Below are 57671 nucleotides of genomic sequence, written 5' to 3'. Positions count from 1 at the left end.
ACGCATGCGGATTTGAGCACCAATGGCTCGTGGATCTTGCTTCATTACCTGCCTCGGGTCGCGCGGTCAATCAACATCGCTATGATAATAATAAGCCCCGTCGCAAGCAATTGATAAAACGCCTGAATATTCAGCAGAGTCAAACCATTACGTAGCGCGCCCAGGATAATGACCCCGATGATGGTGCCAAAGATACTGCCCTTACCGCCCATTAGCGAAGCCCCGCCGATCGCGGCCGCCGCAATTGCATCCAGCTCCCATAAATTACCAATGGTCGGTTCTGCTGCACCAAGACGACCAATCAGAATCAGCGCTGCCAGGGATGCCAGCACCCCGGAGATGACATAAACCGTGACTTTGGTGCGTTTAACCGGCACCCCCGCCACGCGCGCAGCCTCTTCATTGCCACCAATCGCCAGAATATATTCACCCAGTGGGGTTTTATTCATCACCGTCCACAATACCGCTGCGATCACAGCCACAATGACAATAGGCGTAGGCACACCGAAGACCGTGCTGTTGATAATGCTTCGAAACTCCATCGGAATACCAAACACCGGGTTACCACCGGTGTAGATCAACGCGATGGCGCGAAACAGTGAGAGGCCACCGAGGGTGACGATGAAGGGTTGCAACCCGGCATAAGCAATCAGCGAGCCGCTAAATATGCCGCAGATCGCGCCAATGCCCAGGGTCGCCAGAATCGCCAGCGGAACCGGGACACCCGCCACCATCATGGTTGCCCCTAAAACGGCTGACAGCGCAGCAGTGGGGCCAACGGACAAGTCGATCCCACCAGAAATAATAACCAGCGTCATCCCTAGCGCAATGAGAGCGTTAATTGATGATTGCTGTAAAATATTCAGCAGGTTGGGTACGGTAAAAAATACCGGGGACAGAAAAGAGAATGTCACAACAATAATCAGCAGGCCAATTAATGTTCCGGCGTCACGCACATTAAATTTCAGCAGCAAGGAGGTGGGCAACATCGCCCGGTTATTTGTCTGTGTCATCATGATTTATGGCCTTGAAATAAGTCAGCAGAAACGATCAGACGGTGTGATCGACATCTTTGATTGCAAAGCGGGCAATGTTATCTTCCGTTATGTCATTGCCAGTTAATTCTTTCGTGATCTTCCCTTCCCTCATCACCAGAACGCGGTCAGAAATACGGATAATCTCCGTCATCTCAGAAGAGACAACGACAATCGCTTTGCCTGACTTTGCCAGTTTCTCAATTAGATTATAGATTTCTGATTTTGCACCAATATCAATTCCCCGGGTTGGCTCATCAAATAAAAATACCTGCGTATCGGCAGCAACCCAGCGCCCGATAATCACCTTCTGCTGATTACCGCCACTGAGCGTACCTATTGTTTTTTCAATATCGAGTGGGCGTAATTTCAGATCGCTCATTACCTCATGAGCCACCCGATTGAGTTTGAGTTTATTGATCACCCCTGCCAGCGTGAAGTTGCGCATTGACGGCAGCGCCATATTCAGTTTGACGGCACGCTGTTTGATAATGCCTTCTTTTTTGCGGTCTTCAGGTACCAGACCTATTCCAGCCTTAATTGCAGCAGTGACGTTATGATTACGTACGGCATTGCCGTTAACCAGTATCTTGCCACCGGTGCGTTTATCAATACCGGCAATTAATTTCAGCAATTCGGTACGCCCCGCCCCCACCAGACCGGCAATGCCGAGCACTTCCCCTGCCCGAACCGTGAAATTTGCCGGTAATACGTCATTACCGCGTGCCAGATCCTCAACGCGCAGCACTTCGCGATCGGTAGCATACGAGTTGTGATCCAGCTTCTCGATTTTGCGACCGACCATTTTGGCGACAATGCTTTCTTCATTTTCATCACAGATGTTGACAACACCCACCTGCCTTCCGTCACGCATGATGGTAGCCCGATCACACACTTTGAAAATTTCATTCATTTTGTGCGACACATAGATCAAAGAAACGCCCATCGATTTCAGGTCGGAAATCAGTTCCGCCAGGCGATCAAACTCACGAGGTGTCAGGCTGGAGGTGGGTTCATCCATCGCGATGATTTTGGCCTCATCCAGCATTGCGCGCGCAATCTCGACAATCTGCTGCTGCGACACTTTGAGATTTTTAATCGGCGTATTGGGATCAATCGTCGGGTCTAACTGCTTGAGAATCAGCCTGGCACGCGCTTCCTGCGCCTTTCTGTCTACCCACAGACCATTCGCTTTAGTCAGTGGGCGGCCCAGAAACATGTTCTGTGCGACGGAGAGTTCAGGAACGTGCTGCAACTCCTGATGAATCATCGCGATACCGGCATGGCGCGCACTGAGAGGGTTTTTCATCTGGATCTGCTGACCATTGACGCTGATTACGCCACTATCAGCTTCACGCACCCCGGAAAGGATATTTAGCAATGTGGATTTCCCGGCGCCGTTCTCACCAATTAATGCGTGTACCTCGCCAGGCTTCACGGAAAAATCTACATCCTGTAAAGCAGCAGCATTACCATAGGTCTTATTAATGCCGCGCATTGTTAAGCGAAACTGTTCCATAAACTCTCCGCCTGACTGATTACTGGGTCAGCAGCTGACGCAGTTTGGTATTGTCTTTGGTCGAAAACGCCTCAACGTTCTCTTTGGTAATCAGGGCCTGCGGGGTGGAGACCACGCGAGAAATTTTCTGGCCGTTAATTAACCGAATCATCACGTCCATCGCCACTTCACCGGTCAAAACCGGGAAACTATCCACGGTGCCGGTCAACTCACCGCGTTTAATCGAAGCGTAGGCATCCGAAATACCGTCGGTGCCAAAAATCGCCACCTGGTCTGCCTTATTCATAGAACGCACCGCCTCCACCACGCCCAGTGCCATGGTGTCGTTATTGGCATAAAAACCGATTAAATCCGGATGCTGTTGCAGGATGGTCGAGGCGGCGTTGTATGCCTGCTCGCGGCTCCAGTTCGCCGGAACACTGGCGACGATAGTGAATTTTCCGTTACCCTGTAACGTCTCTTTAAACCCGGCAGTACGCTGGCCAGCAGCATAAACACCTGGCTGTCCTTCAATCACGGCCACCTTTCCGCCCTGTGGATGGTGCTGAATAAACCATTTCGCCACCCGCACCCCGTTATCTTTTTGCACGTTACCGACGTAATACGGCGCATTTGGCATGACCGCATCGTTGACGTTAACCACCGGGATTTTTTTACTGATAGCGCTTTCCAGCGCCGGTTCAAGGTTGATATCGGTTTGCGGCGATACCAGCAGGCCATTGAAGCCTTGCGAAATCAGGGTTTCCGCAATCGAAAGCTGCCCCAGTTGATCATCCTCATTGGCCGCCGCCTGATAGGCCACTGTGAAGCCATACTTTTTCGCTACGTTCTGATAACCCTCACCGAGGGAGCGCCAGTATTCGTTGGTCAGCGTTTTCGAGACACCACCAATTTTTAGCGCTTTATCAACTTTCGGCAGCGGGCCATATTTGCTATCAAGTTGCGTCCAGTCGGTGCGATCCGGTTCGGTATCCGATTTTAATGGTGTTAAATCAGTGGCATGTACGCTGGCACACAACAGGGAGGATGTGAGTAAGGTAAGGAATAATTTTTTCATGTTTCAGCCTTTTATTATCAGTATGTCGGGTACAGGTTTTTCTGGCATTCAACGCTGGCCGCGACTAACGCGCCAGCATGATGTCATTGACTATTTGCTGGGAAGCAACCGCATCCTGACGACTGATCGCCCCCAGTAACTTCTCGTTATTATTTAGCTTTTCACACAGTTTCAGCAGATGGGTGACGGTCGCAATATTGGTTTCCGCTTCACGAATGGGGTCCAGGCCACTGGCATCCGGGAAGGTGTCAAAGTAGTAAGCCCCCTGATAGCCATCGCGCTGCATCTGCCAGAGAAACTCCAGCGTTGCGCGGGGATTGACTGAACCGGCCATCAGGCCATCATCGCGTTTTCCCCAGCCATCATTCAGATCCAGACCTAACAATCGTGAACGACGTGCCACCATTGCCGCAGCGTAAGCCGGGATTTCATTGGCAAAGAGCACATGGGCAAAATCCAGGGTTATCCCGAGGTTTGGGCAGCCCGCCTCCTCTACTGCCAGCAAACAGGTTGTAGCGTTCGGGAAGATGCTGTAGGCACGCGGTTCATTGGGTTTGTATTCGATACTGACATCGATATCCGGTGCATATTCAGCGACCTCACGCACTGCATCGACGGCGTCTTCCCAGATTTTTTTGTAGTCAGCCTGGAAGCAGTAATCGAAACCATCCTGCCCCATCCACAATGTCATCAGTTTCGACCCAAATTCACGTCCGGCATCGATTCCTCGTTTCGTCAGCTCAATCGCTTCACGACGAATTTGCGGGTTCGGATTAGTAAAGGCACCGATTTTGAACTGCGGCGCATCCCAGCGCATTTGCATGCCATTGACTGCCAGCCCTGCATCAGCAATCGCCTGACGCATGGTTTTAATATCACTGGTGATGTGCTGTGGGTAATTCAGGTCAAGATGCGTTAATCCCTTGACTTCCCCTGCACGGGCAATCATTTGCAGGACAGAGGGTTTTCCCTGTAAGTCGGGCCAGTATAGGTGTGCTCCAGAGGCGAAAGAGTTAAGGCGCGTGGCAAATTTCAGATCAGACATAGGAGCAATCCTTCAAAAGGCATTGTGATGTACTTTCTTTGTTCACGATATATTGTGAAGTTGATTAGAATCTACATCTGCCTATTTAATTAGCAAGGGGGATTATTCAGCAAAGTTACGTTTTGCGATGCGGTTCACGAAAGGGCCTGGAATCAACAAAGCTGCGTAGAAAGTGTCTCGTTAGCTCCGTCACAAATTTTTAACTTCCCCGATTTACTGACTTGACGGATGGCGGTCGTGTCGTGAAACTCGGTAAAAAGTAAAACGTTTTACTTTTTACAATGCGTCGCGGTATCAAAGAATTTTCCGTGATATTTCCATGGTTTAGAAAACACCGGGATTGATCATGAAACATGTTGAAGAGTTCAATGATTCGCTGGCAGGTGTCGGGCTAAGACCCGATATTCCTGAAGCTGAGATTTCATCTGTCGCGAGCGGGGCCATTAAAAAAGCCAAATTACGGCTAATGCCATTAATATTAATGATGTATCTGCTGGCATTTATTGACCGTTCCAATATTGGTATGGCGGCGTTGACCATGAACCAGTCTCTGGGTTTATCTCCGGAGCATTTTGGCTTTGCGGTCGGGATTTTTTCCTTTGGTTATATTCTGTTTGAGATTCCCAGCAATGTTCTGCTGGAGCGCTTTGGTGCGCGTTTTTGGTTAGCCAGAATAATGATCACCTGGGGAGTTATCTCCATGTCCATGGCCTTTGCACAGGGTGTGGTCAGTCTCAGTATTCTCCGTTTTTTATTAGGGGTAGCTGAGGCCGGATTAGCACCCGGTATTGTTTTTTATCTTACAACCTGGTTCCCCAAAAAAGAGCTGGCTAAAGTCTTTTCTATTTATTATTTAGGCGTACCGCTGGCGGCCATTATCGCGAATCCGTTATCGGGTTTTATCCTCGATAATTTTCACAATGTCGCCGGAATGGAAAGCTGGCAATGGCTGTTTTTAATTGAAGGTTGCCCGCCGGTTATTCTGTCGGTGGTTGTCTTCCTGTATCTGACTGATAAACCGGCTAAAGCCACCTGGCTCAATGCAGATGAACGCAAGGCTTATCAGGACCTGATGGAAAAGGAACAGCGGGCAACATTAACAGTTGGCCATTCCAGTTTAAAAAGTATGTTTAAAGATCGTCGGGTATGGCTATTAGGTCTGGCTTATTTCTTTACTGTCATCGGCCTCACGGGACTCGGCTTCTGGATGCCGCAGTTTATTAAACGCTTCGATTATTCTGATACTGTCGTTGGATTATTAGGCACAATTCCCTATATCGCCGGGGCGATTGTTATGTGCTGGTGGTCAAACCATTCTGATAAAACTAACGAGCGTACCTGGCATTTTATTCTGCCTTCACTGGTGTTCTCACTGGGCTTCGTGGTTGCCGCAATCAGCGATTCCCCGCTGGTATCGATGGTCGGTTTAACCCTTTCCACCATAGGTATGCTGGCGTGCGTCCCGACGTTCTACACCCTCCCGGCCTCTTTTCTGACTAATCAGGGATCAGCGGGTGGCCTGGCCCTGATCAATTCCATCGGCAATATTGGTGGCTTCTTCGGCCCGTTCCTGGTAGGTCTCACCATCTCACTGACGGGTAAATCACAAAATGGCCTCTGGCTACTGGCCATCCTGGTGCTGTTTTCACCGTTATTAATTTACCTCCTGAGTAAAAGCCGTCGTCAGATCGCTGGCTGGCGTTAATTACATCCTTCATTAAACCCTGTTAAGGAGTACGAAATGAACTTAGCCGCATTGTTAGCTGAGCGCGCCTCTGCAGTTAAATCAGACACTGCCCAGCCGGTCCGGGTCGGTATCATTGGTGCCGGTAAATTCGGTTCGATGGTGCTTGCGCAGTTACGGCATCTGCAAGGACTACAGGTTGTCGCAGTCGCTGATCTGGATGTAGCAAAAGCGAAGACGGCACTGGCTCGCGTGGGGTGGCCGGAAGAACAGTATCAGGCTGCCAATATTGACACTGCACTTCGCACCGGCTCCACCTGTGTGCTTCAGGATGCAGAACAACTTTTCCGTTGTGAACAAATCGACTGTATTGTCGAAGCCACTGGCCACCCGCTGGCAGGGACACGCCATGCACTCCATGCCGTCGAACATGGCAAACATGTGGTGATGGTAAACGTTGAGGCGGATGTCCTCTGCGGCCCGCTGATTGCTGAACGCGCCCGCCAGAACGGTGTGATTTACAGCATGGCCTATGGTGACCAGCCAGCAATTATTTGTGAGCTGGTTGACTGGGCCAGAGCCTGCGGCTTCGAAATCGTCGCTGCCGGAAAAGGCATGAACTTCGAACCGCGTTATCGCTATTCAACACCGGAGACCGTATGGGGCTTTTTTGGCTGGACGGAAGAAGAAGTGGCCGCAGGTGACTTTAACCCTAAAATGTACAACTCCTTCACTGATGGCACGAAAGCCGCGATTGAAATGGCGGCGGTGGCTAATGCCACCGGCCTGGATTGCCCCGATAACGGACTGGCTTTCCCTCCCGCTGGTGTGCATGACCTTGCTCGTGTCTTCTCACCAGAAGCTGACGGCGGGCGGCTGAGTCGCAGCGGCCTGGTGGATATTGCTGCCAGCCAGGAACCCGATGGGCGCGAAGTGCTGAACAATATTCGCTATGGTGTATTTGTCACCTTTAAAGCCCGCGATGAATACAGTCGCGCCTGTTTTAAGCAATATGGGTTGCTGACCGATCCGTCAGGCTGGTATGCCTCGATGTGGCGTCCCTTCCACCTGATTGGCCTGGAAACCAGCATCAGCATCCTTTCCGCCGTGCTGCGTGGCGAAGCGACAGGTTCAGCGTTAAGCTTCCGGGGTGATGCGGTCGCCACCGCAAAACGCGATCTGAAGGCAGGAGAAATGCTGGATGGCGAAGGTGGATTTACTGTCTGGGCAAATGCGTTACCAGCCAGCATCAGTGTAGCGCAAGACTTGCTACCTATGGGGCTGGCTCACCATGTGCGTCTGGTGAAAGATGTCGCCAAAGATAAAGCAGTGCGCTTCTCGGATGTGGCGTTTGACAACAATCTGGATATCGTTGAATTACGTAAACAAATGGTGAGTCTGGCTGGATTATAGATAACAGGCAGCCCGCTGCTGCATGTGCAGTGGCGGGTAAATCAGGAGAAATGTGATGGCTTTGCAGCAGAGAATTGGTTTGCTGGGTACAGGAAAGATGGGATACCCGGTGGCACGTCGTTTAGCCAGCGCTGGATACCCTGTCTCGGTATGGAATCGCTCGCCGGACAAGGCCGCGTCATTACAGACCTTTGGTATCAGCCTGGCAGCATCACCCGCTCAGCTGATTGCAAACAGCAACGTGGTGATCTGCTTTCTCGGTGACGCACGAGCCTGTGATGAGGTGATTTTCAACAACGAAGCCACTTTGCAGGCTATCGCAGCCAATACCGTCATCATCATGATGAGCACCTTATCACCCGATCTTGTGATTGAGCAGCAGCGCAAAGTGAACAAAGTTCACGCCGACTATCTGGATATGCCTGTCTCGGGTGGTACGACAGGGGCAGAAAACGGAACATTATCATTGATGGCCGGTGGCAACGCGCCACTTATTGAAAGTTTACACCCGCTCCTTGCTCATCTTGGCCGGGTAACACGCGTGGGAGAGGTAGGAGCCGGACAACTTACCAAGCTGGCTAATCAGATTATTGTTGCCGGGACGCTCAGCCTGTTGTCCGAGGCTTTCACGCTGGCTGCTCGTGGTGGCGCTGATCCGGCGAAGGTGCGCGAAGCGCTATTGGGAGGATTTGCGGATTCCACGCTGCTACAACAACAAGGCGAGCGTATGGTCACCCAGGACTTCCACGCGCGTGGGCCAGCAAAATGGCAATTGAAAGATACGCGCAGCGCGGTGGCTCTGGCAGAGCAACTTGGCCTGCATTTACCGCTTACGACATCGGTAAACCAGTTATTTACGCAAATGATTGAGGCGGGCGACGGTGAGTTAGATCACTGCGCCATTATCCGGCAGATTCAGCGTCTGAATGGCGAATCTATTTAACTGGCGCAACACTTTCTCGCTTTATCAGGGTGCTGGCCAGTTCACAAGGCTTGCTGATTTCGCCGGATAAACTTAATAAGGCATGTTCAGCAAGCGCCTCCAGAGGATGCTTGATCACACTGATTGACGGAGTCACTAACCGACTCCAGTGGCTGTCATGATAGACGATCAGCGACAATGTGTCGGGAACAGAAATTTTTAATTCTCTGACACGCGCCATAATGACGGGGGCAATTGATGTATTGCCAATAATAATGGCCGTAGGGGGGTCCTCTAACGCCAGAAGATCATCCAGTGCCTCGCTGGCATGCGGATCGCGGAAATTTTTAATCGCCGTATAGCGGCTATCCCAGGTGATCCCCTTCTCCTCCAGCCCCTTTCTGTAACCGGCCAGTCGCTGTAATGAGGTTGAGGTATTCAGTGGACCACTTATCCAGCCGATGCGCCGATGGCCCTGCTCTGTCAGCCATGCGGTTGCTTCAAACGCGGATTGCTGATTATTAAAACCAATCACATGGGCCTGTGATACGTCCTCAAGATAACGATCAATAAAGACAATCGCGATCCCCATATCCGCAATTGATTGCCACAGGTCGCTGTTCGCGCTGGTTGGCGTCGCGATAATGGCTTTCACTCGCTTTTGCATCAGCATCCTGAGGCTTTCACGTTCAAGCAGCGGATCTTCCTGGGTCGTCACTAAGATGACGTTCATCGCCATATCGCGCGCGCGACGGACAATAAGATCGGAGATTTCAGAGAAGAAATCATTGGCGATATCGGCGACCACCAGACCAATGGTGTTGTTGAGACTGGTTTTTAGCTCACGGGCTGCGCTCTGCGGCGAGTAGTTCAATGTCTGCATGGCTTCTCGCACCCGCTGGCGGGTACGTTCTGAAACAGAACCCGTACCCGGATTGAGCACCCGCGATACCACACCGATCGAAACTTTTGCTAAAGCAGCAACTTCTTTGATGGTACTTTTCTTTTTATCAGTCAATGCAACACCCAGCCTCACATCTTCAGAATCGCGAATTCAATGTTAGGTTAATCAGTGAAGAAGATAAACTGACTTACTTTAAGAATGGGATGAGGAAGAGCTGGAGAGAAGCAATAAATTAAGGGCAGACCCGCTGCCCTGATTGTTTGGTTGTTTTCTGAGCCGATGATTAGTGATGTCCGGAATGGCCCGAAATTGACGGAGTGCTGTTGTTCATTTCCGGTTGTGAGTGCAATTCATCCGGTGTTTTCAGGAATGGCGTCAGAATGGCACTCAGAATGTAGAGTCCGGCATAGATACCTAACACGCCACCCGCCCCAAGTGATGAATAGAACATGGCGGTAATCGCCGGGGCAATAAAGGCACCCAATCCGGCACCGAGATTAAGCACCGACATCGCCGCACCTTTACTGTCCGGGGCAAGCATCGGAAAGAGTGCAGATAGCGGGACGTATCCTGCCATGGTGATACCACAAAGGCACAGTACAAATGCCATAACATAGAAGTTATGTCCCAGCAGCTGCGGCACCAGCCAGACCAGTACCAGCACAACCGCGTAACTGACACCCCCCACCCACATAATGGTGTTGCGCCAGCCAAACTTATCACCAAAGAAACCAAAGAACAGATTGGCAAAGATGGCGACGACAAACACGGCTGACCACATCTGTAACCACTCAGTTTTGCTGTAGCCAAAACTGATTAAATACAGCGGCAGGAAAGTCGCCAACCCATATTGCGCCACCCCATTGATCGATTTAACCACCAATCCCATGGCAATCACTGGCCGCTGTAAAATAGTAATGCCCTTGATCAGTTCAGCCGCACTGAAAGGATGGATTTCTGAGGATGGGACAATATCACGGTTAACCCAAATGCCGAGGATGGCACCAATCACCACAAACGCCATACCTGTCCACAGCACATGGATCTCACCTAAAACCGGTAACGCGAGGGAGGAGAAAAAGGGGCCAATCACACTGAGGCCCAATGAGAAAGTGAACCAAAACCAGCCAACTGCGGTTGAACGTCGGGCCAGCGGCGTGCTGTAGTTGATCCACACCAGGAATGAGTAAGCAAAAAGCGGATAGCCTATCCCCCGAATAGCATAAAACGGCAGCATCCAGGCCATATGCATGGTTCTCAGACCAACCCAAATAAATCCAATACTGCCAATAACAAAGGCAATCAGGCCATAAAACATCACTTTTCGTGGCCCCAGTGTCTGTACCAGCACACCGGTTACCCATGCTGCCAGCGTCACTGTTACGCCATAAGCGGTAATCAACAATGAAGCCTGAGCGACGGATAATCCTTTATCAACTAACCATATCGTTATCCATGCCTGCTCTACGCCGTCACCGATCATGAATATCGTCAGACCGATGTAGCCCCAAATTAAATTTTTTGGCAGTCCTAGTTTTTCAAACATAGTTTCCCCCAGTGTCAGACACTGACTGGCTTCAGATAAGAGGTAAGATGCGATGTGTTTTTAGTATTTAATCATCTGCAATAACATAGCCTGGACTTTAAGTGCATCCTGACTACGAATGATATTATCCATTTCTTCAATACTTACCTTATCAATGAAGCCCGCTAACGTTTTATACATTTTGATATTCTGTGCACACTCAGCAACCGGATCTTCTCTGCTCGGGAAGGTATCGAAATAAATTAACCCGTCGAATTTCACACGTTTTGCATAATAGATATATTCCAGTGTCTGCATCAGGTGGACAGAACCCAGCATTAATCCATCGTCGAAATGCCCATACCCATCGTTCAGATGGAAGCCGATCAGGCGATTTTTACGTGCCGACTGGAATAAGGAAAACGCCGGATTCTCCTTTTTCATGATCATGTGACAAAAATCAAGGGTGATCCCCAGATTCTCTGCCCCCACGTCGTCAATAAGCATAAGAGTGGAAGACACATCGCCAATAAATGAGAATGTCCGCGGTTCATAAGGCTTATATTCGAAGCTGAACTGCATATCCGGATGAGCCTTTGTGACCTGCTGTAATGCATTCACCAGCAACTCATAGGCTCTGAAGTAATCCTGTTGAAAAGGATAGTCATAGCCATCGTAACCAAACCACAGTGTAACGGTGTTACCCCCGAGAAACTTGCACAACTCTGCTGCTTCCAGCGTTTGCTGAATGGCTTTTTTGCGCAGCTCCTCATTAGGATTGGTAAATTCACCATCAATAAAATCTTTATTATAGCGGAGTGCGATACCGCCGACTTTAAGGTTGTTATTCTCTATGCATTCTTTGATGGCATTTTTATCCTGATTGATAAAATGCTCAGGATAATTAAGCTCAATGTGTGTAAGCCCTTCTACGGTCCCCATACGCGTGATCAGATCACAGGTATCCATATTATTTTTTGGCGAAAATAACTCAGCGCGTGAGCGGAATGAGTTAATACGAGATGAAAACTTCATGGCATTTACCTTATTGTCAAACATGGATGCTTTATAATGCAGCCAGGTGTCAGGGTAAATGCCATTTGGAAAATATTACTGAGAGTAAAATGGAAGATAACCTAAAGGTCATTTTCATTTTACTCCGAGTAAAATGGCCCAGTAAAACGTTTTATAACCTGTGACGAAGTTAACGTTTTTTCCATTAATGACCATGCTAGGCTTTTGCAATATAAGCAGGAGAATCAGGCATGCATAACCGTTTACAGGGTCACGAGATTTTTTTACTGGCGCGCACGCTGGCCCCGGAGTTGGGGAAAAAAGAACGGGCTATTGCCAGGTTTATCGATGATAATCCGGACACTCTGGCAACGATGAATATTTCTGACATTGCCAGCTATCTTAATGTCAGCGTTGCCAGTATTACAAAAGTATCGAAGAAACTCGGTTTTACCGGATTTCACGACCTTAAAATGAGTATTGGAAAGACCGATGCCAAACCTGGTGAACTTATCGAGATTCCGGTCATTCCTGACAGTGAGCTTTACACTAATAAGGTGATTGAGAGTACATTTTTTAACTCCATACTGGCGTTGCAGGAAAGTTTACAGGCCATTGACAGTGCGGTTATCAAAACAGTCGCGTCATTGTTTATCAATCGGAATGAAGACGCCAAAATTATTATTGCGGGCTGTGGTGGGTCGGGTTCAGTATGTGATGATTTTAATCACAAACTCCTGAAGATCGGTATCTTCTCTTATGTATTCAGTGACAGCCACAAACAATTAATGTCGGCATCGTTAATGCAGCCTGGCGATATTCTGTTGGTTATTTCACATTCTGGCCAGACGACCGATATCATCAATATGGTATCCGCGGCTAATGACAAAGGGGCCGAGACAATCTGTCTGACCAATTATCCCAATAGCCCATTAAGCCATATCGCCCGACATGCCATCATTTCCTCCGTCAAAAATAACCCTATAACCGGAGAGAATGCGACAACCCGTATTGTTCATCTGAATATTCTTGATGCGATATTCACCATTATTGCCAGTAAAACCAGTGAGCAAAGTCAATCCAGTTTACTGAACACCAGAAACGCTGTTGCGGCTAAACGCACAGCAAGTTAAGGATTTGCGATATGAAAAATGATGTTGTGGTCATTGGCAGTCTCAACTATGACATTCTTATCCAGCAGGACCGTCTGCCTGAATTGGGGGAAACCTTTACAGGCAATGAGTTGCTTATGATGCCTGGCGGCAAGGGGGCAAATCAGGCAGTTCAGTGCGCTAAGCTTGGGCTTAACGTGGCAATGGTGGGATGCGTAGGAGAAGACCTGTATGGCGCTGAACTGATTAAGTCTCTCGCCGAGAATCAGGTCGGCGTAGAACATATAATCCCGCGAGGGAAATCATCGGGTATTGGCGTTGTGCAAATCCTGGAGTCCGGGGATTATTGCAGCACCATCATCAAAGGTGCTAATTACCGCATTGTGGCAGATGATATTACCGACGATCTCTTTGAGGGCGCACCACTGGTTATTTTTCAGTCTGAAATTCCCTCACCGATCGTTGAATTTGCCATCAGTAAAGCACACAGACATGGTTGCCCTATTCTGGTGAATAATGCGCCAGCACGAACCATTCCGGCTGACGCCCTGAAACAGATTGACTGTCTGGTCATCAACGAGACAGAAGCAACTTTTATGAACGCACAACCCGTTACCTGCGTTGAAGAAGCCCTGAAATGCGCCACTGCCTTACAGGATCAGGTTGCAGGCAAGGTCATTATTACCCTGGGTGAGAAAGGTGCGGTGCTGGGTGCAAATGGCACTGCCACACACTATCCCGCCGTGTTTTGCCCGGACGTGGTGGATACTACCGGCGCGGGTGACTCGTTCATTGGCGGCATCGCCTACTGCATTGTGAATGACATTCCCTTAACTCAGGCGATCCCCTTTGCAGCGGAAATCAGCTCATGTTCAATTCAGAAATATGGTGGTCAAAGCTCCTTCCCGATGCTGCCAGATGTCGCTCATGCACTGGAAATCAACCAAATGCGTGTTCGCGAGCAACATTACGATACCAGCACTCATCAGAGTTGATGAGTTAATGCGCCGCAGCAGCCAGGCATCCCGGACCTGCCTGGCTTTAACATTGCGATGCGTTATTCTGTATCACCGTATTGTTCGTCAGAGACTTTTTCCAGCCACTCCACGACGCTACCATTCTGTGCTTCCTGAATCGCAATATGCGTCATTGCCGTTGTGGCGCTGGCACCGTGCCAGTGTTTTTCATGAGCAGGAATGCAAACAACATCACCAGCACGAATTTCACGCGCCGGTTCACCCCAGGTCTGCACATAACCAAAACCCGACGTCACAATCAATCTCTGGCCCAGAGGATGAGTGTGCCATGCGGTGCGCGCGCCAGGCTCAAAAGTCACCTGGCCTGCGCTGGCACGGGCGTTTTCATCGGCAGCAAAGAGGGGATCAATGCGGACAGTACCGGTAAACCAGTCTTCAGGGCCAACCATAGAGGCTTGTGAACCGGTTTTAAAAATAGTAGTCATATCATTTCCTTAAAACTGTATGGGGATATTTACTTTTCCAGGCAGGTGAAGCAGGTCTTTAAGACGTTATCGTCTGAACCGAAAGATTACTTTCAGTGCAGAGCTGTCAACTGCGAAACGGGAAAGCCACTATGCCTCAATAATTGATTAGTATTAACCCAGTAAACCTGAATGCTTATATGAACATTTTTCATTAATACCCTTGCCGCCCGGCCAGTAAGGCAACTGGCACGGCCAACATGACCAGAACAGCACTCCAGAGAAACGCCATCCCCATTTGTGTAGCAGGAACGACTAACCCTAATAATGGGCTTGCGAGGCCAATCGCCAGATCGGGAAACGCTGAGTATGTTGCCATCGCCACTCCTTTGTTCGCTCCGCCTAAACGACGCACCGCTTCAGAACCAAATGCCGGGTACACCATCGCCCAGCCAATCCCCGTCAGCGCGGCTCCCAGTGCTGCAATCCAGGGTGAAGGCGCAGCCCATAACAATATCTGGCCCAGCGCAGTCACCAGCGAAAAAAGAATGCCAACCCGGACGCCACCTGACTGGTCGATGAGTTGTCCCAGAAATAACCGTGCAGCAATAAGCGCCATGGCGAAGGCGGTCACCGGCAGCCACCCCATTCCCCACCCTTTCTCCGCAAACAACAGGACGGAGAAGGAGAGAAGTGCCGCATATCCCACACCATTAAAGGCTGCGCCCATACCCGGTAGCCAGACCGATGAAAGAGCCTGGGAAAGTGTTCCCTTCTGACCAGAAGGTTCAATACGTTCTGGCAGGACTCGCACAATAGCCATCACCACCAGCGGTAACACTAACGTGGTTATTGCTATGGCGATAAAACCGGAATGATCAAAAATGAAGGTTCCCAAAGGCGCACCCAGAGCGAAAGCGGCAAACATGGCAGTGCCTACCCACGCAATAACCCGGCCTGTTTGTTTTCCGCCTGCCAGTGCCAGGCCAAGCGTCATTCCGCCCGTAATGATGAAACTTTCAGCACCTCCGACAATTGCTCTGCCGATCAGTATCAGCGCAATAGTGGCGACAGGCTGCGCAGTAAATAGCAAAGAGATGAGGTAAAACACCCCACCGGCTATCGCCAGCACCAATCCACGGTAAATTGCACGTCGCCCCCCGAACTGATCGGCATATCGTCCGGCAGCAAAGCGAGTTGCCAGTGAAGCGGCAAACTGCGCACCTGTCACCAGTCCCACAGCGAAGGTGCCAAATCCCAGCTGATGATGTACATAGCGGGGCAGAACAGGCAGCGCGATACCGATAATTAAAAAACCAGACAGCACCACCAGCATTAATGTCAGCAGCATCCGAACAAAACTGCCGGATTCACTGTACGGTAAAGACTCACTATGCATAACACCTGGCTCTTAATGTTCAGCTGAGAGACTTAACGAACGGTATATCCGCCATCAACGGGCAGTGCATGACCAATAACAAAACTGGACGCGGGGCTGCATAACCAAAGCACGGCATCAGCAATTTCTTCTGCACGGCCTAAGCGGCGAATCGGGACTTCTTTCATCAGTTCGGCCATAGCTTCAGGTTGTGTTTCCAGCATGCCGGATACCATTGGCGTTTCAATAATGCCAGGGCAGATTGCGTTGATACGGATATTTTGTGGTGCATATTCCAACCCTGCACTTTTCGTCAGACCGACCACACCGTGTTTTGACGCATGATAAATACCACGTTCAGCAATACCCACTAATCCACCGAGGGAAGAATTATTGACGATTGCACCACTGCCCTGTTTTTTCATCTGAATCAACTCATACTTCATGCAGTTCCAGATACCACGCAGGTTCACATCCATCACGAAGTCATAATCTTTTGGATCTGCCATCGCCGTCTCAGCCACGGGGCTTTGCACACCGGCATTATTAAATGCCGCATCGATACGACCATAGGTAGCCACAGCCTGATCAACCATCGCTTTCACTTCATCAATGTTCGCAACATTGCAACGAATCGGCAGTGCCTGGTAGCCAGCTGCCATTAATTCTGCTGCCGCAGACTTAACGGCATCTTCATTGACATCTGCCATGACAACGGCAGCGCCGGAAGCCGCAAAGGCTTTTGCTGCCGCCAGACCCATTCCTGAGGCAGCACCGGTAATCAGTGCAACCTGATCTTTAAATAAAAAACTCATATTAATATCCTCTTTTCAAAGCATAAACTGACCGACACGCAGGTCACAGACACTGCGTCGTTATTTTCTGGAATGATATTTCTTAAAAGAGCACGATTAATCCCGCCGCTGCAAATTCATGCAGAATTAACTAAAGGGGTTGTAACTGGTTTTTTTATAGATATTATCGGGCTTTGCCTGAATATCTGGCTTATACACATCTTCAATACCAGGCGTTGCTGTGATTATCTGCGTCAATTTTTCAGCAATCAGCAATTTATTGACCAACTATCTTCAGGATTAGATGGGGCATACGAGCACTGCATACAGATTCCTCGCCAACCGGTTAATTATTTCAAAAAGACTGTATTAACATAGCGCGGATAGTGGTTTCTGATTAGCGGTAACTCATGAATAGAGTTATGAAAATTCATCATCAATTGATTTTTTTATCGCATCAGATTCATAGACACGTTTAGAAATATATTGTTAAATCAGTAGCCAAATAATGCAGGAGTGATCAGGATGGCAAGGGATAACCTCAATGATTTAGTCGCTTTTGTGACGGTAGCGCGTGAACAAAGCTTCACGCGAGCGGCCGCGCAGTTGGGTGTATCTCAGTCTGCGCTTAGTCACACGATGCGGACTTTAGAAGCCAAAATGGGTGTGCGTTTACTGACCCGAACTACGCGTAGCGTCTCACCAACAGAAATCGGTGAGCAGTTACTTGCCAGTCTGGCACCTAAATTTGATGATATTTATAGTGAGCTGGCGGCTCTCCACGATAAAAGAGAGAAACCTGCCGGGACCATCCGTATATCCGCAACCGACTTCGCCATTGAAACCATCCTCTGGCCTAAATTGTCTCCGTTGATGCGTATCTACCCGGATATTAATATTGAGTTCGTCAACGATTACGGTCTGACCGATATCGTGGAAAAACGCTATGACGCAGGCGTCAGACTTGGCGACCAACTGGCAAACGGAATGATTTCTGCCCGTATTGGTCCTGATATGCGTTTTTTGGTTGTGGGATCGCCAACATATTTCGCTAACAATCCCCCTCCTGCTTCACCTCAGGATTTGCTGAAACACCGCTGTATTAATCTACGTCTGCCTACACATGGTGGATTCTACGTTTGGGAATTTGAAAAAGACGGACGTGAAGTTACCGCACGCGTGGAAGGTCAGATTATTTTTCACAGTATTTTTCAGATTGTGAAAGCCGCTGCTGACGGTTTCGGTCTGGGCCATGTGCCTGAAGAACTTGCTGCTCCCTATATCGAATCGGGGCAATTAATTAGCGTCATGGAAGAGTGGACACCCTACTGGGAAGGATTACATATTTACTATCCCAACCGCCGTGGGTCATCCAAAGCGTTCTCATTAGTGGTGGAAGCGTTGCGCTACAGTAATGAGTCAGGCAGGCCCGGCTGAATGCAAAGCCCGCCCTTTTTTAACTGTTTCGCGCCTCAAACACTTTTTTAGCTACCGGGAGAGCAGAGAAGACACGTGGCCATCCGGCGTAGAATGCTAGCTGAGTCAGCATTTCCTCTGCCTGGCTCTGCGTTAAGCCATTATTCATCGCACGGTTGAGATGATAAGGCAGTTCAACACGGTCGCTGCGGGCAATAAGCGCGGCTACAGTGACCATACTGCGATCACGTGGACTCAGTTGCGGCCTCTTCCATAAATCATTCTCCACATACTTTTGGGTATAATTCTCCAGGGCCGGTGAAGCATCCCCCAGCTCGGCTAATGATGGTGGAGCAGGAACAGACTGATTTTTCACTGCCGACGGGACACAGCCAATCAAAAGTTCAGTCAGCGAGAGCAAAGACAAAGTAGCCAGGCGCATCACAATATCCTCATAGCTCAGGGTTATATTGCTGACTTGAAACTTTTTCCATCCACTCAACATTTTTACCTTCAGGCGTACTCTCCTGAATGGCTAAATGCGACATCCCTGTGGTTGCCGTTGCTCCGTGCCAGTGTTTTACGCCCGGTGGACAATGAATGACATCACCCGCATGAACCGTTTTTCTTTCTCCACCCCACTCCTGAGTCCATCCGGACCCAGAAGTAATCACTAATGTCTGGCCTAACGGGTGTGTGTGCCAGGCACTGCGTGCACCCGGCTCAAAATTGACATGTCCGATGGTGGTTCGGGCCGGGGATTGAGGCTGTGTGAACAGCGGTTCAACGCGAACTGTACCTGTAAAATTTGCCTCAGGACCCGTTAGCCAGGGGCGACTACCGTTTTTACTAATGACCACATTCTCTTTACCTGCTACGGCAAAAGTTGCAGCTGCGGGAGCAGTATCATCGGCTATCACAGAGAAACTTGCCGAAAGGGTTATGATGAATGCCACAGAGGTGATTCGGGACATTATTATCTCCTGAGATAAAATGAGTATTTATAAAAACGGATAAAGTTTTAAAAAGACCTGATAGAATAATTACGCACTGCATTACAAATAAAACTAAACCTCAGGTTTAATAGAGGTCATATCAATAACGTAGCGATATCGAACTTTTTTATCGATCACATTGCGCCATGCACTATTTATTTGCTGAACGGGAATAATGGAAATTTGCGGGCTGATATTATGTTGGGAGCAGAAATCTATGACATCCTGAGTCTCCCTGATACTACCGATAAGCGAACCAGCAAAAGCGTTCCTTCCGAGAATAGTCGTGATAGGCGCTAATTGATTAGGTTCATCAGCTTTACCTACGCCTACCAGACAAAGCGTTGCATCACGTTTCAGTAGGCTAATGAGAGGATCCATTTCATGTTTATAGGGCACCGTATCCAGAATAAAATCCATGCTGCGTGCATATTTGTCCATTTGTGATTTCTCGTGATTCACGATGACATCGCTGGCACCAAACTTCCTCGCATCAGCCACTTTATCCGGCGAAGTTGTCAGCACAATGACCTCAGCGCCCATCGCTTTCGCCAGCTTAACCGCAATGTGTCCCAGCCCACCCAATCCGACGACGCCAATCCTGCTGTCAGGTCGTACATCCCAATGTCTTAGCGGAGAATACACCGTGACGGCTGAACACATAATTGGCCCCGCGGCGGCGAGTTCGATATTATCCGGGATTGAGATAACAAAGTGTTCCTTCACTACCGCAACGTTTGCATATCCCCCCTGCGTCACACCGGTCGGATCGGTTGTGGGGCTGCCATAAGTCCATGTCGTCCCTTTAGTGCAAAACTGTTCAAACCCGGCAGTACATTCAGAACAAACACCACAGGAGTCCACCATACACCCGACTCCCACGCGATCGCCTGGGCGGTAACGGCTGACTGACCCACCTACTGCCACAACCACTCCCGCTAACTCATGTCCGGTTACCAGAGGCAGTTTCTGCGGCCCCCAGTGGCCAAGACCCGTGTGAATATCCGAATGACAGACACCACAATATTGAATCTCAATGGCAACATCATTCGGGCCAATCGCCCTTCTCTGGAATTTAAATGCCCGCAAAGGCTGATTACTGGCGTAAACAGCGTAGCCGACAGCAGGAATCACGCTGTTAGCTGTTATAGGGCCAACAATATTCTTCAGCGCCGCAGGAGCGCTGGCCGCAGAAGCTGAACGGGATATCATCAAAGAAGTCCCCATCCCAGAGCCGATTATCGCGGCAGTTACGGCTCCTTTGAGCAGATTTCGCCGCCCGGAATTGACGGGAAGAAAATTATCGCCACTCTCAGTAGGATCGTTCATTTCGCTTTCTCCACAACATAAGTTAATGAGTCACGACAAAATTTCACAGATTTAAATTAACTCGTAGTATTCAGGTTAAGCGGAACAATTCTAATTGTGGCATTGCGTGAACCCTCGCTGATCATATGGTCGAGGTAGCGACTGCCGTGATATTTAGCCTTATAAGCACTATCAATTTGATCATTCACACTGCCAGCAACTGGCTCAAACCTGACTTCTTTTGTCATGCCAGCCGCGACAATTTTGCCTGCCTTTTCGCGCAATGCCGCCTGATACCAGCTCGAACGCTGCCCGTTATAAGCACGCACATAGAGATTTCCGTCTACTTCAACACACCAGATCCATGTCGGTGTACCATAAGTCACGCCATCTTCACGAAAAGGTGCAATATGAAGATCATCCGTTTTGATAATCTGGTTTAGTTCAGCCTGTGACCATTGCGTTGCCGGAAGACCCGCATCACGAGCACTGAGCGTTTTTGCCGCATTAGCGGCAGTTGTGTCTGCTATTGCTGTATGACCTACTGCTGAAAAAAAGAATGCGCCAGCAAGTAAAACTGGAAAATTGAACGTGCGGATATTAAACTGCATATTCTCTCCTTAAGATATTCCATGAAATATTAATTAACTATAATTTATGCCAACAACCTAACTGGAGTAAGGTCATCATATAAAAAAGTTAATTGATTTTGAAAAGCAATACAGGCGAGCTTATAACAGACCGACTTACTGCACTATGCTGGAAAATGAAATACAAATATGAGTAGATTTCATGAGTTATTTCATGGCCTGTTCTTTACAGTTAATGACATTAAAATACAAACAATGCAATAATAACCCACTGAGAACATCAGCAATTTAAATCATTGCGATCGCTTTGCTTATAAGTCTCCCTGATATCAGCATATTAACAGGATATGGGTTCATATTTTGGCATTCCATTCCCTTGAGGGAAATATGAAGTCTTCATCAAGCGAACATGTTTTGCCCAGCATAAAACCCTTTAAGCCGGCCCCTCCGTCTTGTGATGAGTGGCTTCCAAATGTATCTGGTCAGATTTTTAACCGATAAGATGCACGTCCCCCCGTACCTCAACCTTAAGCCAGCAACCCGGGGTAAGCCACTGTAACGAGCTGATCTGAAGTGAAAGCCGCTGTTTTTCCTGTTCCAGATAGACCGAAAGAAGCGATCGATCGCCAGCGAACGACATCCGTTCGAGCATTATTCCGGTCGGCTGTTCACTAGAGGAAACGTTCAATTGTTCCGGACGAAGCATGACACGTGCATATCCACCGGTTAGCCGCTTCTCAGGTTTCACTTCTCCCAAAACGCAGAAATAACGTCCCTGACGGACATGAAGCGGGAGGATGATGGCTTCGCCTAACAATCTGGCCGTACCTTCATCAATCGGATACTGATAAAGTTCCTGGGGCGGCCCAACCTGAACAAGCCTGCCCTCCTGCATCACCGCCAGCTGTTGCGCGAATGACAACGCCTCCCCCTGGTCGTGTGTCACCATGATGCATGAAATGCCTGCCTCAGAGAGCACGTTCTGCACCGCATCACGGGTTGATGCCCTTAATCCTGTATCAAGGGCTGAAAAAGGCTCATCCAGCAGCATGAGTTTTGGTTTCAGCGCCAGTGCTCTGGCAAGCGCGATCCTTTGCTGCTGCCCACCCGAAAGTTCATGGGGCCAGCGTGCGGCATACAGCCAATCCAGAGAGACCTGCTCCAGCAATGTCGCGACTGTACGATCGATTTCGTTCTTCGTTCCTTTAAGACCAAAAGCGATGTTGTCACGGACATTCAGATGGGGGAACAGCATCCCGTCCTGCGGAACATAACCGATTCCACGCTTATAAGCAGGTAGCGGTACGCGCCCTGAAGTCATTGAGTGATTATTAAAAATGATGTCGCCACTGTCAGGCTGTTCAAAACCCGCGATAAGCTTGAGCAATGTAGATTTACCCGATCCCGACGGGCCTACGACCACTGTTCTATTGGCGGGTTTTACTTCTAACTCAATATCTTTAAGAACGGGATTTCCCTGCCAGGATTTATTTAACCCATTAATTATCAGCATATTATATCCCTGCAGCTCTGCTGGATTGACGATACAAAAAACCTGTTAATGGAAGAGAAAGCAAAACTAACAGCAGTGCGTACGGGGACGCAGCGACGTAATCAATTTCGCTAGTCAGTGACCAGAATCCCGTTGCCAGGGTCCGGGTTCCCAGGGGGGATAAAAGCAACGTCGCGGTTAATTCACTGGTAATACCGATAAAAGTCAGCGCAGCACCTGATGCCGCTGCTGGCGCAGCCAGCCGAAGCGTGATAAGCCAGATCACCCGGGAAGGTGATTTCCCCAGGCTGGCCGCCACATGTTCCAGTTCTTCTGGTGTCTGGGCTATGCCCGCTCTGAGACTGATCAACGCACGAGGTAGATATAACAGCACATACGCTAACTGCAGGGTAACCGCTGTCTGATAAAGCGGCGGAGCCATCCGCAATGTAAACGTCACTAAAGCCAAAGCAATAACCAGCCCAGGAAGCGAACCGGTTAGATAGTTGCAACTCTCCATCAGACGATACAAAGGTTGGGGATAGCGAACAGATAGCCAGGCAAGGGGAAAAGCACTGATCGTTGTCAGCATTGCTCCAACCAGTGCCAGCTCTAACGTTTCTTTGCATGCGAGCCAGAGCGAAGGCTGATGCCATACTTCTACGCCACCAAGCCATAACCAGCGCAGTAATGACAGCAGCGGGACACCAAGGGAAAGTAACACCAGTGCAAGAGGCAAAAGACTCAGCAAAAGTACCAGATGAAGACGAAGAAATACGGGTTTCTGCCGTAACGGGACACCTGAGCCAATCCGCGTATAGCGCGTTTTCCCCCGAATTTTCAGGTCCATAAGCAGGAACAATAGGCATATGAGCGTTAATACCCCTGCCAGCATGTTTGCTGCCGGACCATTAAACGTAGATTGAAACTGGTCAAAAATCGCGGTAGTGAAAGAGTCAAACCGAATCATGGCAAAAAGCCCATACTCAGCCAGCAGGTGCAACACTGTCAGCAGCACACCGCCAAGAATAGCCAGTTTCATCTGAGGCAATATCACGCGAAAAAAAATGGCTACAGGGCTGAGTCCGAGTGATGCTGCGACATATTCCAGTTCCGGGTCGAGCCTTCGCAGTACGGCAGCCACAGGAAGATAAATAAAGGGAAGATAAGCCAGCAGTGAAAGGAATACCGCAGCACTTAAACCATGTATGCCCGGCAGTAAGCTAACCCAGGAGTAACTTTGAATGAAAGCAGGAACCCCCAGAGGAGCAGTGCACAGCAGCGACCAGACACGTCTGCCTGGCAACGCCGTTCGTTCGGTTATCCATGCTAGCCCGATGCCGATGATCAGATTCACAGGAATAGTGAACACTATCAATAGCATAGTATTCAACAAGAGTTCAGCCACCCGCGGGCGAAAAAGCAGCGTTCGTATCGTATCCCATCCACTGGTCAGCGTAATTTGCAGTACAAACGCCAGCGGCAGCAGTGAAAAAACGGTCACCACCACAGCCAGCGTAAAAACCACAAGGCCAGGAGAGCGCGTATGAACGCCACTAAAGAGTGGCGTTTTAAACGATGGATTTTTCATCCAGCCTCTTCCGCTTGTTACAACAAACCGGCTTCAGTCATCAATTCGATGACTTTCCTGTTGTTCAGAGAAGAAGGCTCTACCTTAGGTGCATCCAGATTCTTCAGAGGCACCAGTTTTGGATTGGATGCGGCATCTTTCCCCACGGCATATTCGAATGCATCGTTGGTTCTCAGGATGTCCTGTCCTGATTTTCCGGTTATCCATTGAATGAATGCCTGTGCCTGTTTGGCGTGTTGACTGGATGCCAGAACGCCGCCGCCAGAGATACTGACAAACGCACCTGGATCACCATGCCCGAAATAATGCAGCTGCGTATTTTTACTATTTTCACCCGTTTTCGCTTGATCAACAAAGCGGTAATAATGGTAAATCACCCCACCCTCAATTTGCCCAGCATTGATGGCTTTCAAAACCGTGCTATTACCTTTGTAGATGACCGCGTTAGTTTTCATTGCCTTAAGCCAGTTTAGGGTGGCTTTTTCTCCTTTCAATGCCAGCATAGCACTGACGATAGCCTGAAAATCAGCACCCGCCGGTGAAGCCGCCCAGCGCCCTTTCCATTCGGGCTTCGCGAGGTCCATCAACGAATGGGGTAGCTGAGCATTGCTCAGTTTTGCTGGATTGTAGGCAAACACCGTACTGCGCGCCGCGATACCAATCCAGCGTCCATGGGCAGGACGATATTTACTGTCAACCTGATCTAAGGTTTTACTGTCAAGCGGGGCGAACAGACCGGCATTATCCACCACAACCATTGACGGTGAATTTTCTGTTAAAAAAACATCCGCAGGAGAAGATTTCCCTTCCTGCACAATCTGGTTTGCCAGTTCACTATCATCACCATTGCGCAAAGTGACTTTGATGCCCGTATCTTTAGTAAACCCATCAACCCAGGACTGCACCAGATTCTCATGCTGCGCGTTATAAATCACCAGAGAATCATCAGCAGCATTTACCGACAAGGATAAAGTAGATAGTAAACTGACAAACATTAAAGATTTAATAGAATAACGGTTCATGTCATCATCCTGTTTAAAAGACACTGCAATTATTGGACTCATTCTATTTGGAGCAGCGTCAATCTAATATAAAATCATGATTATGATAATAGAAATCATTCTTATTTTCGCAATTTGGAATAATGCCTTCGGTTCCTTAAGCCCGACATCAGTTTATTCGTGGAAAGATGAAACTAGTAGCAGTTAATTACAAACCTTAATTTTTCCTTAAATTTACAAAATTTAATCACCGATATTGCCGTGTGCATATTCCGACCCAATTTGATCACCCATTCCCGGTAACTGTGTCGTTGATGCCGTTGTTCTGTCTGAAAAGGATGCCGACGGAGATATTGCGAAATTGTACAAATAAGAAAACGTCTCAAATGATTGGCTGGTAAACATCACCAGCCAATCCGGCTAAAATTATTTAAGCCCTGAGCGTTCTTCTCCGTCTGATGTAAATAACCAGGGCAATAAGTATCAGAACGCCAATGACACCAGCCATAATCAGCAAATAGCCTGGAATAACCGTCACGTTGTTATCCCGTAATACCTTCACCGCAGCCGCGTCAACCGGCTCGCCCTGATTACCAAACTGATTACGTACGTAGTTTGTTAAGGTCGCTATCTGTGCATCGGTCAGATTTTCACCAAATCCCGGCATGACGATGTGCTCACCTGCCCCATTGACACGATCCACACCATGGAGGATAACCTGCACCAGGTTGTTTGGCTTGTCCGAGCCGACAACACTGTTTTGGGACAATGATGGGTAGTATTTATTTTCCCCTATACCCTGTCCTGCGGTGCCGTGGCAGCTGGCACAGTTGCCGTTAAACAACACCGCCCCGGAGGGGGAAGCGTCATCAATGGGCATGCCGCGAACCTCCTGGGTAATATCACTCTGGGCATTCTGCCCAGCACCCGAGCGGTTCCTGGAAGAGGTTTGTTGCGCTGGCACACTTTTGATATAGGTCGCCAACGCGCTCATATCTTCCGGTGTCAGGAAACGCAGGCTGTGAGAAATAACATCAGCCATACCGCCGCCTGTTGTGGCTTTGCCCGGCAGCGCACCAGTGCGTAAATACTGCATCAAATCATCGTGACTCCAGTTGCCAATCCCCGATTCTTTATCCGATGAAATATTAAACGCTTCCCACCCGTCGACCATGGCCCCCGCGTAGGCTTTATCACTTAAACCCATCGCGAGATTGCGTGGCGTATGACATTCCTCACAATGGCCAAGCGCCGTGGCAACGTATTTTCCACGGTTCCATTCTGCTGACTGACCTGGATCCTCTTCAAACGGTTTGTAGTGGAAATTGATCAGATTCCAGCCTTTAAGTGCCAGACGCTGATTGTACGGGAACCCCATTTCGTTTTCCGGCGGGTTATGGTTAACCCCCGGCAACGACATAAAATATGCATACATCGCATGAATGTCTGCGTCAGTCAGTTTGGAGTACGAAGTGTAAGGCATTGCCGGATACAGGTTCTGTCCGTCTGCACGAATTCCGTGTTTTAGCGCATTGCTGAACTGCTGCTCCGTCCAGTTTCCAATACCGGTGGTTTTATCGGGTGTAATATTCGAAGAGTAGATCACACCGAAAGGCGTTTTGAACGCCAGCCCGCCGGCAAACGTCGTCCCGCCGGGTGAGGTATGACAAACCTCACAGTCGGATGCCTTGCTGAGGTACTCACCCTGCTTTATCAAATCCAGTTTCGAGCTATCGGGAGCGGCTGAATCCGCAAAGCTTGCTGTGCTGAACAACAGCCCCGCCAGCGGAGCCAGCAGCAATGTCGTTTTAAGTGATAAGCGCATCATACGTGTTTGCACTCCTCGATCAGTTTATCCGCCAGTCTCATCGCCAGAGCAGAAAGCGTCAGCGTACAGTTGACCGTGCCGGCGCTCGCCATCACGCCACTGGAGGCAACAAACAGATTCTGGTGATCGTGGGTACGTAAATCAGCGTCAACAACCGAATCATTTGCATCGTTGCCCATGATCAGCGTGCCCATGATGTGGTTATTATTGAAATACTTGTCATCGTGCCGCACTTCTGTGCCACCAAACAGGCTCGCAATATGATCAAAATGCTGATGCGCAACATCACGGGCTTTATTGATGTAATCGTTGATAAAGTAATGCACGCCCGGTTTCGGAATACCGAGCGCATCTTTTCTGTCTTCAACCGCGACAATGCGGTTATTTCGGTCCGGAAGAATATCGAAGAAGGTATTCACCGCCACCCAACGTGATGCATAGTCGCGCACCATTGCGGGTAAATCCTTACCGGATATGCCTTTGCTCAACAAATAATTGCTGACCGCCAGCGTCGGAGAGTAGTTACCAAGGTTAATCTTCATCGCCGAATATTCGGAACGGAACGCGCCGTCGCGCAGATTGTTGATACAGCTAAGACGCATTGGTCCACGCCCCGGCCACATGGGTTCTTTGCTGAGGAAGTAAACGGATGTCCCCGGATGATCCATCAGGTGGCGTCCCACGTTATCGGTGGTGTTACCGATGCCGTTGGGATACTTATCGCTTTTGGATATCAGCATCAGCTTCGGCGTTTCGATGGCGTTGGCCGCAAGCACGAAGATTTTACCGGTTACACGGAAGCTTTCACCATTCGGGTCCTTATACAGTACCGAAGTGATGTTGCCCTTCTGGTCGTGCTCGATTTTATATACCACCGCATCAGGAACCAGCAGTGAACCCGCATGCTCCGCTTTGCGCAACGCGGTTTCGCCGGTGTACTGTGCTTCAATCGGACAGATTGGCATACAATTGCTGTTACCACAGCAGGCGGGACGACCATCGAACGGTAACGTGTTACGCGCGGCAGGCTCCGTGATCAGGTGATAGCCATTCTGATCGACGACCTTCTTAAATGCCTTGTCGAAATCAGACAATGGCAAAGGTGGCTGCGGATAGGGTTTGCTACGTGGTGAACCGGTATCATCTGGGCCACCGACCCCCATCTCTACTTCGGATTCATAATAATAGGGTTCCAGATCATCGTAGCTAATTGGCCAGTCTCGCCCGACGCCATATAACGATTTCAGCTTCATGTCATTGGGTAGCAACCGCCATGCCTGTGCTGACCAGTGCCAGGTGGTTCCTCCTGCTACACGCAAATAACCAGCCTTATAAGGCTCAGGACCGTATTGGATGAAATAGTCGTTATCTTCTGGTGAATATTGCGGATGAGGAGCATGTTGCGTCGGCGGATAAGGTGACTGAAAGTCGCCTTTAAAGGGAGAATTTCGATAATTCTGCACGATCTTCCATCTTTCGATGCGCGGACCTGCTTCCAGCATCAGAGTATCAATACCCGCTTTTTGCAGCTTTTGGGCTATTTGAGAGCCAGCGATGCCCGAGCCAACGATGACCACCGTAGCTGAGTGAGTTGTTTTCATGAATTATTCTCTTACATGCTCTTAATGACAGGCGGCTGCGCCCAGTAATGCGGTTCACCCCTGGCGTAGGTCGGCAGTACCACAACATCAGCAATCGGTGTATACATCAACGCATATTCATACGCGACCACCCGGGCCTCTTTGCCGGTGCCAACGATCCCTAATTGCCAGGCGCGCAGGATATCGCTGAACAAAGTCTGAGCGTTGTTATCAGTACCCTGGACGGCATTGTGCATCGCAGCGGAAGACATGTCGGCATTCAGAACATTATTAAGCGTTGCTAATTGATTGCTTAATTCTTTATTGCGGTTCTGCATTAATGTGAAAATACGGTACCCGAGTGCTTTATCCAGCGTTGGGTAGCCACAGATAATTTCAGATGCCGCCATAAATGCGGTAAAAGTCTTGTCTGAACTCCCCCCGGAATCTATCGCCCAGACAACCTGTCCGGGAAGTACAGTACTGGCGGCACCAACGATGGTGGTTGATGCCAAAAGCTTAATGAATCGCCTTCTCCCATTGGGACTGACGTCTGTTGACATGCTCATGGTTCCCTATCTTGCCTCAATGTTTTAACTTGCCTTTTTGCAGCCGTTGATTATTGTAATGTTCTGCTTCAATGGAATTAAATGCTATAAATCAGAGTTAACAACTGCAAAAACAGCGATTTAAAGAGATACTGTTTTGCCTTAATGATTACATTGCTTGAGTTCCCACAATGCTGATAAGAGGATGGTTCATGCGAATTTGCCTCCTCATTTTTAATGTGGGTAATATTATGATTTGATAATAAAATGTGATCCAGATAACAAAAATGTTAATTTGATAAGCAAATGCTTATGAGACAAAGATGGCTGATACATTAAAAAGATTAGAATACTTTACTTGTCTTGCCGGGATTGAACATTATGGTAAGGCCGCTGAGAAGCTTGGGATCGCGCAATCTGCCCTCAGTCAGCAAATCAGAGCATTAGAGCTGGAAGTAGGATTCCGCCTGTTTCAACCCGCAGGAAGAGGTATACGCCTCTCAGCAGCAGGTAAGCATTATCATCAGAGCGTCATAGAATTACTTGAACGGCATATTCTCGCCATTGAGCAGGCAAAGAAAGCCGCAACAGGAGAAATGGGTAAAGTCACGATTAGCCATGTGGGAACCGCCCTGTTGGATGCGCAATTTCTTGCTCTTCTGAAAGACTTTCGTAGCCAGTACCCATCTATCGAAATACAGCTGATTGAACTGCCAATGCCGGAACAACTGACATTGCTCCGTAATCAAAAAGTTGATCTGGCGATCATTCGTGGACCCTATCCTTTACTGCCTGAAGGCACGCTGAATTGTACATTTTCAGCGCAAAAACTTTGTGTGGCGATGTCACCTAACCATCCTCTGGCCTGTCATCAATCTTTATCCATGAAGGATTTAGAAAACGAATCCTTTGTGAGTTATCAGGAACCGGATATTCAGGGAATTAGCGGTTCACTGATACAACTGTCTCATCAGGCAGGCTTTAAGCCGAAAATAGAATGGCGAGTTTCTGCGGTGAATAATAGTTTAGGTCTGGTTAATGCGTGGGCTGCCGTCAGTCTCGTTCCTGAAAATATTGTTCCCTATAATATTGGTAGTGTTGTTTTTCGCCCTCTCAATGATGCCGATGCCTGGACCCAGCTGATATTCGTCTGGATGCATGATCAAATCAATCCGGTGCAAAAACTATTGACGAACTTCTTTAGTAGCTATTCAGCGGGCAATCCGAAACCTCAGCCCTGACAGTCGTTATCATACTCATTTAGTTGCATCTATAGCGTCCACGGTCCGGCTGGTTTCTTCTTTACGAATCCGAATGGTGGCTGGGAATTCCCTGCTTTCTGGATTGTGGGTTTGATCGTTCTTGCCCTGACGGGAGACGGTAAATAGGCCCTGAAGCCAACCTTCCATTAACGTTAATGGACTCTCCAGAGTCGCCTTGCGAAATCTAAAAGACCATAACGTCAGCCAACACTATCCTGATTATCAGTGCTGTGAAATCGGGAGCGCCGATACCGTATCTGATAGCACTTGTCTTCGGGCCTGGCGTGGGTTGCATCCTGCAGCAGGGAGCAAAGGCAAGTTACTTTGGCAGACACTTCACTGTTGCCTGGCTGATTGTTTATATTCAGGATGAAGTCTGGCGCACAGAGCCGTCCATTGCGGCTACCCGAGTGGCCAGTATTATTATCGGTATTGTATTACTGGCTTTAACGATGTCGTTAAGTGCCCGTTTTTTGCGATCCGCTGCACCCTGAAAGGTGATGAGTGCATCCCCAGCCATCTCTGGCTGGGCGATTAAGCTACATACCCTCTGACAGATTTTCATATCTTTTGGAATGATGTTTCCCTTGCTTTTGTGGGACAGCATCCGGGTAATTCTCAGCAAAAATACCCCGTAATGTCTTCACATCTTTTTTGTAGACCAGGTCATGCTGGACAAAAAACTTTGTCCCCTGTTTGGTTTCTAATGCGGCCATTGGAGAGAACATAGCCTTCAGACCTGAGTCCATGTAACTGGTCATCGAATTGCTCTCAGCAATCTGATGCAGCGTATCTTTATAGCTGTAACCTTCCTTTTTCATCGCATCGTCGAAGGTTAACGCCGTATAACCATACATGCAGTTGTCCTGGCTCATTTCGCCTTGTGAACTGCAATTAACCCATTGATTTTGCATATTAGAATCAACATGCCTGCTGACTTTTTGCGCTTCTGCGCGATTTGCAGGCATCGGAGCAGCAACAGCGAATGATGAAAAGAAGGTATAAAGGGGTAATGCCACTAACAGTGACTTGATTAAAAATTTGCCGGTTAACATGCTTTTCCTTTGGGTACTGACAGGAAGGGTAATGCCGTCACAGTACCACTTACCCATGCAACCAACAGTAAAATACATGTTTACTTGCAAAATTCAGGTAAGAGAAATCGGGCAACGGCAGAGATATCAAGTCCCGGGGAGTTACACTGTCACGCAGGAGCGATGAGGTTGTTCCTTCAATGGCAAATCCTGAACGGGAATTTCAAGCTGAAATTTTATGACTAACAAATGAAGCATCAATAAGTTAACGGTTTGTATGAGTGGGAACACTGTCGATCCTTTTCCTGGAATGTCAGAGAAAGCCCTCCCTGCCGATAACTCAGCTGGCATCACTATCCAGGAAAAAACCGAACCTATGTTGACCTGCTTTTCTATCGCCAATTATCGTTCAATCTGCGATCTCACCCTGCCGTTAGGGCGGCTGAACGTCATCACCGGTGAAAATGGCAGCGGGAAATCCAATCTCTACAAGGCGCTGCGCTTGCTTGCCGAAACAGCAAAGGAGGGGGTGATCAGTTCTCTGGCTGAAGAAGGCGGGCTGGCTTCAACCTACTGGGCCGGACCAGAAACGCTGTCACCTGGCATGAGGCGTGGAGATGTGCCAATTGAGGGTGGGCCGAGCCACAATGTGCTGCGGCTGAAACTGGGATTCGCCAGTGACCATTTCGGCTACGCCATCACACTCGGCCTGCCGGCCCCGAGTTCATCAGCCTTTGCTCATGATCCGGAGATCAAACGCGAGGTCATTTTTAGCGGTCCTTATTATCGCCCCGCGTCCTCCTTAGTGGAGCGAAAAGCCAACCTCATTAAGATCCGGGAAGATCGGCAGTGGCAGGTCGTCTCTCAGCAAATACCGGTGTATGGCAGCATGTTTGATCAGCTGGCGGACCCTCACGCTGCCCCTGAAGTGTTCCAGGTGCGTGAAACGATCCGCAACTGGCGCTTTTACGATCATTTTCGCACCGATAAAGATGCACCCGCCCGCCAGGCACAACTGCTGACGCGCACCCCCGTCCTGCATCATGACGGGCGAGACCTGGCATCGGCGCTTCAGACGATTATGGAAATCGGCGATCGGCACGCGCTGGCCCATGCGATTGATGACGCTTTTCCCGGCAGTCGTCTCGAAGTCATCCACCATGCCGGGGGACGCAGCTCGCTGGCCTTCCACCAAAAGGGACTGTTACGCCCTCTTTCTGCTGCCGAGTTATCGGATGGCACGTTGCGGTTTATTCTCTGGGTTGCGGCGCTGATGACGCCGCGTCCCCCGGAACTGATGGTACTGAACGAACCGGAGACCAGCCTGCATCCGGACCTGTTGCCCGCACTGGCACGGCTGATTCTGCAGGCATCGCAGCACACGCAGATTTGGGTGATATCACATGCCAACCGGCTGGTGAACGCGCTGATGCGTGACCCGGAATGCCACATGATTGAACTGGAAAAAGAGCTGGGGCAAACCCGGATCAAAGGACAGAACATGCTGAACGTACCTGCCTGGCGATGGCCTGACGAGTGATAATCAAGTGAACGTCATGGCCCAGGTGATCACCCCGGCAGCCACCGTGGTAAAGGTTAATGCGACAAGGAAAAGGAGATCGACGATTTTTTCCAACCTATGATTACGCCGCTGGTTGCGGGTGCGCAGCGCCCAGTAGGACAAAATAGTGGTCGCCAGATACAGGATGGCATTGACGGCCAGCATGTCATCCCCCAGCGTGTCTTCCCGCCTCAGGGCAGTAATCACCTGAAAAATACCGATGACGGTAATACAGACGCCGACCATCGCAGCCGAAGCGGTGAAAATATGTACGCAGATATCTTCATCCAGCCGGTTATTGTTTTTTGGTTTGATCATCACAGTCACCTTAAAAAGAGCAACGTTCGATTTCTCAAATACGGGTGAATAACTGTACTCTTTTAAGGTTAACGGAGACAGAGGAGGCGGAATATGGCTAGCGGCTGGTCTGGCGATGGTGCGGTTCAGGATCAGATTGACGCCACCGTCGATGATGCGGTTGCCAGGGCACGAAGTCACCTGGCGCACGGCGAAAGTGCTGAATATTGCGATGAATGCGGAGAGCCAATCCCCGAGGCGCGTCGGCTGGCCTTACCCGGCGTGCGCTATTGCATTAAATGCCAGAGCGAGCGTGATAAGCGCGAGGCAAGCCACAGTGGTTACAACCGACGCGGCAGCAAAGACAGTCAGTTAAGATAAGCAAGCTGGACGACCGCGATCGTCCAGCCGCAACGCCTCAGCGTTGATAAAGATGCACGATCTCTTCGGACAACTCACGCGCCAGCAGCGATGTCATCAAATGGTCCTGGGCATGCACCATAATCAATGACATCGGCTGACGAGCCTCGCCCGCATCCTGTTCAATCAACTTTGTTTGCATTTTATGGGCCTGCCGGGAGAAGGTATCCGCTTCCTGCAACAGGTTTTTCGCGGCGACAAAATCCCCCTGACGGGCAGCCTGTAACGCCTCAAAACACAAACTGCGCGACTGACCGGCATTGACGATGATTTCCATCACTGCTTCTTCTAAGTCGATCATGATGCTGCTCCGTCTTCGTTAAACCCGTTATTCGCTGCGGTGGTAGCAAACCACTCCCCGCTTTTTTTCACGGTACGCTGCTGGCTGGCGAGATCGAGCTGCACAAAGCCGTAGCGGTTTTTGTAGCCGTTACACCATGACCAGTTATCAATAAAGGTCCACATATGGTAGCCAAGGCAGTTGCTGCCCTCACTGATCCCCTTGTGCAGCCATTTAAGGTGATCGGATATAAAATCGATGCGGTACTGATCGTCAATCTGCCCCCCTGCGGCGAAGCGCTGTTCATTTTCGACCCCCATGCCGTTCTCTGAAATAAAGCAGCGTGGATTGCCGTAGTTCACCCGCAGATTGGTGAGAATGTCATAAATACCTGGCGCGTAAATCTCCCAGCCGCGATACGGATTCATCGTGCGGCCCGGCATCTCATAATGATCGAAAAACCATTCCGGCATTAATGGCGAGGCGGGGTTCACCGCATTTTCCCGGCATTTAACCCGACGCGGCTGATAATAATTGATGCCCAGCAGGTCAATTTTACCGGCCGCAATCAATGCGCTGTCACCCGGTAAACAGGCTGGCAGTTGATCGTATTGCTTCAGCAAAGCCACCAGATCCGCCGGATATTCTCCCAGCAGCACCGGATCAAGGAAGCTGCGGTTAAACAGCAGGTCCGCATGGTGCGACGCATTAAGATCGGCCGGATGCTGCGAACGCGGGTATGACGGAGTCAGGTTAAGGATGATGCCAATTTCTCCACCATAGCCCCCTGCCCGATATGCGCGCACCGCCGAGGCATGGGCCAGCACGGTGTGATAAGCCACCGTTGCGGCGCGCCTGAAATCGACCACGTTGGGATAGTGGAAATCATAAAGATAGCCGCCCTCAACCGGCACGATCGGCTCGTTGAAGGTGAACCAGTGCAGTACACGGTCGCCAAACAGGTCAAAGCACACCTTAGCGTAACGGGCGAATGCCTCCACCACCTCGCGGCTCTCCCAGCCCCCTTTCTCCTGCATCGCCAGTGGCATATCGAAATGGAACAGGGTGAAGAAGGGTGTGATGCCCTGCGCCAGCAGTTCATCGATGACGCGATTATAAAAGGCCACCGCATCAGGATTCACTTCACCGATTCCGTCAGGAATTAAGCGCGACCAGCTCAGCGAGGTGCGAAAACTGTTGTGATTCAGCTGGCGTAATAAGGCGATATCCTGCTGCCAGTGTTGATAAAAAGTCGAGGTCTGTGCGGGGCCGACCTTCTGATGAAAGCGCCACGGTTGCTGCTCAAACCAGTGATCCCAGATGGTGGCACTTTTCCCGCCAGACAGACTCGCCCCTTCGGTTTGCAGGGCCGAACTGGCGCTGCCCCACCAGAAATTCTCAGGAAACTGATACTTCATTACGCTTATCTCCGGATTTGTTAGTCAGAGGTGCCACAGTGTTGTCCTGGGCTTTTTGTTCTTCTGTTTTCAGCAGCGAACGTTCATAAGCGCGCAGGAAAGGCAGGTACATCAGGGCCGACATCACCATACAAATCAGGCACATCACCACCGGGCTGATGGCCCAGTTGGCAGCCCATGAGGCTCCAATTGGCGCGGGTGTCGTCCAGGGCGTGAGCGACACTACCTGTGCCAGCCAGCCCATTTTGGTGGCAGTCCAGGCGAGGATGGCGTTGACCATCGGCACGCAGACAAAGGGAATAAACAGCATGGGATTCATGATGATTGGCGCGCCGAACATAATCGGTTCGTTGATGTTGAAGAAGCTCGGCACAATGCCCATCTTGCCGATGGTACGCAGGTGGGTCGCGCGGCTGCGTAACAACAGAAACGCCAGCGGTAAGGTAGAACCCACACCGCCGATCAACAGATAGTGATCCCAAAACCCCTGCAGATAGATATGCGGCAGCGCCGTGCCTGCCGCCAGTGCCGCCTGGTTGGCCGAGAGATTTGCCATCCAGAACGGGTTCATAATTCCGGTCACGATCAGCGCACCGTGGATACCGGCGAACCAGAACAGCTGGCACAGCAGCACCGAAAGTAAAATCGCGGGCAGGGAATCTGACGCCGAAACCAGTGGCCCGAGCAGGTGCATGATCGCTTCGGGGATAATCATGCCGGTCTGCGCCTGAATAAATAGATTCAGGGGATGCAGGGTGCCAATGATCACCACCACCGGAATCAATATTTCAAAGGAGCGGGCAACACCCGTGGGGACTTCTTTGGGCAAGCGGATGGTGATGTTTTTCTGCTTAAGCCATGCATAGACCCGCGTTGAATAAATGGCGGTGATCAGCGCGGTAAAAATCCCCTGTCCGGAAAGATAAGCGGTGGAGATGGTGCCGTTCGAGTAAGGCGCGGCGACCAGCAGAAACGCCATAAATGCCAGCAGGCCCGACATCACCGGATCCAGTGAGAACTGCCGTCCGAGGCTTGCGCCGATCCCTACCGAGATAAAAAATGTCATGACGCCCATGCTGAGGTAAAACGGCAGCATCAGTTGTTCGCGGTAGGTCGCGGAGAAATCCAGCCAGGCACGGGCAAAACTGTTGGTCGTCGTGGCGGAAAACGGCGGGAAGATAAAGACCAGCATGAACGAACCGATGATCATAAACGGCAGCGCGGCAGTAAAGCCATCGCGGATCGCAATGATGTATTTCTGTTGCCCGAGACGTCCGGCTAGCGGCGTTATCGATTGCTCGATAACGGTAATCATCGACTGATATAACGAGCTCATACCATCACCTTTTTAGTGAGCTGCCTCAATAAGCGACAGCGCGTAATCCAGCACTTTGTCACCACGTTGCATACCGTAGTCCATCATCTCGATTGGCTGGACGGGGATCCCTGCGCTGGCTGCTTTATCCGCCAGCGTTTTCAGCATGTATTTCACCTGTGGTCCCAGCAAAACCACCTGATAACGCGAAAATTGCTCGTCAAATTCGGTCACCCCATAGGCGGCGATATCGACAGCCAATCCCCTTTCCTGCGCCACATCCTGCATTTTGCGCACCAGCATGCTGGTGGACATCCCCGCTGAACAACACAACATAATCCTGACCATCGTTATCCATCCTTCAGTGATATGCCTCAATGTGGTTATGATTGGATACCATACGGAAACCGGTTTCCATCGAGGCACCAGCGAAATGTGATAGCGGTCAATTTATTATTCTTTGATGGTTTTTTTATTAGATTCCCATCACAAAATACCGGCAATATGGATGTGTTTTATGCTGAAATGGAAATCCGGTTTCCATCCAGAATCGAAATCGCTATACTGCCGCTGGCGAAAGTTTGTTCAGAGTGTCCGGGGAGAAAGATGTCTACGATCAACGATGTATCGCGCTTAGCTGGGGTATCAAAAGCCACAGTATCTCGGGTGTTGAGTGGTTCACGCGGAGTGAAGGAAGCCAGCCGCCTGGCGGTGCTAAAAGCGGTGGACGAGCTGAAATATCGGCCTAACGTCATTGCTCAATCGTTGTTCAGCCAGTCCACCGGTTGCATTGGTGTTATCTGCGCGCAGGAAAACATCAATCAGACCACTGGCTACCTCTACGCGCTGGAAAAACAACTGAGCCAGCATCAAAAACATTTGCTGTTGCGCTTTGCCAGCAGCAAAACCGATGTGATGAATGCACTTGATGAGCTGACCTGCGGGCTGTGTGATGATGTGCTGATCATTGGTGCCCGCTTTCCCCTCGATATTCAGGACGATAATGTCATCCTGGTGGATTGTGCCGAAACCGCATGGCCAAATAGCCTCCAGTTTGATCACGCCTTCGCCGCCGAAACCGCCTGTAATTACCTGATTAGCCAGGGGAAGCGGCAGATTGCCTTGATCTATCCTGATGCCGGAAATGCAGGGGAACAGGTGTTATTCGGTTATAAACTGGCGCTGGAAAATAATCTCCTACCCTATAATCGTAATCTGGTGCTGATGGACTCGCCCTCTTCATCGGTGGCGCTACAGGTGCTGCTCAACAATGCCAGCACCCTGAATTTTAATGCCCTGTTAGTGGCAAACGATCAGGAAGCACAGCAGGTGATGACGCAGCTACAGGCATTTAATAAATCGGTGCCGGGCGACATCATGGTGTTTAGCCTGGCCGGTTCTGTTCATTTGCCAGGCCTGCCCACCATACCGGCGATTGAATATTCAATGGATGCGCTGGCAACCCGAATTGTGAGCTGGCTGACGAAAAAGACCCAGGACATGCTGGGTTCTTACACGCTACGGGGAGACCTGTTCGTTCCTCGTTAACACATCAGACTCAGAGGAGACGGTAAATGACGCAGCAATACCCATACAGGCTCATGAAGAAACCGGCTCCTCCCACCTTCCTGGATGTAACAACGCCGGTGATCCCGGATGAAGTGATGCATCAACGCTTCGCGAACGTTCTCTCGGCGATGGATGCACAGAGGCTTGAGTTTCTGGTCATCTATGCCGACAAAGAACATGGCGGCAACTTTGAATATCTCTCCGGATTTATTCCCCGCTTTGAGGAAGCCTTACTGGTTATCAGTGCGGCAGGAACACTTACCTGGGTCATGGGCAATGAAAACCTCAAACTGGTGCCGTTCGCACGTAACGCAGGGAGCTGCCTGCACGCCCCCATTTTTTCTCTGCCGAATCAGCCGATGGATGGCGATCAACCGCTACACAAGCTGCTGGAAAGCTGTGGTATCACTGCGTCGTCACGTACCGGTATCGCAGGCTGGAAGTTGTTTACCGGCCCAGACGCATCAAAGCAACTGTTCGATGTCCCGGCATTTGTCGCGGATGCTGTTTTTCAGGCATGCGGCGGTAAACATAACGTGATTAACGCCACCGGACTGTTTATCTCGCCGGAAACGGGCGTCCGTATCCATAACAGCGCAGCTGAAGTGGCATTCTACGAATACGGTGCCAATCTGGCGTCCACCTGCCTGCTCAACGCACTCGATGCCATTGAGGTTGGTAAAAGTGAAAAGTCGATTGGGCAGTTGCTGGCCGCCTCGGGACAGCCATCGAGCGTGATCTCCATTGCGGCCACCGGCGATCGTTTTACCCACGCCACGCTTTATCCACGCGATAAAGTCATCGCCCTGGGTGATAAGTTTTCACTGACGGTAGGTTACAAAGGCGGATTAAGCAGCCGCGCAGCCTACGTTGTCGCCGCAGCAGACGAATTACCCGCCGAAGTGGCGGATTATCTGCCGCGCGTGGCCCAGCCTTATTACCACGCCGTCGTCACCTGGCTTGAAAGTCTCCGATGCGGCCTGACGGGAGGCGAGTTGTACCAGATTGTTGAGCATGTGCTGCCAAAGGACCGCTGGCACTGGCATCTCAATCCCGGCCACCTGGTGGCGGATGAAGAATGGCTATGTTCACCGGTCAGCAGTGGCTCCAAAGCGGTGCTGGGCAGCGGCATGCTGTTGCAGATCGATATTATTCCTTCCGTCAAGGGCTATGGTGGATGCAGCATTGAAGACACCGTTGCGCTGGCGGATGCCCAGCTACAGGCGGAGATTGCAGAAGCCTGGCCGGAGGTCTGGCAGCGTATGCAGGCGCGGCGGCAATATGTTGAGAATGTACTCAATATCGAGCTGCATCAGGATGTGTTATTGCTCTCGAATACGGTGGGTTATCTGCGCCCGTATCTGCTCAGCAAGTCTGAGGCGCTGGTAAAAGTGGTGAACTGAAAAGAGTCGCACCGCTGGACCCGATACCCTTCTTCCGGGCAGACCCATCATTAACGTTTTCGCGCGAGATGGGTATAAAATTAACATTTTCGTGCTGTTATTAGGGGATTTTGTCAAAAGGAAGAAAAACTTTAAAGCCTGCTCCGCCTAGTTCACTGCGCTCATATTTAACATATCCGTGATGGGCAAGAGCGATGGCTTTCACGACAGCCAGACCCAAGCCTGTCCCACCACTGTCACGCGAACGGGAATGCTCCAGCCGACTAAAAGCATCAAAAATAGAGCCGATCTTGTCCTCGGGAATACCTGGCCCCTCGTCTTCAACACTGATGATCACCCCTTCAGCATGTTGCTGACATGCCAGCAAAATCACCCCAGGCACTGCGTAGCGACGGGCATTATCCAGCAGCGCAAGGATCATTTGCCGGACGCGTGCTGCATCACACCTGAGGTCAACTGAATCCACTTTCGTAATCACAGAGAGATGTTTTTCACTCATGGCGGGCTTGACCAGCTCGACGACGCTAATGAGCTCCTGTGCAATGTCCACCTTCTCGGCGCGTAAGGAAAAGTGTTCGCTGGCGGCCAGACTTAAGGTACGCAGATCTTCGATCAGCCTTGCCAGTCCTTCCGTCTGCCGCACGAGATTTTTAAATAACGCCTGCTCCGGCGGAAAGATGCCATCGGCCAGCCCCTGAAGTCTGCCGCGCAAAATGGTGACTGGCGTTCTGAGCTCATGTGCGATGGCGGCATTCCACGTCACGATTTCACCAGAAGCCACCTCAAGTTTTTCAGCCATGATGTTGAAATCATCGACCAGGGCAGCGGTTTCCGAGAGTCTGCGATCCCCGGCATCGGCTCTGGCACTGAGTTCACCACCGGCGATGCGTCGTGCGCTATCGGCCAGGGATTGCAGTGGATGGAGAATCTTTTTTGCAAACCTGACTGCGGTGATGACGGCCACGATGATAGAAAGCCCGGCAGATACGCCAAGTTGCACCCAGTCCGAGGTGGTGGCGACATACTCGAATTGTTTTGCTTGTTCGCCAAATACCATCACCGCGAGGCCGACCCACGCATAGTAGGTAATGAAGGTGATGAGCAATGAAGAACAGACGAGCTGGATCATTAAAATAATGAGATGTCGACTTAACCCTGAGCCTTTCATGTTAATCCCCCAGCCGATAGCCGAAGCCGCGTACACTTTCGGGGATGCCCGGCACTCCGGCATCCTCTAATTTTTTTCTCAGTTTACTGATGTGGCTATCAACGGTTCTTTCCAGCGTTTCACCCTGGGGCAGGCAGGACTCAAGAATCTCCAGCCGACTAAAAACTTTTCGCGGCGCTTCGGCCAGGCGTTCAAGTATTCTGAATTCAGTTGAAGTAAGACGAGAAGCGATATCCTCACCGGAATGACGCAGAATAATTCGGTGCTCGTCATGATAAAATTCAATTTGGTTATGAACGGTGACTCTGGGTTTATTTTTCACCTGAGAATTCCCCGTGCGCCTTAATATTGCCTGGGTTCGGGCAACGACCTCTGCCGGATTAAAGGGTTTGACAACATAGTCGTCTGCACCGATGCGCAATGCCGATAATTTATCCGTATTGTCATCATTCGCTGTCAGCATCAGAACAGGTGTATCGCCACGACGGCGGAGTTCGGTAAGCACCTGCCAGCCGTCCATCAATGGCATGCGAATATCCAGAATGACTAAAGCCGGTTGCGTCTTATCGTATAAGTCCAATGCCTGCTTACCGTTAGCAGCGTGCAACGTTTCAAAACCACTTTGTTTTAAATAGGCGATAACAATGTCGGCGATTTCCGCATCATCTTCGGCTAACAGGATTAAAGGCGTCATATTCATTCTAATACCTTATTGCATCAGGCCGTCGCTGTTAAGAATAATATTTTTATTTTTCATCTCCACACAATCTACATAATACCTGCACCCTTCCTCAATAAACACTGTGTACCCTCCCCGTTTTGCGCTATCACATTACTCACCGGGTTGAAACTTTATGAAGACAAAGGGACTGGCATTAATCGTTGCAGCCGTCATTTTAACGACAGCGGGCTGCAAACAGGAAGAAACCGCGTCAGGCACCCCGCCGCAACCTGTGCAGGTTGCCGTCACCACGCTCCAGCCCGCAGAGGTTTCGCTGGTGCGCACCTGGCCTGGTCGTATCAGCGCCATTAAAACCGCGCAGATCAGACCGCAGGTGGGAGGGATTGTGGTATCCCGCCTGTTTTCTCAGGGTTCAGACGTCAAAACCGGGCAGCCACTTTTTCAAATCGATCCCGCACCTTTTGAAACGGATGTTCAAATGGCTAATGCAGCGCTGGTTAAGGCCGAAGCCACTTACCGGCAACTTAGGTCGCGGGCAGAACGGCTGAAACTGTTGCAAAAAACAGGCGCAGTGAGCCATCAGGATTATGATGATGCCAGCGCCAATAGTGCCGGTGCCGCAGCAGACGTCGCGCAGGCACGAGCCACGCTCGAACGGAGAAAACTGGAATTAGCTTATTCAACGGTGCGGGCGCCGATTGATGGTCGTATCGATCAGGAATTTGTAACCGAGGGAGCGTTAGTCAGCGCCTCCGATACCCAGGCCATGGCCACCATCCAGCAAACGCGAAGCGTATATATCGATGCCCGTCTTCCTGCCGCTGAATTACGAGGTTTACTGACGCATAACCAACGCGAATCACAAGTTTCGGTATCGCTGTTGGATGAGAATAATCATCCTTACAACGTCAGGCCGCGATTACTTTTCTCAGGCATCAACGTGAATAACGAAACGGGTGATGTGGTGTTACGCGCAGAAGCTGAAAACCCGCAGGGGGAGCTGATGCCCGGTATGTTTGTACGCGTCAAAATTAGCCGCTTGCTGGAAAATAATGGCATCGCTATTCCGGAAAAAGCTATTCAGCATGCGCAGGACAATACCTATGTCTGGCTTGAAACAGCCGAAAATAAAGCCGAGAGAAAGCAGATAGAAATTGGTGATCAGTTCAACGATAAAAGAATTGTATTAAATGGCTTAAAGGCTGGAGATAAATTGATCATCGAAGGAAAGGAGAAATTACAGGATGGTATCCCAGTGGAATCTTTGAGCGATAAAAACGGCGTTTGATGCCAGATTTTATTTAGTTATTATACAGGAATTCTGATGCCACAGTTTTTTATAAACCGCCCGGTATTTGCGTGGGTCATTGCGCTGTTTATTGTGTTATTTGGTCTTATCACCATACCTCAATTGCCCATTGCACAGTATCCCTCGGTTGCACCACCGAGTGTATCAATAACGGTGAATTACCCTGGGGCTACACCTCAGACGATGAATGAATCGGTTATCTCGCTTATTGAGCGAGAATTATCAGGTGTTGATGACCTGCTTTATTTCGAGTCATCAAGCGATACGTCAGGGATGGCGACCATCACCGTCACTTTCAAGCCAGGTACAAACATCAAACTGGCGCAGGTCGATGTCCAGAACCAAATTAAAACCGTTGAATCACGTTTACCGCAGACTGTCAGACAAAATGGCCTGACGGTTGAAGCGGCATCATCTAACTTTTTGATGATGGTCGGGCTGACATCACCGGGTGGAAACTTCTCGGAGGCTGACCTCAGTGATTACTTCGCGCGTAACGTGACCGAAGAATTACGCCGCGTTGCGGGTGTCGGCAAGGTGCAGGCGTTTGGTGCTGAGAAAGCCATGCGCATATGGGTTGATCCGGCAAAACTCATTGCCTATCGTCTGACCATTAGTGACATCAGCGCCGCCATCAGCCAGCAAAACGTGCAAATAGCGCCAGGCCGGATTGGTGATGCTCCCACCATCCGTGGACAGCAAACCGGTTACCCGCTTACCGTACGCGGTCAGCTTGGCACACCTGACGAATTTCGCCATATCGTACTCAAAGCTAATGTTGACGGTTCGACTGTCACGCTGGGTGATGTCGCCAGGGTAGACCTCGGCTTACAGACCTATTCTTTTGCGGTACGTGAGGATGGTCAGTCTTCGACGGCGGTGGCGATCCAGCTGTCACCAGGTGCTAATGCGATACAAACATCCCAGGCCGTGCAGGACCGTCTGACTGAAATGGCGAAAGCCTTGCCTGACGGGATGAAATTCACCGTTCCGTTTGATACCTCGCCCTTCGTTAAAATTTCCATCGAGAAAGTCATCCATTCCTTTATCGAGGCAATGGCGCTGGTGTTTATCGTCATGTTCCTGTTCTTACAGAACATCCGATATACCTTTATTCCTGCTATCGTGGCCCCCGTCGCGCTGCTGGGCACCTTCACCGTGATGATGTTATGCGGCTTCTCGATAAACGTACTGACGATGTTCGGTATGGTATTGGCGATAGGGATCATTGTTGATGACGCTATCGTCGTGGTCGAAAACGTAGAACGCCTGATGTCTGAAGAGGGTCTTTCACCCCGGCAGGCTACGGAAAAAGCAATGCGTGAGATTACCGGTGCGGTGGTCGGGATCACGCTGGTATTAACTGCGGTATTTATTCCCATGGGATTAGCCAGCGGGTCGGTCGGTATTATCTATCGCCAGTTCACCCTTTCGATGGCCGTCTCCATTCTTTTCTCCGCATTTTTAGCATTGAGCCTTACCCCGGCACTGTGCGCTACCTTGTTAAAACCGGTGACGCAGGAATCTCATCAAAAAGGGCGTTTCTTCAGCTGGTTTAACCGTAGCTTTGATCGCATGTCAGACCGCTTCGAATCCCGCTTAACCCGTCTGCTGAAAAGAACCGGCAGGATGATGCTGATTTACGGTGCGCTCTGTGGCGTGTTGTTTTATGCCTTCACCAGACTTCCCTCGTCCTTTCTGCCTTCGGAAGACCAGGGATATTTCATGACGTCGATCCAGCTGCCTTCTGATGCCACATTAGAAAGAACCGGAAAGGTGGTGAAGAAGCTGGAAAATGCTGTCGCTGAGCGTCCGGGTATTCAACGTAACCTGTCAGTACTTGGATTCAGCTTTTCTGGTTCTGGTGCTAACTCGGCGCTGGCGTTTACCACCCTCAAAGACTGGGGAGAAAGAGACGGTGCAACCGCACAGGGAGAGGCAGACCATTTACAGGCAGTGATGTCCGCTGTACCGGATGCAACGGTAATGAGTCTCCTGCCGCCTCCGATCGCGGAATTAGGCAATTCCACCGGCTTTACTCTGCGTCTTGAAGACCGCAGTGGCCATGGATATCAGGCGCTATCTGAGGCCGTCAACCAGCTGTTAATCAAGGCAGCACAAAGTAAAGTCGTGACTGACGTGTATGTCGATGGCCTGCCTGATGGGACAAGCATCGATCTCAGTATTGATCGCCAGAAAGCGGAAACGCTGGGTATAGCATTCAGTGATATCAGCCAGACACTATCCGGTGCGATGGGGTCATCCTACATTAACGATTTCCCCAATCAGGGGCGTATCCAGCAGGTGATTATTCAGGCTGATGCTCCTTATCGCATGCAGCTGAAAGATGTGCTGTCACTGTACGTGCGTAATAAGTCCGGCGGCATGGTTCCGTTGTCGGAAGTGGTGCGTGGCGAGTGGAAAACGTCCCCCTTACAGATGGTCCGTTATCAGGGCTATCCCGCCTTTCGTATCGCCGGGAATGCCGGGCCGGGATATTCAACCGGTGCCGCGATGGCTGAAATGGAAAATATTGCGGCTGAGCTACCCGCTGGATTTGCTGTTGAATGGACCGGTCAATCGCTGCAGGAACAACAATCCGCCTCTCAGGCTCCTATGCTGATGTTGCTTTCCATGCTTGTGGTATTTCTGGTACTGGCCGCGCTTTATGAAAGCTGGGCTATTCCGTTATCAGTCATGCTTGTCGTGCCACTTGGATTACTCGGCGCGGTTATTGCGGTGGTTATTCGTGATATGCCGAATGATGTTTTCTTTAAAGTCGGGATGATCACTATCATTGGTCTTTCAGCTAAAAACGCCATCCTTATTATTGAATTTGCCAAACAGATTTATGAGGAAGAAGGCAACCTGATTAAATCAACGATTCGCGCGGCTAAAATGCGTTTGCGTCCGATTTTAATGACGTCATTAGCCTTCACATTAGGTGTTGTGCCTTTAATGCTGGCTGTCGGAGCGAGCGCCACCACGCAACATGCAATAGGGACCGGGGTATTTGGCGGCATGATCAGCGGTACATTGCTGGCTGTTTTCTTTGTTCCGGCCTTTTTTATCTTCGTCATGACCTGGGTTAACAAAATATCCAGCGCCATCACGAAAAAGCCCTGAATCGCTGGTCTTTTTAACAGCGCGCCCCCACGGCGCGCTGCAATGAACTGGAGGAATCACATGGTCATTCATAAAGATACAGTGAATGAGTTGATGGTCTGGATTGACCGTAATATCCATCTCCCGCTGGTCATTTCTGCCGTTGCCACCAAGGCAGGCTATTCAAAATGGCACCTGCAACGACTCTTTAAAAGAGAAACGCAACAAACGCTGGGAGAATATATTCGTAAAAGGAGAGTCATTCTGGCCGCATCCGAACTCGCGTCCTCTCATGGATCGATTCTTGAGATTGCACTTAAATATGGTTTTGATAGCCAGCAATCGTTTACCCGGTCTTTTACGAAATATTTTCAGGAACCACCGGCAAGGTGGAGGCGTGAACACTATTCACCTGAACTTTGTTAATCCACCAAATAATAACGTCAGCGAGGAAAGCATGAAAAGGCAACCTAAGCCAAAAGCCATTATTAAGACTTCACTATGGGGAATATGCAGTTTACTTGCCTGGACAACCCATGCAGCTGTTACAAACAACACCAACAACTTAGCCACCCGATTGCAGAATAACTCACTGGCGGTGAAAAATTCGATAATCTCCAATGTGAATACTCAGCAAAATAACAACGCAAGAAGGTTACAGATACAAATGCGCATCAATAGCCTGAGAAATGAAATTGGCGCAGCCAGAGACCGGTCATCGCGCAGTAGCAAAGAAAATCAACTTAGACAATTGCAGCAACAACTGATGAATATTAAATAGTCTGTAAAATGGGTATCGGGATGCGATGCCCTGCAATGTGGCATGCACCCTTTGCAGGCACCCGATGCGCAACCATCGGGCGTGATGAACGATCATTGGGCGGAACTTAAGGCAGAAATGAGCAGATTAAGGAGTTGCTCGTTTATCGACTCCGGACGCACCAGCAGAATAATTTTGCGATCGTAACCGCCGCCCACCGAGGTCTGCACCAGGTGCTGCGAAATCGCGGCGAGGCCCGGCCAGCGGGGCAGCAGGCTCACTCCCATCTTTTCTTTTACCAGCAGAGAAATTGCTTCGATGCCATCCAGCTCCAGCAACAGGCGGGGATGCAGGTCGTGGTCATTCAGATACTGCTGCGCCAGCCGCCCCCCCCAGGAGTTAGGGTCATAACTGATATAAGGCAGCGTGCTGAGGGCGTGGGCAACATCCTGCTCCAGCGGTGCGCTGGACAGCAGCATCAGTTCTTCGTGATGCAGCGGTTGCCAGCGGTAGCGTTTCGGGATTTCAAACGGCGGCTGGACCATAATCGCCGCATCGATAGCCTCACGAGCCAGCGCATCGTACAGCGTAGTGGACGTGCCGGGAATGATCTGCAGCCTGACATCCGGTGCCTGCCGATGCAGCGTCAGCAAGGCGCTGGGCAGAATCCCGGTCAGCGCCGTTGAGATGGCACCAATCTTCAGCGTCCCGCTCAGTGCATTGGCATGAGCATCGCTACTCAGTAGTTCCACTTCGCGCACGATGCGCCGGGCGCGGGTCAGCATCGCCATCGCGGCATCGGTAGGTCTGGCGGTGTGCCCTACCCGGTTAAGCAACGGTGTGTCCAGTTCCCGCTCCAGTACCTGAATACGCTGACTCACCGCTGCGGCGGTAATCCCCTGACGACGGGCCGCTTCGGCGATGGAACCGCATTCAATGGCGGCAATCAGGCTGGCAAGGTATTTACTGTCCAAAGCTATTCCTTACGATTGAATGCATAAAAACATGCTAACGCTTTTGTACGTGATTTGAGATTCTGCCTCAATCTTTAAATGGAGACAGAACATGAAATCTGCATTTCACCTTGCCTATCACGTCACCGATCTTGATGAAAGCCGCCGTTTTTACGGTGAGTTACTGGGTTGCACCGAGGGACGCAGCACTGACACCTGGGTCGACTTCGACTTTTTTGGTCACCAAATTTCCCTGCATCTCGGTGAACCCTTCGCGGTTACCAACACCGGTAAGGTGGGCGATCACATGGTGCCGATGCCCCATCTGGGGCTGGTGCTGGAGATGACGGAATGGGAACCGCTGGCCGCCCGACTGCAACAGGCTGGCGTAGAATTCATCCTGCCACCACAAAAACGCTTCGTCGGTGAACCGGGTGAGCAGGCGATCATATTTATGCAGGATCCGTCAGGCAACCCGATTGAAATCAAAGGATTTTCTGACTGGGACCGTGTGTTTGCTAAATAATCGGGTGGAACTTAGTACGCCTGCCGTTGCACACGCATCATCCTGAATTACATTGGCATTATTATTGCATTTCTTTGGTATGCCAAAGAAATTGCGCCGTCGCGCGCAGATATGATCACATTACGTAAGGGTTAAGGATGTCTCAGCAAAATATCGACAGCCGACTGGCGAAACGCGTCTCGCGCATTGGGCTGTCAATGACGGTAAAAATCGCGCAGCGCGCCCGCGAATTGCAGGCGCAGGGTAAGAAAATTATCAATATGGGTGCCGGTGAGCTGGATTTTGATACACCGGAATACATCAAGCTGGGGGCAATTAAGGGCATCCTTGAGGGTCAGACCCGTTATACCAACGTCGGGGGCACCACCGCACTCACTCAGGCGATTCAGCAAAAATTCCAGCGCGAAAACCAGCTCTCCTATGAACTGAGCGAAATCGTTGCTGGCACCGGTGCCAAGCAACTGCTGTTCAACGCCTTGCAGGCAACCGTCGATGAGAGCGACGAAGTGATCATCCCGGCCCCCTACTGGGTATCCTACCCGGATATGGTCAGGCTGGCCGACGGCACGCCGGTTACTGTCACCACCACGGTTGATAGCGGGTACAAAATTACCCCGGACCAGCTCCGCGCAGCCCTCACAGCGCAAACCAAATGGCTGCTGATTAACTCGCCAGGTAATCCGACCGGGGCGATTTACTCGCGTGAGGAATTGCAGGCACTGGCTGACGTACTGAAGGACTATCCGCGCGTGCTGGTGCTGTCTGACGATATCTATGAACCGCTCACCTACGATGTGCCGTTTATTTCCTTTGCCACGGCGGCACCGGAGCTGAAAGATCGCACCCTGACGCTAAACGGCGTATCTAAAGGCTACGCGATGACCGGCTGGCGTCTGGGATACGCGGCGGGTCCGGAATGGTTGGTCAAAGCGATGGAGAAGATCCAGGCGCAAAGCACCTCGAACCCGAGTTCCGTTAGCCAGGCTGCCGCCGCCACTGCGCTGATGGGCGATTCCTCGTTTCTGACCGGCTGGCGTGACATCCTGGTCAAACGCCGCGACGAGGCATGTGAGATTCTGGCCGCCTCTTCCCTGCTGCATCTGCAAAAGCCGCAGGGTGCATTTTATCTGTTTGTCGATTGTCAGCCAGCTCTGGGGAAAACCCTGGCCGATGGCAGTGTCCTGGCGGATGACCTCGATATCGCCCGCTTCCTGATCGAGCACGCCAGCGTGGCAGTGGTACCTGGTAGTGCCTTTGGCATGTCGGGTCATTTCAGACTGGCCTTCAGCATCGCCAGTGAAGATGTCACTGCGGCCTGTAAGGCGATCGTCGCCGCGATGGAGACATTGAAATGATGCCTGCTACCCTGCCAGAGCCGGATCTGGTGCTGGCCGAAACGTTGTTTGCCCAGCTGCGTGAAATGGGTTTTGACGGCAAAGGCATCACCCGCGATGCCTACGGCCCCGGCGAGCAGCGCGCTCATGATCTGGTCAGCCAGCTTGCCCGCAAGCTGGGCTTTGAAGTGATGACCGATGCGGCGGTCAACCTTTATATCATCCTGCCCGGCGCGGACCGCCATGCGCCGAAAGTGGTGGTCGGTTCGCACCTCGACTCAGTACCAGCCGGGGGTAACTACGATGGCGCGGCTGGCGTGCTGGCCGGTCTGGCGATTCTGGCGGGCTGGAAAGCCGCAGGCCTTGTGCCACCCTGCGATCTGATGCTGATTGCGATTCGCGCTGAGGAAAGCGCATGGTTTCCTATCTCCTATCTGGGAAGCAAGACGGTGCTGGGACAACTGACCCGTGCCGATCTGGCGATCCTGCGCCGGGACAACCAAATCTCCATCGCGCAGCACATGATCAACTGTGGCGGCAATCCCGATAAGGTGGTGGAGGAGCCACCGCTGTTTGAGCCAGCACAGTTGCGAGCTTTCCTGGAAATCCATATTGAACAGGGGCCGGTCCTGGAAAGCGCGGAGATCCCGGTCGGGATCGTCAGCGGCATTTGCGGCAGCTTGCGCTACCGTTTTGCCCGGGCATACGGACAATACGCACATTCCGGTGCCTGCCCTTCGTGGTGCCGTCAGGATGCCGTCATCGCCGCCGCAGAGCTGGTGAGCGAGATGCACCGTTACTGGCATGAGCTGGAGAAAGCCGGACACGAACTTACCGTCACCTTTGGCCGCTTCTTTACCGATGCCGTCGATGCCGATATGAGTAAGGTCAGCGGGCTGGTTGATTTCTCAATTGATTTTCGCTCGCGTAATGCGCAGACGCTGCAAACCATCGATGCGCATCTGCAACAGACGGCCGCAGCAATTTCGCAGCGTCACGGTGTGCGGTTTGATTTCGGTGAGCAGAGTCGCAGTACCCCAGCCCTGATGGATCCGGGGCTGGTAGTGGCGTTGCAGAATGCGGCAGATGATCTGGCGATCAACACGCAAGTGATGCCGAGCGGTGCGGGCCACGATTGTGCGCAGTTCGTGAACTGCGGTGTACCCGGCGCGATGTTGTTTGTCCGTAACCAGAACGGCAGCCACAATCCTGATGAGGCAATGGAGTTCTCAGATTTTGCGCTTGCCGTCCGGGTACTGAATCAAACTCTGTTCACGATGATGTTCAGGGATCAGAACTGACTCAGACGTTTGATAATGCCCTGACGGACGTTATCGATATGCGCGGCAACCAAACTTTGTGCCAGATCTGGCTGGTTGTCGCGCAGTGCCTGAATAATTTGCAGGTGCTCGCGATGGCCAGCTTCAAAGCGTTCCGGCACTTCGCTTAAATTAAACATATGCGTTTTCAGGCGCAGAGTTTTGATGTAATCAGCCATGGTTTTGTTACCGCTGTAAAAAGCGATAGTCTCATGAATGCGCGAATCCGCAGCCCAGTCCTCTTCCGTATCCGGCACTTTCTTGATCAGCAGCCCTTCGACCAGCGTCTGAATCGCGTCCAGCTCGCTCAGCGGAATTTTACCTGTCGCCAGACGTGTCGCCTCGGCCTCCAGCACACGCCGGATATGCAGGGTTTCAATTAATTCCTGAATCGAAAACTCTTTAACGACCGGCGTTCTGCCGCCGTTACGTGCGATAAACCCTTCATTTTCCAGCCGGTTCAGCGCATTACGCACCGGTGTGCGGGAGATATCCAGCATCTCTGCCAGACGTCGTTCCTGCAACACGGTGTTGACCGCAAATTCACGGCTGATGATTTTATTCAGGATGGTTTCATAGGCTTTCTGGCTTAAATTCTGCTCGCCGTCATCCGCCTCTTTTAATAACTGGTCAGCCAGCGCCATGATTGATCACCCGCATAATATTCCCTTCCCCGCCATTGTCGTGGCCGCTCGATTACCGTTAACGGCGATGATATGAGTTTTTATCTTCACAGAGAAGCCCTGGCGCATTCCGGATGCGCTCAGGGCCGGTCGAGGATTATTGCGGCAGTGTCAGTACCGGATTCTTCGGGGCAGGATCGAGACCGACAATCGCTGTCGTCAGGCGGGCAAAGGTCCCGTCACTTTTCATATCAGCCAGTGCTTTGTTCACCGCCGCCACCAGGTTGGGTTTGCCTTTGGCGAAAGTGAAGCCTTTCTGCACCTGGCTCAGGTAGCCGGGCACCTGCACGAACGGCAGGTGGTTATGCTCGATCAGGTAGGCGTTGCCGATGGAATCGTTAATCACGCCGTCGAGATTACCATTGATCATATCCTGCACCGCAGAGGTGATGTCGCTGTAGTTTTTCAGCTGAGCACCGTGTTCCTCGGCCAGGCGGGCATAGGTGGATGACACCTGCGCGCCGATTTTCTTACCTTTAAGATCGTCCGGCGTTTTGATGCTGGTGTCTTTCGGAGCGAGGATTCGCCCGCCGGATTCTATCCATGCATCGGCAAATACCACGGATTTCTGGCGTTCCGGGGTGATATCAATGGCGGCCATGCTCATATCAAACTTGTTGGCCTGTAAGCCGATCAGAATCGAGTCCCACTTGGTGACCACTGGCACCAGTTTCAGGTGCAGACGCTTAGCGACTTCGGTCATCACCGCGATTTCCAGACCAGAGATTTGGCCGCCCGGGCCGCGCATGCTGTATGGCGGTGCCGTGCCCTCGGTGGCAACGCGCAGTTCGCCCGGTGTCAGCAGCTCCAGCTTTTTATCCCCTTCCGCAAAGGCGGCAGTCGAACTCAGCAGTGAAGTGAGCAAAAGACCGCAAATAAATGACTTCAATTTCATGCAAAAACTCCCATTAAGATGATGGTGTGGTAGCAAAACAAGGCAGATTAAACGTATCTCTCCTGGCGACGTTCCAGCCAGCCAGTCAGTCGCGTCAGCAGGGTGGTCATCACCAGGTAAATCACGGATGCTGCGATGTAAAATTCAAAAGGACGGAAGGTGCTGGAGATAATGGTCTGCGCATATAAGGTCACGTCCATCACGGTAATCGTCGAGAGCAGCGAAGTGTTTTTCAGCGCCGAGATGGCCTCATTGGTCAGCGATGGCAGAATGATGCGGAACACCTGCGGCAGAATAATGCGGCGCATCACGTCACTTTTGGACATACCCAGCGCGTAAGAGGTCTCGATCTGGCTTTTCGGAATGGCATTCAGCCCGGTGCGAATGATTTCAGCGACATAAGCGCCACCGTTGAGCGCCAGTGCAATAACACCAGCAAAAAAAGGCGAGAAGCTGAGGCCAAACTGCGGCAGGCCGAAATAGATGATAAACACCTGAATCAGCGCCGGCGTGCCGCGAATAAACCAGATATAAAATTCAGCAATTTTTCTCAGTGCGACGATGTGTGATCGCTTTGCCAGTGCGGCCAGCAAACCAAATACCCAGCTCAGGACAATGGTCAGCACGGTAATACCCAGCACGATAATCGCGGCAGTCAGAAAGCCGCTGCCATAATCCTGAAGATCCTGATAAAGCAGCATCATGCGGCGTTTCCTTTAATGGCTTTAATATCGTCGTGTAAAATGCGGCTGAGGAACTGGCGCAGGCGCGGACTTTCCGGCTCGGCCAGCACTTTTTCCGGGGGACCGTCAACTGCCATCACGCCCTGATCGAAGAACAGCACGCGTGACGAGACTTCCCGCGCAAAGGCGATTTCATGGGTGACCAGCAGCATGGTCATACCCTCTTCGGCCAGCATGGCAATCAGGGCCAGCACCTCACCCACCAGCTCGGGGTCAAGTGCGGACGTTGCTTCATCAAACAGCATCATTTTGGGTTTCATCGCCAGCGCACGCGCAATGGCGACGCGTTGCTGCTGTCCACCGGACAGACGCGCCGGATACTGAAATCTTTTTTCAAACATGCCCACGCGGTTCAGTAACTCCTCGGCAATTTTTACCGCTGCACTGCGCGTCATTTTTTTCACCCGCATCGGCGCCTCAATGACGTTTTCCAGCACCGTCATATGTGGCCACAGGTGATAGTTCTGGAACACCATGCCAATCTGCTGGCGCAGCAATTGCAGTTGCTGCTGGTCGGGCTGGGCGCGGGCGCCATCGCGAAAATCAAACGAAAACTCGCCGAAATCCATAAAGCCGCTCTGCGGCATTTCCATCACGTTCAGACAGCGCAAAAAGGTGCTTTTGCCTGAGCCACTGGCGCCGATGATCGAAACGACCTCGCCCTGATGGACCTCAAGCGCCACGTTCTTCAGCACGTGAAGATCGCCAAAACTCTTGTTCAGCTCGCGGATTTTCAGTAAAGGCTTAATGGCCTCGCTCATACGGGGACTCCTGTGCATTATTCGATACTTAACCAGAATGTTTTTTCTTGGCATTCCAAAGAAATGCAAAGAGAATGCCAATAATGTTAAACACCATCAGGGAAACTCAATGAAACAGATATGCTGGGCACCGCACCCGATAAACTCATCAGGAATCAATTACCTGGAAGAAAATGGCCTGGCCGTTTCCAGCGAAGATTCCCCCGAAGATCCGCAGCAGCGTCAGCAGATCGTGGCGGCCATTTTTCGTAGCGGAAAATTCACGCGCACGATGATGGAGCAATTTCCGCACCTGAGAGTCATTGCGGTGCACGGTGTTGGAACGGATGGCATTGATCTCGACGCCGCCACCGAAAACGGCATCGTGGTACTGAATACGCCAGGCATGAACAGCCGCTCGGTGGCAGAACACGCCCTCGCCCTGCTGTTTGATCTGGCGAAACGCCTGACCGTTTGTGATCGTGCCATCCACCAGCAGCAGTACATGGCGATAAAATACACGGGCGGTTTTCAGGAGATTTATGGCCTGACGCTGGGCATTGTCGGTTATGGCGCTATCGGGCAAATTCTGGCCCGTATGGCCGTGGCGCTGGGCATGAAGGTGCTGGTTCACACCAGCCAGCCAGCGGAGGTGATCGCCCAGGCGGGATGCAGTAAGGCTGATGATTTAACCACTCTGCTGCGTGAAAGTGATTTTGTCTCCCTGCATGCCCCTGCCACCGCCGATACTTATCACCTGATGGATCGCCAGCGTCTGGCGCTGATGAAACGCAGTGCCTGCCTGATCAACACCAGCCGGGGTTCGCTGATCGATGAAAGCGCGCTGGCCGAGGCGCTACACCAGGGCGAGCTGGCGGGTGCGGGTCTGGACGTCTTCGAACAGGAACCACTGGCATCTGATTCTCCGCTGATGAGTGCACCGAATCTTATTCTCACCCCGCATACCGCCGCCTCTTCGGATAGCGCAATGCGCAATATGGCGCTGGCAGCGGCACAGGGGGTGGTGACGGTACTGAATAATCAGCCGCCACATTCGCTGATCAATCCGGTAGTCTGGTCAACGCGGCGTCAGTAATTCGCGGTACTTCAGCCTTTCGCGGCCAGCACCTGCGCCATCGGGGCAAACCGGATGCCCCGTCCTTCCAGCAGGCTGCGAACGGCGCGGGCCATGTCTACCGCGCCGGGCGAGTCGCCGTGTACGCAGAGCGAGTCGATCTCCACCGGAAGGGTGCTGCCGTTTACCGTGGTAATGGCGGATTGATCGATCATGCGCAGGATGCGTTCGCTGGCGAGTTGTGGATCGTGCAGCACCGCGCCGGGTAGCTGGCGCGAAAGCAGATTGCCGTTTGCAGCGTAAGCGCGATCGACATAAATTTCTCTTATGACCCTCAGCCCCTGCTGCACGGCGGCCGCCTCGGTGCACATCCCGGGCATCACCACCATAATCAGATCCTTATCCACCTGATAAATAGCTTCCGCCACCGCCTTCGCCCATTCGCTGTTTTCCGCCGCCATATTGCCGAATGCCCCATGGGTTTTGACGTGTTGCAGGGAAAAGCCCTGACTTTCCGCCAGCGCCTTCAGCGCGCCGATCTGGTAGATCACCATGTTGCGGATCTGCTGTGGCGTGAAGCCGTAGATCGGCCTGCGGCCAAAACCGGCCAGATCGAGGAAGCCAGGGTGGGCACCCACTGCGACGTTTTTTTCCCTTGCATGTTGTAACGTTGTGCACATCACATCCGGGTCACCTGCGTGAAATCCGCAGGCGATATTGGCGGAAGTCACGATCGAGAGCATCTCCTCATCCGCTCCCATCTTCCAGACGCCAAAGCTCTCTCCCATGTCACAGTTCAGGTCAATCAACATCAAAATTCACTCCAGGCTACTGATTATTCATCTGTTTATTCAGGCAATAAGTATTTAATCTGACAGCGTTTATTGACAACATTTCTATGGTATGCCAAAAGTATTCCATGATGCAAATAACGAAAATGTATGTCAGGACGCAAACGTGAATGAAGACGTCATGCCGCTGAGCTGGGCGATTCAGGCCATCGCCGATCAGGCGGTCAATATCGATTTTGGTGAAGTGATTGACGCGCAGGTGAATCAGCGCGTGACGTCGTTAGCGGCAGCCATCAGGCAACAAAACATAGCGGGCGTCACCGGTTGTATTCCGACCTACCGATCGCTAACGGTGACTTATGACTCGGTCGTCATCCGCCAGAGGGAACTGATCCAGGCTGTAGAGCTGCTGCTCAACACGGACGTGCTGCACACGCCGCCGCGTAAGTGCTGGCTGATACCGGCTTGTTACGGCGGTGACTACGGCATCGATCTGGCAAGCTCAGCGACCACCCTGGGCCTGACACCCGCCGAATTGATTGAGATCCACAGTGCCCAGCCCTATCGCATCTATATGATTGGTTTTATGCCGGGTTTTGCTTATCTGGGTGGACTCGATCCGCGTTTACACCTCGCACGACGGACGTCACCGCGCCAGGAAGTGCCCGGCGGCAGCATAAGTATCGGCGGGGTTCAGTCGGCTATCGGCTCCGTCGCTGCGCCCAGCGGCTGGCATTTGCTGGCACGAACGCCGGTAAAAAGTTTCGATCCACAGCGTGAGCAGCCTTTTTTATTTAACGCGGGCGAGGAAGTGCGTTTTATCCCCGTCAGCGAACACGATTATCAGGGACGTTACTCGCCGATCAACACTACCAGCCTGAATGGAGCCTGCTGCCATGAATGATTTCGAGGTGCTATCGCCAGGCGTCATGTCAACCTTGCAGGACAGCGGGCGCGTCGGTTATGAGGATCGTGGCGTGCCACCTTCGGGGGTGATGGATGAATTAAGCTTTGCCCTCGCCAATGCGCTGGTGGGCAACGCCGCCAACACCGGCGCCATCGAATTTACGCTAACCGGGCCGAGGCTAAAGCTGTGCGGTGATGAACCCTGCATCTTCGCCATTACCGGCGATGCGGTAGCGACGTTGAACGATACGCCCTGCCCGACTTATCAGTCCCAGCAAATGCTGCCGGGAGATGTTCTGGTCATACAGCGCCTGCGCTCTGGGGCGCGCGGTTATCTTGCCGTCGCCGGGGGGTTTGCGGTGCAGCCACAACTGGGCAGCGTCGCTACGCTTGTCAGGGCAAAGCTGGGTGGCTTTGACGGACGTCCGATACAGAAAAATGACCGGTTACCGCTGGCGGTCCCGACAAGGCAGGTACGTCCAGGCCTCCGCACCGACCGTATTTTTCCACAGATGGAGAAACGCCCGGTACGGGTGATCTGGGGGCCTCAGGACAGTTATTTTGATGATGCAGCGCGCGCACGTTTTCAGTCCCAGACTTATACGTTATCCCCCCAGTGTGACCGTATGGGGTATCGCCTGCATGGCGAGCCACTTAACCACACCCGGGGTTTCAATATTATTTCCGATGCCATTGCCCATGGCAGCATCCAGATTCCTGGCGACGGCTTGCCGATCGTGGCAATGAACGATCGGCAGACCACCGGCGGATACCCGAAAATCGCCACCGTGATTCGGGCCGATCTGGCGCGCCTGGGCCAGTTGAAGCCGGGCGATGCTGTGCGTTTTGAAGCGGTGTCGGTTGAGAAAGCGGAAGAGATCTGGCGAGGTCGCCAGGCGATTTTAAACGAAAAACGGGCCGCGCTGGATCAG

General features: G+C 51.1%; 56 protein-coding genes (1 of these 56 running past the window's edge). 21 read left to right on the top strand and 35 right to left on the bottom strand.

The window, feature by feature from the left end; translation table 11 throughout:
• The 5 genes from PW844_RS02885 to PW844_RS02865 all read right to left on the bottom strand — a co-directional run.
• Positions 1-45, bottom strand: the beginning of a protein-coding gene (locus PW844_RS02885) for a MurR/RpiR family transcriptional regulator (RefSeq protein WP_299446982.1). 813 nt of this gene lie to the left of the window's left edge; only the first 45 of its 858 coding nucleotides appear in the window; the start codon lies at positions 43-45; its stop codon lies beyond the left edge, outside the window.
• Positions 45-1016, bottom strand: a complete 972-nt coding sequence (locus PW844_RS02880) for an ABC transporter permease (protein ID WP_299446979.1) — start codon at positions 1014-1016, stop codon at positions 45-47. The genes PW844_RS02885 and PW844_RS02880 overlap by 1 nt, the downstream gene beginning before the upstream one ends.
• Before the next feature lie 34 nt (positions 1017-1050).
• The gene (locus PW844_RS02875) at positions 1051-2553 is read right to left on the bottom strand and encodes a sugar ABC transporter ATP-binding protein (RefSeq protein ID WP_299446976.1); all 1503 of its coding nucleotides are present in this window, start codon (positions 2551-2553) and stop codon (positions 1051-1053) included.
• 19 nt (positions 2554-2572) lie between these two features.
• A complete protein-coding gene (locus PW844_RS02870; RefSeq protein ID WP_299446973.1) occupies positions 2573-3610 on the bottom strand; it encodes a substrate-binding domain-containing protein in 1038 nt (345 codons plus the stop codon).
• A 64-nt stretch (positions 3611-3674) separates the two neighbouring features.
• A complete protein-coding gene (locus tag PW844_RS02865; protein ID WP_299446970.1) occupies positions 3675-4655 on the bottom strand; it encodes a TIM barrel protein in 981 nt (326 codons plus the stop codon).
• Between the two features lie 346 nt (positions 4656-5001).
• On the opposite strand from PW844_RS02865, the gene PW844_RS02860 reads away from it, so the two are divergent.
• From PW844_RS02860 to PW844_RS02850, 3 genes are read left to right on the top strand one after another with little or no spacing between them, the layout of a single operon-like run.
• On the top strand, positions 5002-6360 hold the full coding sequence (locus PW844_RS02860; protein ID WP_299446966.1) for an MFS transporter: 1359 nt from the start codon (positions 5002-5004) through the stop codon (positions 6358-6360).
• Between the two features lie 36 nt (positions 6361-6396).
• Positions 6397-7752 (top strand): Gfo/Idh/MocA family oxidoreductase, encoded by a 1356-nt coding sequence (locus PW844_RS02855; protein WP_299446963.1) that lies wholly within the window; start codon positions 6397-6399, stop codon positions 7750-7752.
• Between the two features lie 55 nt (positions 7753-7807).
• A complete protein-coding gene (locus tag PW844_RS02850) occupies positions 7808-8695 on the top strand; it encodes an NAD(P)-dependent oxidoreductase (RefSeq protein WP_299446961.1) in 888 nt (295 codons plus the stop codon).
• Here PW844_RS02850 and PW844_RS02845 read toward each other — a convergent pair.
• The 3 genes from PW844_RS02845 to PW844_RS02835 all read right to left on the bottom strand — a co-directional run bounded on the left by PW844_RS02845 (position 8688) and on the right by PW844_RS02835 (position 12138).
• Positions 8688-9692, bottom strand: a complete 1005-nt coding sequence (locus tag PW844_RS02845) for a LacI family DNA-binding transcriptional regulator (RefSeq protein WP_299446958.1) — start codon at positions 9690-9692, stop codon at positions 8688-8690. The two genes, PW844_RS02850 and PW844_RS02845, sit on opposite strands and share 8 nt — an antisense overlap.
• A gap of 169 nt (positions 9693-9861) precedes the next feature.
• On the bottom strand, positions 9862-11124 hold the full coding sequence (locus PW844_RS02840; protein WP_299446955.1) for an MFS transporter: 1263 nt from the start codon (positions 11122-11124) through the stop codon (positions 9862-9864).
• A gap of 60 nt (positions 11125-11184) precedes the next feature.
• Complete coding sequence (locus PW844_RS02835) at positions 11185-12138, bottom strand: sugar phosphate isomerase/epimerase (RefSeq protein ID WP_299446952.1); 954 nt, start codon at positions 12136-12138, stop codon at positions 11185-11187.
• A gap of 230 nt (positions 12139-12368) precedes the next feature.
• Between PW844_RS02835 and PW844_RS02830 the strand changes: the two genes are divergently transcribed.
• The gene (locus PW844_RS02830; RefSeq protein ID WP_299446949.1) at positions 12369-13250 is read left to right on the top strand and encodes an SIS domain-containing protein; all 882 of its coding nucleotides are present in this window, start codon (positions 12369-12371) and stop codon (positions 13248-13250) included.
• An 11-nt stretch (positions 13251-13261) separates the two neighbouring features.
• Positions 13262-14224 carry a ribokinase gene (locus PW844_RS02825; protein ID WP_299446946.1) on the top strand — a complete coding sequence of 321 codons (963 nt, stop codon included), beginning with the start codon at positions 13262-13264 and terminating at the stop codon, positions 14222-14224.
• A 62-nt stretch (positions 14225-14286) separates the two neighbouring features.
• Here PW844_RS02825 and PW844_RS02820 read toward each other — a convergent pair whose 3' ends face one another.
• From PW844_RS02820 to PW844_RS02810, 3 genes are all read right to left on the bottom strand, one after another.
• Positions 14287-14691 (bottom strand): cupin domain-containing protein, encoded by a 405-nt coding sequence (locus PW844_RS02820; RefSeq protein ID WP_299446943.1) that lies wholly within the window; start codon positions 14689-14691, stop codon positions 14287-14289.
• Between the two features lie 193 nt (positions 14692-14884).
• Positions 14885-16069 carry an arabinose transporter gene (locus PW844_RS02815; protein ID WP_299446940.1) on the bottom strand — a complete coding sequence of 395 codons (1185 nt, stop codon included), beginning with the start codon at positions 16067-16069 and terminating at the stop codon, positions 14885-14887.
• 32 nt (positions 16070-16101) lie between these two features.
• Positions 16102-16863 (bottom strand): glucose 1-dehydrogenase, encoded by a 762-nt coding sequence (locus PW844_RS02810; RefSeq protein ID WP_299446937.1) that lies wholly within the window; start codon positions 16861-16863, stop codon positions 16102-16104.
• 504 nt (positions 16864-17367) lie between these two features.
• On the opposite strand from PW844_RS02810, the gene PW844_RS02805 reads away from it, so the two are divergent.
• Positions 17368-18279: a LysR family transcriptional regulator gene (locus PW844_RS02805; protein WP_299446934.1), complete on the top strand. Its 912-nt coding sequence runs from the start codon at positions 17368-17370 to the stop codon at positions 18277-18279.
• A 19-nt stretch (positions 18280-18298) separates the two neighbouring features.
• Here the strand turns inward: PW844_RS02805 and PW844_RS02800 are convergent, their stop codons facing one another.
• From PW844_RS02800 to PW844_RS02755, 10 genes are all read right to left on the bottom strand, one after another.
• Positions 18299-18700 carry a carboxymuconolactone decarboxylase family protein gene (locus tag PW844_RS02800; protein ID WP_299446931.1) on the bottom strand — a complete coding sequence of 134 codons (402 nt, stop codon included), beginning with the start codon at positions 18698-18700 and terminating at the stop codon, positions 18299-18301.
• 10 nt (positions 18701-18710) lie between these two features.
• Positions 18711-19232: a cupin domain-containing protein gene (locus tag PW844_RS02795; protein WP_299446928.1), complete on the bottom strand. Its 522-nt coding sequence runs from the start codon at positions 19230-19232 to the stop codon at positions 18711-18713.
• A 93-nt stretch (positions 19233-19325) separates the two neighbouring features.
• Entirely contained in the window at positions 19326-20582 is a 1257-nt protein-coding gene (locus PW844_RS02790; RefSeq protein ID WP_299446925.1) for an NAD(P)-dependent alcohol dehydrogenase, read from the bottom strand.
• Between the two features lie 56 nt (positions 20583-20638).
• Positions 20639-20995: a DUF2255 family protein gene (locus PW844_RS02785; protein ID WP_299447179.1), complete on the bottom strand. Its 357-nt coding sequence runs from the start codon at positions 20993-20995 to the stop codon at positions 20639-20641.
• A 646-nt stretch (positions 20996-21641) separates the two neighbouring features.
• The gene (locus tag PW844_RS02780; protein WP_299446922.1) at positions 21642-22664 is read right to left on the bottom strand and encodes an ABC transporter ATP-binding protein; all 1023 of its coding nucleotides are present in this window, start codon (positions 22662-22664) and stop codon (positions 21642-21644) included.
• Between the two features lies 1 nt (position 22665).
• Complete coding sequence (locus PW844_RS02775) at positions 22666-24234, bottom strand: iron ABC transporter permease (protein ID WP_299446919.1); 1569 nt, start codon at positions 24232-24234, stop codon at positions 22666-22668.
• A gap of 17 nt (positions 24235-24251) precedes the next feature.
• Positions 24252-25229: an iron ABC transporter substrate-binding protein gene (locus PW844_RS02770; RefSeq protein ID WP_299447176.1), complete on the bottom strand. Its 978-nt coding sequence runs from the start codon at positions 25227-25229 to the stop codon at positions 24252-24254.
• Positions 25230-25665: 436 nt separating this feature from the next.
• Positions 25666-27036 carry a cytochrome c gene (locus tag PW844_RS02765; protein ID WP_299446916.1) on the bottom strand — a complete coding sequence of 457 codons (1371 nt, stop codon included), beginning with the start codon at positions 27034-27036 and terminating at the stop codon, positions 25666-25668.
• A gap of 23 nt (positions 27037-27059) precedes the next feature.
• Positions 27060-28664 carry a GMC family oxidoreductase gene (locus tag PW844_RS02760; RefSeq protein WP_299446913.1) on the bottom strand — a complete coding sequence of 535 codons (1605 nt, stop codon included), beginning with the start codon at positions 28662-28664 and terminating at the stop codon, positions 27060-27062.
• Positions 28665-28675: 11 nt separating this feature from the next.
• The gene (locus tag PW844_RS02755; protein ID WP_299446910.1) at positions 28676-29206 is read right to left on the bottom strand and encodes a sugar dehydrogenase complex small subunit; all 531 of its coding nucleotides are present in this window, start codon (positions 29204-29206) and stop codon (positions 28676-28678) included.
• Between the two features lie 308 nt (positions 29207-29514).
• On the opposite strand from PW844_RS02755, the gene PW844_RS02750 reads away from it, so the two are divergent.
• On the top strand, positions 29515-30432 hold the full coding sequence (locus PW844_RS02750; RefSeq protein ID WP_299446907.1) for a LysR substrate-binding domain-containing protein: 918 nt from the start codon (positions 29515-29517) through the stop codon (positions 30430-30432).
• A 560-nt stretch (positions 30433-30992) separates the two neighbouring features.
• Here the strand turns inward: PW844_RS02750 and PW844_RS02745 are convergent.
• On the bottom strand, positions 30993-31508 hold the full coding sequence (locus PW844_RS02745; protein ID WP_299446904.1) for a hypothetical protein: 516 nt from the start codon (positions 31506-31508) through the stop codon (positions 30993-30995).
• Between the two features lie 355 nt (positions 31509-31863).
• Here PW844_RS02745 and PW844_RS02740 point away from each other — a divergent pair, with 355 nt between their 5' ends.
• Entirely contained in the window at positions 31864-33027 is a 1164-nt protein-coding gene (locus PW844_RS02740) for an AAA family ATPase (RefSeq protein ID WP_299446901.1), read from the top strand.
• A 3-nt stretch (positions 33028-33030) separates the two neighbouring features.
• Here PW844_RS02740 and PW844_RS02735 read toward each other — a convergent pair whose 3' ends face one another.
• Positions 33031-33366 (bottom strand): hypothetical protein, encoded by a 336-nt coding sequence (locus PW844_RS02735; RefSeq protein ID WP_299446898.1) that lies wholly within the window; start codon positions 33364-33366, stop codon positions 33031-33033.
• A gap of 93 nt (positions 33367-33459) precedes the next feature.
• On the opposite strand from PW844_RS02735, the gene PW844_RS02730 reads away from it, so the two are divergent.
• Positions 33460-33726 (top strand): DksA/TraR family C4-type zinc finger protein, encoded by a 267-nt coding sequence (locus PW844_RS02730; RefSeq protein WP_299446895.1) that lies wholly within the window; start codon positions 33460-33462, stop codon positions 33724-33726.
• A gap of 37 nt (positions 33727-33763) precedes the next feature.
• Here PW844_RS02730 and PW844_RS02725 read toward each other — a convergent pair whose 3' ends face one another.
• From PW844_RS02725 to PW844_RS02710, 4 genes are read right to left on the bottom strand one after another with little or no spacing between them, the layout of a single operon-like run.
• On the bottom strand, positions 33764-34066 hold the full coding sequence (locus PW844_RS02725; protein ID WP_299446892.1) for a PTS lactose/cellobiose transporter subunit IIA: 303 nt from the start codon (positions 34064-34066) through the stop codon (positions 33764-33766).
• Positions 34063-35463 carry a glycoside hydrolase family 1 protein gene (locus tag PW844_RS02720; protein ID WP_299446889.1) on the bottom strand — a complete coding sequence of 467 codons (1401 nt, stop codon included), beginning with the start codon at positions 35461-35463 and terminating at the stop codon, positions 34063-34065. The genes PW844_RS02725 and PW844_RS02720 overlap by 4 nt, the downstream gene beginning before the upstream one ends.
• Positions 35444-36799 carry a PTS sugar transporter subunit IIC gene (locus PW844_RS02715; protein ID WP_084879088.1) on the bottom strand — a complete coding sequence of 452 codons (1356 nt, stop codon included), beginning with the start codon at positions 36797-36799 and terminating at the stop codon, positions 35444-35446. The genes PW844_RS02720 and PW844_RS02715 overlap by 20 nt, the downstream gene beginning before the upstream one ends.
• Before the next feature lie 12 nt (positions 36800-36811).
• The gene (locus tag PW844_RS02710) at positions 36812-37126 is read right to left on the bottom strand and encodes a PTS sugar transporter subunit IIB (protein WP_299446884.1); all 315 of its coding nucleotides are present in this window, start codon (positions 37124-37126) and stop codon (positions 36812-36814) included.
• A gap of 258 nt (positions 37127-37384) precedes the next feature.
• On the opposite strand from PW844_RS02710, the gene PW844_RS02705 reads away from it, so the two are divergent.
• Both PW844_RS02705 and PW844_RS02700 read left to right on the top strand, forming a co-directional pair.
• Positions 37385-38326 (top strand): LacI family DNA-binding transcriptional regulator, encoded by a 942-nt coding sequence (locus PW844_RS02705; protein WP_299446881.1) that lies wholly within the window; start codon positions 37385-37387, stop codon positions 38324-38326.
• Between the two features lie 26 nt (positions 38327-38352).
• Positions 38353-39750 carry a M24 family metallopeptidase gene (locus PW844_RS02700; protein WP_299446878.1) on the top strand — a complete coding sequence of 466 codons (1398 nt, stop codon included), beginning with the start codon at positions 38353-38355 and terminating at the stop codon, positions 39748-39750.
• A 100-nt stretch (positions 39751-39850) separates the two neighbouring features.
• Here PW844_RS02700 and PW844_RS02695 read toward each other — a convergent pair whose 3' ends face one another.
• Together PW844_RS02695 and PW844_RS02690 are read right to left on the bottom strand one after the other, a co-directional pair.
• A complete protein-coding gene (locus PW844_RS02695; RefSeq protein ID WP_299446876.1) occupies positions 39851-40918 on the bottom strand; it encodes an ATP-binding protein in 1068 nt (355 codons plus the stop codon).
• A gap of 1 nt (position 40919) precedes the next feature.
• A complete protein-coding gene (locus tag PW844_RS02690; RefSeq protein ID WP_299446873.1) occupies positions 40920-41618 on the bottom strand; it encodes a response regulator in 699 nt (232 codons plus the stop codon).
• Positions 41619-41871: 253 nt separating this feature from the next.
• On the opposite strand from PW844_RS02690, the gene PW844_RS02685 reads away from it, so the two are divergent.
• From PW844_RS02685 to PW844_RS02670, 4 genes are read left to right on the top strand one after another with little or no spacing between them, the layout of a single operon-like run.
• Positions 41872-42888: an efflux RND transporter periplasmic adaptor subunit gene (locus PW844_RS02685; protein ID WP_299446870.1), complete on the top strand. Its 1017-nt coding sequence runs from the start codon at positions 41872-41874 to the stop codon at positions 42886-42888.
• 36 nt (positions 42889-42924) lie between these two features.
• Positions 42925-46035, top strand: a complete 3111-nt coding sequence (locus PW844_RS02680) for an efflux RND transporter permease subunit (RefSeq protein WP_299446867.1) — start codon at positions 42925-42927, stop codon at positions 46033-46035.
• A 60-nt stretch (positions 46036-46095) separates the two neighbouring features.
• Positions 46096-46440 carry a helix-turn-helix domain-containing protein gene (locus PW844_RS02675; protein ID WP_299446864.1) on the top strand — a complete coding sequence of 115 codons (345 nt, stop codon included), beginning with the start codon at positions 46096-46098 and terminating at the stop codon, positions 46438-46440.
• Complete coding sequence (locus PW844_RS02670; protein WP_299446862.1) at positions 46412-46795, top strand: hypothetical protein; 384 nt, start codon at positions 46412-46414, stop codon at positions 46793-46795. Before PW844_RS02675 ends, PW844_RS02670 begins: the two co-directional genes overlap by 29 nt.
• 92 nt (positions 46796-46887) lie before the next feature.
• On the opposite strand, the gene PW844_RS02665 is transcribed toward PW844_RS02670, so the two are convergent.
• Positions 46888-47748: a LysR family transcriptional regulator gene (locus PW844_RS02665; RefSeq protein ID WP_299446859.1), complete on the bottom strand. Its 861-nt coding sequence runs from the start codon at positions 47746-47748 to the stop codon at positions 46888-46890.
• Between the two features lie 91 nt (positions 47749-47839).
• Between PW844_RS02665 and PW844_RS02660 the strand changes: the two genes are divergently transcribed.
• The 3 genes from PW844_RS02660 to PW844_RS02650 all read left to right on the top strand — a co-directional run bounded on the left by PW844_RS02660 (position 47840) and on the right by PW844_RS02650 (position 50888).
• On the top strand, positions 47840-48253 hold the full coding sequence (locus PW844_RS02660; RefSeq protein ID WP_299446856.1) for a VOC family protein: 414 nt from the start codon (positions 47840-47842) through the stop codon (positions 48251-48253).
• A gap of 137 nt (positions 48254-48390) precedes the next feature.
• On the top strand, positions 48391-49608 hold the full coding sequence (locus PW844_RS02655; protein ID WP_299446853.1) for a pyridoxal phosphate-dependent aminotransferase: 1218 nt from the start codon (positions 48391-48393) through the stop codon (positions 49606-49608).
• Positions 49605-50888, top strand: a complete 1284-nt coding sequence (locus PW844_RS02650; RefSeq protein WP_299446850.1) for a Zn-dependent hydrolase — start codon at positions 49605-49607, stop codon at positions 50886-50888. The genes PW844_RS02655 and PW844_RS02650 overlap by 4 nt, the downstream gene beginning before the upstream one ends.
• On the opposite strand, the gene PW844_RS02645 is transcribed toward PW844_RS02650, so the two are convergent.
• From PW844_RS02645 to PW844_RS02630, 4 genes are all read right to left on the bottom strand, one after another.
• Positions 50879-51550 (bottom strand): GntR family transcriptional regulator, encoded by a 672-nt coding sequence (locus PW844_RS02645; protein ID WP_084879076.1) that lies wholly within the window; start codon positions 51548-51550, stop codon positions 50879-50881. The genes PW844_RS02650 and PW844_RS02645 overlap by 10 nt on opposite strands.
• Positions 51551-51686: 136 nt before the next feature.
• The gene (locus tag PW844_RS02640; protein WP_084879075.1) at positions 51687-52484 is read right to left on the bottom strand and encodes a transporter substrate-binding domain-containing protein; all 798 of its coding nucleotides are present in this window, start codon (positions 52482-52484) and stop codon (positions 51687-51689) included.
• Positions 52485-52531: 47 nt separating this feature from the next.
• Complete coding sequence (locus PW844_RS02635; RefSeq protein WP_299446841.1) at positions 52532-53188, bottom strand: amino acid ABC transporter permease; 657 nt, start codon at positions 53186-53188, stop codon at positions 52532-52534.
• Positions 53185-53988: an amino acid ABC transporter ATP-binding protein gene (locus PW844_RS02630; protein WP_299446838.1), complete on the bottom strand. Its 804-nt coding sequence runs from the start codon at positions 53986-53988 to the stop codon at positions 53185-53187. Before PW844_RS02630 ends, PW844_RS02635 begins: the two co-directional genes overlap by 4 nt.
• Positions 53989-54097: 109 nt before the next feature.
• Between PW844_RS02630 and PW844_RS02625 the strand changes: the two genes are divergently transcribed.
• Positions 54098-55063 carry a hydroxyacid dehydrogenase gene (locus PW844_RS02625; protein WP_299446835.1) on the top strand — a complete coding sequence of 322 codons (966 nt, stop codon included), beginning with the start codon at positions 54098-54100 and terminating at the stop codon, positions 55061-55063.
• 11 nt (positions 55064-55074) lie between these two features.
• On the opposite strand, the gene PW844_RS02620 is transcribed toward PW844_RS02625, so the two are convergent.
• On the bottom strand, positions 55075-55854 hold the full coding sequence (locus PW844_RS02620) for a LamB/YcsF family protein (RefSeq protein WP_299446832.1): 780 nt from the start codon (positions 55852-55854) through the stop codon (positions 55075-55077).
• 145 nt (positions 55855-55999) lie between these two features.
• Between PW844_RS02620 and pxpB the strand changes: the two genes are divergently transcribed.
• Both pxpB and PW844_RS02610 read left to right on the top strand, forming a co-directional pair.
• Complete coding sequence (pxpB, locus tag PW844_RS02615; protein ID WP_299446829.1) at positions 56000-56737, top strand: 5-oxoprolinase subunit PxpB; 738 nt, start codon at positions 56000-56002, stop codon at positions 56735-56737.
• Positions 56730-57671 (top strand): biotin-dependent carboxyltransferase family protein (locus PW844_RS02610; protein WP_299446827.1); only part of this gene is annotated, 942 nt, incomplete at its 3' end. The genes pxpB and PW844_RS02610, both read left to right, overlap by 8 nt.

It is taken from the genome of Pantoea sp. (genome assembly GCF_028283705.1).
In the GTDB taxonomy this organism is placed as follows: Bacteria; Pseudomonadota; Gammaproteobacteria; order Enterobacterales; family Enterobacteriaceae; genus Pantoea.
The sequence above is the reverse complement of the archived record's forward strand: the minus strand, read 5'-3'. Positions and strand labels throughout refer to the sequence as shown.

What these genes read in the sequence shown, in the direction of transcription:
- PW844_RS02880 (WP_299446979.1), bottom strand. Translation starts at nt 1,016, where the DNA reads ATGATGACACAGACAAATAACCGGGCGATGTTGCCCACCTCCTTGCTG.
- PW844_RS02875 (WP_299446976.1), bottom strand. Translation starts at nt 2,553, where the DNA reads ATGGAACAGTTTCGCTTAACAATGCGCGGCATTAATAAGACCTATGGT.
- PW844_RS02870 (WP_299446973.1), bottom strand. Translation starts at nt 3,610, where the DNA reads ATGAAAAAATTATTCCTTACCTTACTCACATCCTCCCTGTTGTGTGCC.
- PW844_RS02865 (WP_299446970.1), bottom strand. Translation starts at nt 4,655, where the DNA reads ATGTCTGATCTGAAATTTGCCACGCGCCTTAACTCTTTCGCCTCTGGA.
- PW844_RS02860 (WP_299446966.1), top strand. Translation starts at nt 5,002, where the DNA reads ATGAAACATGTTGAAGAGTTCAATGATTCGCTGGCAGGTGTCGGGCTA.
- PW844_RS02855 (WP_299446963.1), top strand. Translation starts at nt 6,397, where the DNA reads ATGAACTTAGCCGCATTGTTAGCTGAGCGCGCCTCTGCAGTTAAATCA.
- PW844_RS02850 (WP_299446961.1), top strand. Translation starts at nt 7,808, where the DNA reads ATGGCTTTGCAGCAGAGAATTGGTTTGCTGGGTACAGGAAAGATGGGA.
- PW844_RS02840 (WP_299446955.1), bottom strand. Translation starts at nt 11,124, where the DNA reads ATGTTTGAAAAACTAGGACTGCCAAAAAATTTAATTTGGGGCTACATC.
- PW844_RS02835 (WP_299446952.1), bottom strand. Translation starts at nt 12,138, where the DNA reads ATGAAGTTTTCATCTCGTATTAACTCATTCCGCTCACGCGCTGAGTTA.
- PW844_RS02830 (WP_299446949.1), top strand. Translation starts at nt 12,369, where the DNA reads ATGCATAACCGTTTACAGGGTCACGAGATTTTTTTACTGGCGCGCACG.
- PW844_RS02825 (WP_299446946.1), top strand. Translation starts at nt 13,262, where the DNA reads ATGAAAAATGATGTTGTGGTCATTGGCAGTCTCAACTATGACATTCTT.
- PW844_RS02820 (WP_299446943.1), bottom strand. Translation starts at nt 14,691, where the DNA reads ATGACTACTATTTTTAAAACCGGTTCACAAGCCTCTATGGTTGGCCCT.
- PW844_RS02815 (WP_299446940.1), bottom strand. Translation starts at nt 16,069, where the DNA reads ATGCATAGTGAGTCTTTACCGTACAGTGAATCCGGCAGTTTTGTTCGG.
- PW844_RS02810 (WP_299446937.1), bottom strand. Translation starts at nt 16,863, where the DNA reads ATGAGTTTTTTATTTAAAGATCAGGTTGCACTGATTACCGGTGCTGCC.
- PW844_RS02805 (WP_299446934.1), top strand. Translation starts at nt 17,368, where the DNA reads ATGGCAAGGGATAACCTCAATGATTTAGTCGCTTTTGTGACGGTAGCG.
- PW844_RS02800 (WP_299446931.1), bottom strand. Translation starts at nt 18,700, where the DNA reads ATGCGCCTGGCTACTTTGTCTTTGCTCTCGCTGACTGAACTTTTGATT.
- PW844_RS02795 (WP_299446928.1), bottom strand. Translation starts at nt 19,232, where the DNA reads ATGTCCCGAATCACCTCTGTGGCATTCATCATAACCCTTTCGGCAAGT.
- PW844_RS02790 (WP_299446925.1), bottom strand. Translation starts at nt 20,582, where the DNA reads ATGAACGATCCTACTGAGAGTGGCGATAATTTTCTTCCCGTCAATTCC.
- PW844_RS02780 (WP_299446922.1), bottom strand. Translation starts at nt 22,664, where the DNA reads ATGCTGATAATTAATGGGTTAAATAAATCCTGGCAGGGAAATCCCGTT.
- PW844_RS02775 (WP_299446919.1), bottom strand. Translation starts at nt 24,234, where the DNA reads ATGAAAAATCCATCGTTTAAAACGCCACTCTTTAGTGGCGTTCATACG.
- PW844_RS02770 (WP_299447176.1), bottom strand. Translation starts at nt 25,229, where the DNA reads ATGTTTGTCAGTTTACTATCTACTTTATCCTTGTCGGTAAATGCTGCT.
- PW844_RS02760 (WP_299446913.1), bottom strand. Translation starts at nt 28,664, where the DNA reads ATGAAAACAACTCACTCAGCTACGGTGGTCATCGTTGGCTCGGGCATC.
- PW844_RS02755 (WP_299446910.1), bottom strand. Translation starts at nt 29,206, where the DNA reads ATGTCAACAGACGTCAGTCCCAATGGGAGAAGGCGATTCATTAAGCTT.
- PW844_RS02750 (WP_299446907.1), top strand. Translation starts at nt 29,515, where the DNA reads ATGGCTGATACATTAAAAAGATTAGAATACTTTACTTGTCTTGCCGGG.
- PW844_RS02745 (WP_299446904.1), bottom strand. Translation starts at nt 31,508, where the DNA reads ATGTTAACCGGCAAATTTTTAATCAAGTCACTGTTAGTGGCATTACCC.
- PW844_RS02740 (WP_299446901.1), top strand. Translation starts at nt 31,864, where the DNA reads ATGTTGACCTGCTTTTCTATCGCCAATTATCGTTCAATCTGCGATCTC.
- PW844_RS02735 (WP_299446898.1), bottom strand. Translation starts at nt 33,366, where the DNA reads ATGATCAAACCAAAAAACAATAACCGGCTGGATGAAGATATCTGCGTA.
- PW844_RS02730 (WP_299446895.1), top strand. Translation starts at nt 33,460, where the DNA reads ATGGCTAGCGGCTGGTCTGGCGATGGTGCGGTTCAGGATCAGATTGAC.
- PW844_RS02725 (WP_299446892.1), bottom strand. Translation starts at nt 34,066, where the DNA reads ATGATCGACTTAGAAGAAGCAGTGATGGAAATCATCGTCAATGCCGGT.
- PW844_RS02720 (WP_299446889.1), bottom strand. Translation starts at nt 35,463, where the DNA reads ATGAAGTATCAGTTTCCTGAGAATTTCTGGTGGGGCAGCGCCAGTTCG.
- PW844_RS02715 (WP_084879088.1), bottom strand. Translation starts at nt 36,799, where the DNA reads ATGAGCTCGTTATATCAGTCGATGATTACCGTTATCGAGCAATCGATA.
- PW844_RS02710 (WP_299446884.1), bottom strand. Translation starts at nt 37,126, where the DNA reads ATGGTCAGGATTATGTTGTGTTGTTCAGCGGGGATGTCCACCAGCATG.
- PW844_RS02705 (WP_299446881.1), top strand. Translation starts at nt 37,385, where the DNA reads ATGTCTACGATCAACGATGTATCGCGCTTAGCTGGGGTATCAAAAGCC.
- PW844_RS02700 (WP_299446878.1), top strand. Translation starts at nt 38,353, where the DNA reads ATGACGCAGCAATACCCATACAGGCTCATGAAGAAACCGGCTCCTCCC.
- PW844_RS02695 (WP_299446876.1), bottom strand. Translation starts at nt 40,918, where the DNA reads ATGAAAGGCTCAGGGTTAAGTCGACATCTCATTATTTTAATGATCCAG.
- PW844_RS02690 (WP_299446873.1), bottom strand. Translation starts at nt 41,618, where the DNA reads ATGAATATGACGCCTTTAATCCTGTTAGCCGAAGATGATGCGGAAATC.
- PW844_RS02680 (WP_299446867.1), top strand. Translation starts at nt 42,925, where the DNA reads ATGCCACAGTTTTTTATAAACCGCCCGGTATTTGCGTGGGTCATTGCG.
- PW844_RS02675 (WP_299446864.1), top strand. Translation starts at nt 46,096, where the DNA reads ATGGTCATTCATAAAGATACAGTGAATGAGTTGATGGTCTGGATTGAC.
- PW844_RS02660 (WP_299446856.1), top strand. Translation starts at nt 47,840, where the DNA reads ATGAAATCTGCATTTCACCTTGCCTATCACGTCACCGATCTTGATGAA.
- PW844_RS02655 (WP_299446853.1), top strand. Translation starts at nt 48,391, where the DNA reads ATGTCTCAGCAAAATATCGACAGCCGACTGGCGAAACGCGTCTCGCGC.
- PW844_RS02650 (WP_299446850.1), top strand. Translation starts at nt 49,605, where the DNA reads ATGATGCCTGCTACCCTGCCAGAGCCGGATCTGGTGCTGGCCGAAACG.
- PW844_RS02645 (WP_084879076.1), bottom strand. Translation starts at nt 51,550, where the DNA reads ATGGCGCTGGCTGACCAGTTATTAAAAGAGGCGGATGACGGCGAGCAG.
- PW844_RS02640 (WP_084879075.1), bottom strand. Translation starts at nt 52,484, where the DNA reads ATGAAATTGAAGTCATTTATTTGCGGTCTTTTGCTCACTTCACTGCTG.
- PW844_RS02635 (WP_299446841.1), bottom strand. Translation starts at nt 53,188, where the DNA reads ATGATGCTGCTTTATCAGGATCTTCAGGATTATGGCAGCGGCTTTCTG.
- PW844_RS02630 (WP_299446838.1), bottom strand. Translation starts at nt 53,988, where the DNA reads ATGAGCGAGGCCATTAAGCCTTTACTGAAAATCCGCGAGCTGAACAAG.
- PW844_RS02625 (WP_299446835.1), top strand. Translation starts at nt 54,098, where the DNA reads ATGAAACAGATATGCTGGGCACCGCACCCGATAAACTCATCAGGAATC.
- PW844_RS02620 (WP_299446832.1), bottom strand. Translation starts at nt 55,854, where the DNA reads ATGTTGATTGACCTGAACTGTGACATGGGAGAGAGCTTTGGCGTCTGG.